53 protein-coding genes (2 of these 53 cut by a window edge) are annotated in these 56,052 nt (G+C 62.6%); 31 read left to right on the top strand and 22 right to left on the bottom strand.

All coding sequences use genetic code 11. The annotated features are described in order from the left end of the window. From AC0L15_RS17755 to AC0L15_RS17745, 3 genes are all read left to right on the top strand, one after another. On the top strand, window positions 1–1,158 hold the 3' portion of the coding sequence (locus tag AC0L15_RS17755) for an NAD(P)/FAD-dependent oxidoreductase (protein WP_287249439.1). 6 nt of this gene lie to the left of the window's left edge; the window shows 1,158 of its 1,164 coding nt (coding positions 7–1,164); the start codon falls outside the window, past its left edge; its stop codon occupies window positions 1,156–1,158. A 72-nt stretch (window positions 1,159–1,230) separates the two neighbouring features. After that, window positions 1,231–1,455: a hypothetical protein gene (locus AC0L15_RS17750; RefSeq protein WP_287249437.1), complete on the top strand. Its 225-nt coding sequence runs from the start codon at window positions 1,231–1,233 to the stop codon at window positions 1,453–1,455. A gap of 112 nt (window positions 1,456–1,567) precedes the next feature. Further along, window positions 1,568–1,927, top strand: a complete 360-nt coding sequence (locus tag AC0L15_RS17745; RefSeq protein WP_128173110.1) for a YybH family protein — start codon at window positions 1,568–1,570, stop codon at window positions 1,925–1,927. Window positions 1,928–2,109: 182 nt separating this feature from the next. On the opposite strand, the gene AC0L15_RS17740 is transcribed toward AC0L15_RS17745, so the two are convergent. After that, the gene (locus AC0L15_RS17740) at window positions 2,110–2,547 is read right to left on the bottom strand and encodes a CBS domain-containing protein (RefSeq protein WP_023797834.1); all 438 of its coding nucleotides are present in this window, start codon (window positions 2,545–2,547) and stop codon (window positions 2,110–2,112) included. Window positions 2,548–2,768: 221 nt separating this feature from the next. Here AC0L15_RS17740 and AC0L15_RS17735 point away from each other — a divergent pair, with 221 nt between their 5' ends. After that, window positions 2,769–3,206, top strand: coding sequence for a hypothetical protein (locus tag AC0L15_RS17735; RefSeq protein ID WP_473496666.1), 438 nt, complete (start codon window positions 2,769–2,771; stop codon window positions 3,204–3,206). Between the two features lie 116 nt (window positions 3,207–3,322). Then, window positions 3,323–4,513, top strand: coding sequence for an NADH-quinone oxidoreductase subunit D (locus AC0L15_RS17730; RefSeq protein ID WP_128166599.1), 1,191 nt, complete (start codon window positions 3,323–3,325; stop codon window positions 4,511–4,513). A 16-nt stretch (window positions 4,514–4,529) separates the two neighbouring features. On the opposite strand, the gene AC0L15_RS17725 is transcribed toward AC0L15_RS17730, so the two are convergent. Both AC0L15_RS17725 and AC0L15_RS17720 read right to left on the bottom strand, forming a co-directional pair. Beyond that, window positions 4,530–5,282 carry a metallophosphoesterase family protein gene (locus tag AC0L15_RS17725; RefSeq protein ID WP_287249435.1) on the bottom strand — a complete coding sequence of 251 codons (753 nt, stop codon included), beginning with the start codon at window positions 5,280–5,282 and terminating at the stop codon, window positions 4,530–4,532. Then, window positions 5,275–6,087: a nucleotidyltransferase family protein gene (locus tag AC0L15_RS17720; RefSeq protein WP_023797830.1), complete on the bottom strand. Its 813-nt coding sequence runs from the start codon at window positions 6,085–6,087 to the stop codon at window positions 5,275–5,277. Before AC0L15_RS17720 ends, AC0L15_RS17725 begins: the two co-directional genes overlap by 8 nt. A gap of 164 nt (window positions 6,088–6,251) precedes the next feature. On the opposite strand from AC0L15_RS17720, the gene AC0L15_RS17715 reads away from it, so the two are divergent. Together AC0L15_RS17715 and AC0L15_RS17710 are read left to right on the top strand one after the other, a co-directional pair. Next, the gene (locus AC0L15_RS17715) at window positions 6,252–6,536 is read left to right on the top strand and encodes an acylphosphatase (RefSeq protein ID WP_023797829.1); all 285 of its coding nucleotides are present in this window, start codon (window positions 6,252–6,254) and stop codon (window positions 6,534–6,536) included. Window positions 6,537–6,578: 42 nt separating this feature from the next. After that, entirely contained in the window at window positions 6,579–6,743 is a 165-nt protein-coding gene (locus AC0L15_RS17710) for a hypothetical protein (RefSeq protein WP_287249433.1), read from the top strand. 197 nt (window positions 6,744–6,940) lie between these two features. Here the strand turns inward: AC0L15_RS17710 and AC0L15_RS17705 are convergent, their stop codons facing one another. Further along, window positions 6,941–7,375, bottom strand: a complete 435-nt coding sequence (locus AC0L15_RS17705; RefSeq protein ID WP_084646611.1) for a hypothetical protein — start codon at window positions 7,373–7,375, stop codon at window positions 6,941–6,943. Between the two features lie 295 nt (window positions 7,376–7,670). On the opposite strand from AC0L15_RS17705, the gene AC0L15_RS17700 reads away from it, so the two are divergent. Next, complete coding sequence (locus tag AC0L15_RS17700) at window positions 7,671–7,850, top strand: hypothetical protein (RefSeq protein WP_287249457.1); 180 nt, start codon at window positions 7,671–7,673, stop codon at window positions 7,848–7,850. Between the two features lie 179 nt (window positions 7,851–8,029). Here the strand turns inward: AC0L15_RS17700 and AC0L15_RS17695 are convergent, their stop codons facing one another. After that, complete coding sequence (locus tag AC0L15_RS17695) at window positions 8,030–8,962, bottom strand: GntR family transcriptional regulator (RefSeq protein ID WP_236377224.1); 933 nt, start codon at window positions 8,960–8,962, stop codon at window positions 8,030–8,032. A 140-nt stretch (window positions 8,963–9,102) separates the two neighbouring features. On the opposite strand from AC0L15_RS17695, the gene AC0L15_RS17690 reads away from it, so the two are divergent. The 6 genes from AC0L15_RS17690 to AC0L15_RS17665 all read left to right on the top strand — a co-directional run bounded on the left by AC0L15_RS17690 (window position 9,103) and on the right by AC0L15_RS17665 (window position 16,819). Next, complete coding sequence (locus tag AC0L15_RS17690) at window positions 9,103–10,302, top strand: C45 family autoproteolytic acyltransferase/hydolase (RefSeq protein ID WP_473496665.1); 1,200 nt, start codon at window positions 9,103–9,105, stop codon at window positions 10,300–10,302. Continuing rightward, window positions 10,284–11,225, top strand: a complete 942-nt coding sequence (locus tag AC0L15_RS17685; protein ID WP_287174005.1) for an ABC transporter permease — start codon at window positions 10,284–10,286, stop codon at window positions 11,223–11,225. Before AC0L15_RS17690 ends, AC0L15_RS17685 begins: the two co-directional genes overlap by 19 nt. Beyond that, window positions 11,222–12,049: an ABC transporter permease gene (locus AC0L15_RS17680; protein ID WP_473496664.1), complete on the top strand. Its 828-nt coding sequence runs from the start codon at window positions 11,222–11,224 to the stop codon at window positions 12,047–12,049. Before AC0L15_RS17685 ends, AC0L15_RS17680 begins: the two co-directional genes overlap by 4 nt. Before the next feature lie 41 nt (window positions 12,050–12,090). Further along, window positions 12,091–13,722 carry an ABC transporter ATP-binding protein gene (locus tag AC0L15_RS17675; protein WP_473496670.1) on the top strand — a complete coding sequence of 544 codons (1,632 nt, stop codon included), beginning with the start codon at window positions 12,091–12,093 and terminating at the stop codon, window positions 13,720–13,722. A 7-nt stretch (window positions 13,723–13,729) separates the two neighbouring features. Continuing rightward, window positions 13,730–14,482 carry an MOSC domain-containing protein gene (locus tag AC0L15_RS17670; RefSeq protein WP_287249430.1) on the top strand — a complete coding sequence of 251 codons (753 nt, stop codon included), beginning with the start codon at window positions 13,730–13,732 and terminating at the stop codon, window positions 14,480–14,482. A 450-nt stretch (window positions 14,483–14,932) separates the two neighbouring features. Continuing rightward, on the top strand, window positions 14,933–16,819 hold the full coding sequence (locus tag AC0L15_RS17665; protein ID WP_473496663.1) for an adenylate/guanylate cyclase domain-containing protein: 1,887 nt from the start codon (window positions 14,933–14,935) through the stop codon (window positions 16,817–16,819). Between the two features lie 225 nt (window positions 16,820–17,044). Here the strand turns inward: AC0L15_RS17665 and AC0L15_RS17660 are convergent, their stop codons facing one another. Together AC0L15_RS17660 and AC0L15_RS17655 are read right to left on the bottom strand one after the other, a co-directional pair. After that, on the bottom strand, window positions 17,045–18,631 hold the full coding sequence (locus AC0L15_RS17660) for an ABC transporter substrate-binding protein (RefSeq protein ID WP_473496662.1): 1,587 nt from the start codon (window positions 18,629–18,631) through the stop codon (window positions 17,045–17,047). Between the two features lie 28 nt (window positions 18,632–18,659). Next, window positions 18,660–19,505, bottom strand: coding sequence for a hydrolase (locus AC0L15_RS17655; protein ID WP_027151407.1), 846 nt, complete (start codon window positions 19,503–19,505; stop codon window positions 18,660–18,662). A gap of 238 nt (window positions 19,506–19,743) precedes the next feature. Here AC0L15_RS17655 and AC0L15_RS17650 point away from each other — a divergent pair, with 238 nt between their 5' ends. The 5 genes from AC0L15_RS17650 (at window position 19,744) to AC0L15_RS17630 (ending at window position 23,065) form a co-directional block, all read left to right on the top strand. Then, entirely contained in the window at window positions 19,744–20,244 is a 501-nt protein-coding gene (locus tag AC0L15_RS17650; RefSeq protein WP_473496661.1) for a hypothetical protein, read from the top strand. A 300-nt stretch (window positions 20,245–20,544) separates the two neighbouring features. Further along, window positions 20,545–21,360 carry an aldo/keto reductase gene (locus AC0L15_RS17645; protein WP_473496669.1) on the top strand — a complete coding sequence of 272 codons (816 nt, stop codon included), beginning with the start codon at window positions 20,545–20,547 and terminating at the stop codon, window positions 21,358–21,360. A gap of 87 nt (window positions 21,361–21,447) precedes the next feature. After that, window positions 21,448–22,128 carry a DUF6064 family protein gene (locus AC0L15_RS17640; protein WP_287249426.1) on the top strand — a complete coding sequence of 227 codons (681 nt, stop codon included), beginning with the start codon at window positions 21,448–21,450 and terminating at the stop codon, window positions 22,126–22,128. Between the two features lie 216 nt (window positions 22,129–22,344). Continuing rightward, window positions 22,345–22,881, top strand: a complete 537-nt coding sequence (locus AC0L15_RS17635) for a methyltransferase family protein (protein WP_473496660.1) — start codon at window positions 22,345–22,347, stop codon at window positions 22,879–22,881. Next, the gene (locus AC0L15_RS17630; RefSeq protein ID WP_473496668.1) at window positions 22,859–23,065 is read left to right on the top strand and encodes a methyltransferase; all 207 of its coding nucleotides are present in this window, start codon (window positions 22,859–22,861) and stop codon (window positions 23,063–23,065) included. Before AC0L15_RS17635 ends, AC0L15_RS17630 begins: the two co-directional genes overlap by 23 nt. 364 nt (window positions 23,066–23,429) lie before the next feature. On the opposite strand, the gene AC0L15_RS17625 is transcribed toward AC0L15_RS17630, so the two are convergent. Genes AC0L15_RS17625 through AC0L15_RS17615 form a run of 3 tightly spaced genes read right to left on the bottom strand, consistent with a single transcriptional unit; the run spans window position 23,430 to window position 25,660 of the window. After that, entirely contained in the window at window positions 23,430–24,071 is a 642-nt protein-coding gene (locus AC0L15_RS17625; protein WP_091596576.1) for a LysE family translocator, read from the bottom strand. Window positions 24,072–24,094: 23 nt separating this feature from the next. Continuing rightward, window positions 24,095–25,015: a dihydrodipicolinate synthase family protein gene (locus tag AC0L15_RS17620; protein ID WP_473496659.1), complete on the bottom strand. Its 921-nt coding sequence runs from the start codon at window positions 25,013–25,015 to the stop codon at window positions 24,095–24,097. 12 nt (window positions 25,016–25,027) lie between these two features. Further along, window positions 25,028–25,660 carry a LysE family translocator gene (locus AC0L15_RS17615; protein ID WP_473496658.1) on the bottom strand — a complete coding sequence of 211 codons (633 nt, stop codon included), beginning with the start codon at window positions 25,658–25,660 and terminating at the stop codon, window positions 25,028–25,030. Window positions 25,661–25,830: 170 nt separating this feature from the next. On the opposite strand from AC0L15_RS17615, the gene pdxR reads away from it, so the two are divergent. Next, window positions 25,831–27,339, top strand: coding sequence for a MocR-like pyridoxine biosynthesis transcription factor PdxR (gene pdxR, locus AC0L15_RS17610; RefSeq protein WP_287171151.1), 1,509 nt, complete (start codon window positions 25,831–25,833; stop codon window positions 27,337–27,339). A 179-nt stretch (window positions 27,340–27,518) separates the two neighbouring features. Here pdxR and AC0L15_RS17605 read toward each other — a convergent pair whose 3' ends face one another. The 3 genes from AC0L15_RS17605 to AC0L15_RS17595 form a co-directional block, all read right to left on the bottom strand. Beyond that, the gene (locus AC0L15_RS17605; RefSeq protein WP_287070205.1) at window positions 27,519–27,854 is read right to left on the bottom strand and encodes a hypothetical protein; all 336 of its coding nucleotides are present in this window, start codon (window positions 27,852–27,854) and stop codon (window positions 27,519–27,521) included. 107 nt (window positions 27,855–27,961) lie between these two features. Next, window positions 27,962–29,134 carry an acetate/propionate family kinase gene (locus tag AC0L15_RS17600; RefSeq protein WP_473496657.1) on the bottom strand — a complete coding sequence of 391 codons (1,173 nt, stop codon included), beginning with the start codon at window positions 29,132–29,134 and terminating at the stop codon, window positions 27,962–27,964. Beyond that, window positions 29,134–31,545: a phosphoketolase family protein gene (locus tag AC0L15_RS17595; RefSeq protein ID WP_473496656.1), complete on the bottom strand. Its 2,412-nt coding sequence runs from the start codon at window positions 31,543–31,545 to the stop codon at window positions 29,134–29,136. Before AC0L15_RS17595 ends, AC0L15_RS17600 begins: the two co-directional genes overlap by 1 nt. 260 nt (window positions 31,546–31,805) lie before the next feature. Between AC0L15_RS17595 and AC0L15_RS17590 the strand changes: the two genes are divergently transcribed. After that, on the top strand, window positions 31,806–33,800 hold the full coding sequence (locus tag AC0L15_RS17590; protein WP_473496655.1) for a protein-L-isoaspartate(D-aspartate) O-methyltransferase: 1,995 nt from the start codon (window positions 31,806–31,808) through the stop codon (window positions 33,798–33,800). Window positions 33,801–34,022: 222 nt separating this feature from the next. Continuing rightward, a complete protein-coding gene (locus AC0L15_RS17585; protein WP_023797798.1) occupies window positions 34,023–34,229 on the top strand; it encodes a hypothetical protein in 207 nt (68 codons plus the stop codon). Between the two features lie 21 nt (window positions 34,230–34,250). Here AC0L15_RS17585 and AC0L15_RS17580 read toward each other — a convergent pair whose 3' ends face one another. The 4 genes from AC0L15_RS17580 to AC0L15_RS17565 form a co-directional block, all read right to left on the bottom strand. Continuing rightward, window positions 34,251–34,841: a DUF1772 domain-containing protein gene (locus AC0L15_RS17580; protein WP_473496654.1), complete on the bottom strand. Its 591-nt coding sequence runs from the start codon at window positions 34,839–34,841 to the stop codon at window positions 34,251–34,253. 459 nt (window positions 34,842–35,300) lie between these two features. Beyond that, window positions 35,301–36,923, bottom strand: a complete 1,623-nt coding sequence (locus AC0L15_RS17575) for a SpoVR family protein (protein WP_473496653.1) — start codon at window positions 36,921–36,923, stop codon at window positions 35,301–35,303. A gap of 8 nt (window positions 36,924–36,931) precedes the next feature. Beyond that, window positions 36,932–38,242, bottom strand: a complete 1,311-nt coding sequence (locus tag AC0L15_RS17570; protein ID WP_473496652.1) for a YeaH/YhbH family protein — start codon at window positions 38,240–38,242, stop codon at window positions 36,932–36,934. Between the two features lie 19 nt (window positions 38,243–38,261). After that, window positions 38,262–40,211 (bottom strand): PrkA family serine protein kinase, encoded by a 1,950-nt coding sequence (locus AC0L15_RS17565; protein WP_023797794.1) that lies wholly within the window; start codon window positions 40,209–40,211, stop codon window positions 38,262–38,264. 451 nt (window positions 40,212–40,662) lie between these two features. On the opposite strand from AC0L15_RS17565, the gene AC0L15_RS17560 reads away from it, so the two are divergent. Beyond that, window positions 40,663–40,842, top strand: a complete 180-nt coding sequence (locus AC0L15_RS17560; protein ID WP_473496651.1) for a hypothetical protein — start codon at window positions 40,663–40,665, stop codon at window positions 40,840–40,842. Window positions 40,843–40,877: 35 nt separating this feature from the next. Here AC0L15_RS17560 and AC0L15_RS17555 read toward each other — a convergent pair whose 3' ends face one another. Continuing rightward, a complete protein-coding gene (locus AC0L15_RS17555; protein WP_473496650.1) occupies window positions 40,878–41,315 on the bottom strand; it encodes a DUF2267 domain-containing protein in 438 nt (145 codons plus the stop codon). Between the two features lie 164 nt (window positions 41,316–41,479). Between AC0L15_RS17555 and AC0L15_RS17550 the strand changes: the two genes are divergently transcribed. From AC0L15_RS17550 to AC0L15_RS17520, 7 genes are all read left to right on the top strand, one after another. Further along, window positions 41,480–41,950, top strand: a complete 471-nt coding sequence (locus AC0L15_RS17550) for a nucleoside deaminase (RefSeq protein WP_473496649.1) — start codon at window positions 41,480–41,482, stop codon at window positions 41,948–41,950. A gap of 296 nt (window positions 41,951–42,246) precedes the next feature. Then, window positions 42,247–43,236 (top strand): cytochrome c oxidase subunit II, encoded by a 990-nt coding sequence (gene coxB / locus AC0L15_RS17545; RefSeq protein ID WP_473496648.1) that lies wholly within the window; start codon window positions 42,247–42,249, stop codon window positions 43,234–43,236. Beyond that, window positions 43,233–45,749 carry a cytochrome c oxidase subunit I gene (gene ctaD / locus AC0L15_RS17540; protein ID WP_473496647.1) on the top strand — a complete coding sequence of 839 codons (2,517 nt, stop codon included), beginning with the start codon at window positions 43,233–43,235 and terminating at the stop codon, window positions 45,747–45,749. The genes coxB and ctaD overlap by 4 nt, the downstream gene beginning before the upstream one ends. A 7-nt stretch (window positions 45,750–45,756) precedes the next feature. Next, window positions 45,757–46,137, top strand: a complete 381-nt coding sequence (locus tag AC0L15_RS17535) for a hypothetical protein (protein WP_128166553.1) — start codon at window positions 45,757–45,759, stop codon at window positions 46,135–46,137. Beyond that, window positions 46,134–46,757 carry a cytochrome c oxidase assembly protein gene (locus tag AC0L15_RS17530; RefSeq protein ID WP_023797787.1) on the top strand — a complete coding sequence of 208 codons (624 nt, stop codon included), beginning with the start codon at window positions 46,134–46,136 and terminating at the stop codon, window positions 46,755–46,757. The genes AC0L15_RS17535 and AC0L15_RS17530 overlap by 4 nt, the downstream gene beginning before the upstream one ends. Further along, window positions 46,757–47,842 (top strand): c-type cytochrome, encoded by a 1,086-nt coding sequence (locus tag AC0L15_RS17525; protein ID WP_473496646.1) that lies wholly within the window; start codon window positions 46,757–46,759, stop codon window positions 47,840–47,842. The genes AC0L15_RS17530 and AC0L15_RS17525 overlap by 1 nt, the downstream gene beginning before the upstream one ends. Before the next feature lie 64 nt (window positions 47,843–47,906). Further along, the gene (locus AC0L15_RS17520; protein ID WP_473496667.1) at window positions 47,907–49,226 is read left to right on the top strand and encodes a PQQ-dependent sugar dehydrogenase; all 1,320 of its coding nucleotides are present in this window, start codon (window positions 47,907–47,909) and stop codon (window positions 49,224–49,226) included. Between the two features lie 92 nt (window positions 49,227–49,318). Here AC0L15_RS17520 and AC0L15_RS17515 read toward each other — a convergent pair whose 3' ends face one another. The 3 genes from AC0L15_RS17515 to AC0L15_RS17505 all read right to left on the bottom strand — a co-directional run bounded on the left by AC0L15_RS17515 (window position 49,319) and on the right by AC0L15_RS17505 (window position 53,581). Further along, window positions 49,319–50,449, bottom strand: a complete 1,131-nt coding sequence (locus AC0L15_RS17515; protein ID WP_473496645.1) for a GNAT family N-acetyltransferase — start codon at window positions 50,447–50,449, stop codon at window positions 49,319–49,321. Continuing rightward, window positions 50,446–51,435: a sterol desaturase family protein gene (locus AC0L15_RS17510; protein WP_473496644.1), complete on the bottom strand. Its 990-nt coding sequence runs from the start codon at window positions 51,433–51,435 to the stop codon at window positions 50,446–50,448. The genes AC0L15_RS17515 and AC0L15_RS17510 overlap by 4 nt, the downstream gene beginning before the upstream one ends. 241 nt (window positions 51,436–51,676) lie before the next feature. Continuing rightward, the gene (locus AC0L15_RS17505; protein WP_473496643.1) at window positions 51,677–53,581 is read right to left on the bottom strand and encodes a heparinase II/III family protein; all 1,905 of its coding nucleotides are present in this window, start codon (window positions 53,579–53,581) and stop codon (window positions 51,677–51,679) included. A 117-nt stretch (window positions 53,582–53,698) separates the two neighbouring features. Between AC0L15_RS17505 and AC0L15_RS17500 the strand changes: the two genes are divergently transcribed. Beyond that, window positions 53,699–54,943, top strand: coding sequence for a glycoside hydrolase family 5 protein (locus tag AC0L15_RS17500; RefSeq protein WP_287249400.1), 1,245 nt, complete (start codon window positions 53,699–53,701; stop codon window positions 54,941–54,943). Here the strand turns inward: AC0L15_RS17500 and AC0L15_RS17495 are convergent. Next, window positions 54,937–56,052 carry the 3' portion of a phenylacetate--CoA ligase family protein gene (locus tag AC0L15_RS17495; RefSeq protein WP_473496642.1) on the bottom strand. Its footprint extends 303 nt past the window's final position, so only the last 1,116 of its 1,419 coding nucleotides appear in the window; its start codon lies beyond the right edge, outside the window; the stop codon is at window positions 54,937–54,939. The two genes, AC0L15_RS17500 and AC0L15_RS17495, sit on opposite strands and share 7 nt — an antisense overlap.

Raw genomic sequence — 56,052 nt, 5'->3', positions numbered from 1 at the left:
CATGTCGACTGCATCGTCGCCGGCGCCGGCGTTATCGGCCTCGCGATCGCGCGAGAGACGGCGCGGCGCGGCATGGACACCCTGATCCTCGAGGCCGAGAACGCCATCGGCACCGGGACGAGTTCGCGTAATTCCGAGGTCATCCATGCCGGCATCTACTATCCGGCCGGATCGCTGAAGGCCCGGCTCTGCGTGGCAGGCCGCGAAAGGCTCTACCGTTATTGCCAGGAGCGGGCGGTGCCGCATGCGCGCTGCGGCAAGCTCATCGTCGCCACGGATGCCGAACAGGAGCCGATGCTCACTTCGATCCTGACCAACGCCGCTGCTTGCGGCGCGGGCGATTTGACGCCCTTGACCGCAGCAGAGGCGCGCAGGCTGGAGCCCAAGCTGCGCGGCACGGCCGCGCTGCTGTCACCCGCCACCGGCATCATCGACAGCCATGCGCTGATGCTTGCACTGCTGGGCGACGCCGAGGAGCACGGGGCAGCGCTCAGCCTCAACACCCGCATCGTCTCGGGCCGCGTTGAAGGTGGGCGCATCGTGCTCGACACGGTCGACAGCACCAGCGGCGAGCGCTTTGAAATCGCCACCGCGCGCTTCATCAACGCCGCCGGGCTCGGCGCCACGGCACTTGCCGGCTCGCTTGACGGGTTCGACCGGCAATTCGTGCCAGAACTTCGCTACGCCAAGGGCAATTACTTTTCGGTCGCCGGCCGGGCGCCGTTCTCGCGGCTGGTCTATCCCGTGCCCGAACCCGGCGGGCTCGGCGTCCATCTGACGCTCGACCTCGACGGCGTCGCCCGCTTCGGGCCTGACGTCGAATGGACCGATCAACTCGACTATCGCGTCGATCCACTACGTGGCGAGCGCTTCTACGACCAGATCCGCAAATACTGGCCGGACCTGGCCGATGGCAGCCTGCAGCCGGCCTATAGCGGCATCCGGCCGAAGCTCTCCGGTCCCGGCGAAGCCAATGCCGACTTCGTCATCCAGGACGCGGCGGTGCATGGCGTGGAGGGCCTGGTCAATTTGTTCGGCATCGAGAGCCCCGGCCTGACCTCAAGCCTGGCGATCGCCGACCATGTCGCCCAGCGCCTCGCGCCGAAGGCGGCTAGCCGAGGGCGACCCGCGCGAGCGCGCCCGCTGCCAAAAGCATAATCCAAACGCCCGTAAGCCATCCGTAAGCCGGGATCGCAGAACCTCGGTCCGTCGATCACCGGGGCCATCGATATGAAGATCCGTTTCGAAGCCATACCGAACCCAAGCTGCCGGTTCGAGATCTGGGACAATGAGACCGACGAGCCCGTAGTCCATCGCGATCGGCTGCTGACTTTCGCCTCGGCGAAGTCGGCGGCAAGGATCGCCGACTTCCTCAACGGCAGCCGCAGCCACCGGCGCCGCGCCCGCACCGCCGAATGGCGCGTTGCGGATCGCGATCTCGGCTGGGGAGGATGATCGCCAGGCTGCTCCACCTTGCGATCAGCATGGCGGAGCTTGCGGCTCGTCTTCCAACGAAACTTGGCGCAGGATCGAACGCTTTGCTACCGAGCGTCGGAGGAGTTTCGCCATGACCGATGAAGCAAGCCGCGAGCCGGCGCGTGATCCCCAGGATCTGGAGCGTCTGCTGATCTCCCGGCAGTGGGTGGGAGACATCGACGGCATGGCCGCGCTTTTTGAGCCGCATGCCGTCGTCGACAGCGGTGACGGGCGACTGACGCGTGGCCGCGAAGCGATCCGGGCACTCTTCGCCGACATCACCGCAACGGGCCGAAAATATGCCGCCGGAAATCAGGCTCCGGCTGTTGTCAGCGGAGATTTGGCACTGACGTCAACCCATCTTCCCGATGGCACCGTAACCGCCGAGGTCGCCCGCCGCCAGGGCGACGGGACATGGCTGTGGGTCATCGATCGATTCTCCGTAGCGTAGCGTCGGCCCGGATGATCCCGGAAATCGATTTTCGCTGGGAATCATGCGCAAACCAAGTGCTCGCGCGTCCGGGCGTGCGGCCCTGTAGCGCAAAGGAGTGACTCCAGTACGGTTGTGGATTCGAAGTTCCTGAACGCCGATGCCGTCGATCGAGCAGGAACTTCAAATCTGTTTATGATGCATCAGTGCGCCGTCTGAGAATGGTCGCCGCCCGGCTGCGAAATGCCGCCCAGCGCTTCGCCGGCCCAGGCGGGCTCGCCGTTCGTGGCGAGGTCGCCGAGCGAGACAATGCCAACCAACCGCCGGTCGCGGCTGATCACCGGCATTCGCCGCAGTTTGAGATCGCGCATATTCTGAAGGACATCGCCGACTTCCTGGTCGTCAAAGCAGCACTGTACCTCCGCGCTCATCACATCCCTGATCTTGGTGTCGGGACCTCTGCCCTCCGCGATGCCACGGACGGCAATGTCGCGGTCCGTGATCATGCCGACCAGCCGCTCATTCTCACCCACGGGCAGAACACCGGCGTCAAGATCGGCCATGGCTCGTGCGGCATCCCGCAAGGACTGGTCCGGACTGGCGACCTGAACTTTCCGTGTCATGCACTCGCTGATTCTCATGGCTTTCTCCTTGAGCTGCAGCGCCCCGCCGATCCTGTGATGAAGGTGTGATCAGGGGAGAATGAACGCCTGTCGGAATCGTTCTATCTTTCGACCGCTCGCGCCAGGATAGGCTCCACCATGGCCATATCCGTGACGGACGGGAACCATAATCCGGGACAATGGTTGTGTGGTCACCAGGTGATCCTCCTCGAGCAAAACGGAAAACGGAAGGAACGATCATGCGCATATTGACGACAATTGCCGCCCTTTCGGGATTGGCCCTGGCGCAGCCGATCCACGCGCAATCCACCGACCCGCAGCTTCCCCAAATCGCACCCCCGGCTCCGGAAGCCCTGCCCGATCCAAGCTTGCCCAACCAAACGCCTGACCAGGCCCTGCCTGACCAAGCCCTGTCGGATCAAGGTTTCACCGACCAGAATTTTACTGGCATTGCCATTGTCGCCCTGGAGGATTTGCCGCCGGAACTCAAGACGCAAGCCGAGGCCGTGATCACCCAGACCAGCGTTGAAGATCTGCTTACTCTGCAGAGCTCGATCGATGCCTCGCCACAGGCAGCATCGGTGCTGGCGGCGAACGGGCTGGATTCGTCGCAGGTTGTTGCCGCCAACATCGACGGCGACGGCATGCTGACTCTGATCATCCAGACAACCACGTGATTGGCGGGCACGTGATTGGCGGGCACGTGATTGGCGGGCACCTGATCGGTGGTCCGGGCGTGGCGGGCCGGAGCACTCGGCTTCGGCCCTGAAACCCGGTACAGCGGAGCAGCGTCATGGTCGAAGCCGCAGTTCGCAACTTCACCATCAACTTCGGACCGCAGCATCCCTCTGCTCACGGCGTGCTGCGCCTGGTGCTCGAACTGGACGGCGAGGTCGTCGATCGCGCCGATCCCCATATCGGCCTGCTCCACCGCGGCACCGAAAAACTGATCGAGTACAAGAACTATCTGCAGGCTCTGCCCTATTTCGACCGGCTCGACTATGTCGCGCCGATGAACCAGGAGCATGCGTTCTGCCTCGCCGCCGAGAAGTTGTTGGAAATCTCGGTCCCGAAGCGAGGACAGCTCATCCGTGTTCTGTTTTGCGAAATCGGCCGGCTCTTGTCGCATCTCCTCAACGTCACGACACAGGCCATGGATATCGGCGCGCTGACGCCGCCGCTCTGGGGTTTTGCCGAGCGCGAGAAGCTGATGGTGTTTTACGAGCGCGCCTCCGGCGCCCGCATGCATGCGAATTATTTCAGGGTCGGTGGCGTGCACCAGGACCTGCCTCCGAAGCTCCTGGACGATATCTGGGCTTTCTGCGATCCGTTCCTCAAGGTTTGCGGCAACCTCGACGAGTTGCTCACCGAAAACCGTATCTTCAAGCAGCGCAACGTCGATGTCGGCGTGATCGGCCTCGACGACGCCTGGGCCTGGGGCTTCTCCGGCCCCATGGTGCGCGGGTCGGGCGCGGCGTGGGACTTGCGCAAGGCACAGCCATATGAATGCTACCCCGAGATGGATTTCGACATTCCCATCGGCAAGAACGGCGACTGTTACGACCGCTATCTCGTCCGCATGGAGGAAATGCGCCAGTCGGTGCGGATCATGAGGCAATGCCTGGAGAAATTGCGATCGCCCGAAGGCCAAGGGCCGGTGGCAATTCCGAACCAAAAGATCACGCCGCCGCCGCGGGCGACGATGAAACGCTCGATGGAAGCGACCATCCACCATTTCAAACTCTACACGGAGGGTATTCGCGTGCCCGCCGGAGAAGTCTACGCCGCGGTGGAGGCGCCGAAGGGCGAGTTCGGCGTCTATCTGGTTTCGAACGGCGGCAATACTCCCTATCGGTGCAAGATCCGCGCGCCGTCCTTTGCCCATCTGCAGGCGATGGATTTTCTGTCGCGCGGGCACATGCTCGCCGATGTCGCCGCGATCATCGGCTCGCTCGATATCGTGTTCGGCGAGATCGATCGCTGACGAGGCGCGGGGTGTTTCAGATTTCGAGCAGGGCGTAGGGACGGCCGGTCGGCTTCGCCACGTGCATGGCGACGTTGTAGACCGGGGCACCGCCGGGCGTGCGACCTTCATAGATGCCGCGATGCGCGTGGCCATGCACCACGGCGCTGACCTTGAACCGATCGATCGTCTCCGCCAGCCGCGACGAGCCCAGGAACGGAAAAATCTCCAATGGCTCGCCAGCGACCGTCTCGACCACCGGAGCGTAGTGCAGGACGACAAGCGTACGATTGGTGCGAACCTGCCGCATTGCGTTTTCGAGCCGCATCGATTCGCTGACGCTTTCGGCGACCATCGCCTTGATCGCCGGCTCGCCGAAGGAGCCGAGCATGCGTGATCCAAAACCGCCAATGAACCCCTTCACGCCGACAAAGCCGACGTCCTTGATTTCCGTGGTCTGGCCGTCAAGAAGATGGACGCCCGCCTGCCGAAGGATGTGGGCGACGTCCTCGACCGCGCCGGATTCATAGTCATGGTTGCCGAGCACGGCGACGACCGGGATTGCGCAGGCGCGCAAATCCTCCGCAAGGATTTCGGCCTCACGCGGCTTGCCGAGATTGGTGAGGTCGCCAGTGAGCACGAGGACGTCCGCTTCGCGCGAAACTTCGCCGAAGAGATCACGGCAGGAGGCCTGGGCGTCTTCCCGCACATGCAGGTCGCCGATAGCCGCAATCCTCACGGTGCCGCCGTTCCCAACCCTTGCCGTAGCAGCGTCGTTCCTCTCAGCCATCACGAAATTCTCCTGTTCCGCCGACGCCGGCAAAACCCCACTCCTTGACGTCGATCTCGTAGTCGGTCGGCGAAAGCAGGCGCCCGCGGCAGATTTTCATTCGGGGCGTAGGCAACTCCCGCTGCTTGGCGAGCCGGTCAAGCAATTCGTCGAGCAGCCAGGCGGGAACGTGATCGCGCTCGCTCGGATAGATCCAGCGGAAATTGAGAAGCTGCATCAGCAGCACCTCCCAGTGGACTTCGAGGTAGGAAAGCAGCCGGCGCCAATCGATCTGATCCTGCGCCTTGAGGATGGTATGAGCGATGTCGGCGCCGTCGTGGCGGCTTCTGTCCTGGATGAAGCATTTGGACCAGATAAGCTCGGTCGGACCGACGATCCGCACCTGACTGCCCAGCAGCTCGATTTGCCGCGCATGCTCCAGCCACTGGTCGCCGACCGGCATGGTGCCGTTCGCCGATGCGAATATGACGTCAAAAAAATGCGTGCTCTTGAAGACCTTTCCAAGCCACCGGTCGTCCACGATCTCGACCGCATAGCCGGCTTGCTTGAAATGCGCCAGGATGCGCGCGTAGTCGCCGGCTTTGCAGAAAATGTCGAGGTCTTTGGTCTGGCGCGTGACGCCCGTATAGGCGCTCACCGCGTAGGTGCCGGCGACAAGAAAGGGGATGTCCGTTGCGGCGAGTTCGCGGATCGCCTCTGTATAAAAGACCTCGGCCTCGGCGTGTTGAAGCGTCGGCGCCGCTTTCGGATCGATCGTCGGAACGGATGCCGGGATGGCGCCTCCCGTTGGAGAATCGTTGGTCATGAAATCGTGGCTCCGAGGCCCAGCAACCTGCAGCTGTCCGTCTTTTAAACAAAGCCGCCGCCGCATGGTTCCGTTGCCGTCATAAAGCGTAAAATGTGATGGCGGAGCCTTTCTCGCCGCTGGTGAGTTGAAGGTGTGAACAAAACAACTGCACGGAGGCGACCATGGAGGACGGGCGCAAGGCGGTACGCGTCAGACTGAGGGGAAGGGTGCAAGGCGTCTCGTTTCGCGTGTGGACACGGACCGAGGCCGAGAGGCTCGGTCTGTCCGGGTGGGTTCGCAATGAGGAGGATGGATCCGTAACGGCACTGATCGTCGGAGCCGAAGGCGCGGTTTCGACCATGTTGGACCGGTTGTGGAAAGGGCCGACCGGAGCGTCGGTCTCCAGCGTGACATCCCAGGACGTCGATGCCGGCCAGGAGCCGAACGGATTCAGGATCATCGGCTAGGAGTGTGTACCGGCTTGAAGGCCAAGCCTCCGCGACGTTGCCTTGCGCGGGAGCAATCGACAGCCAGCGGTTCCGCAACAGGTCAAGGAAAAGGCGCTTGCGGAGGCAGCGGCTGTCATCGAGGATGGCGATAGCTCGATCCTCATGGAAAGCCGCGCCGCCATTGCGGAAGCAGTCCATCGTCGCTACACGGCGCCCGCCGACTGAAATCCGCGCATCCCTGTGGTATCGAGCCTATGGTTCGAGCTTCGCCGATGGCGGATCGCCGTCGAAACGGCCTATCCGCTCATCAACGACCGCTGATGCGAGGCGTGGAAATCACTTCGCCGCCCCATCACCCGAACATGCCGGCCCCCAACATAAATGCCGGCAGCGTCAATGCCGTAGCGTCAGTGCCCGAAGCGTCAGTGCATGAATATTCCCCGCAGCCAGGCGAAGAAACCAAACCTTTCGGACATTGCCGAACGGACGCGAGAGGCAGCCCATCGCGCTCGTATCGAGGCGCCGACATGGCAATGGCAGACGATTTCGTGCAGCTGCCAGTCGGTCAGCTCGAAGAAGCGCTTGGCTTCACCGTAGGTGTCATCTCTCAAGCCTTGCGCGCGAAAGATCGGGTCCTCGAAGGCAACCGTGAGAGGCGAGTCGTTGTAACGCATTTTCTCGCGTATCTCAGGGGACTTGTATTCGGTGCCGGTCAACGCTTCGAGACGTCGATCGGGATTTTTCTCCAGCAGTTTCGCCCAACGTTCGAGACGCTGGCTTCGAGTCGCTACGAGGTCTGTTGCTTCAGCGTGAACGTCGGCAACGGTATGCAGTTGGTCAAGTGTTTGGTGCTTCACGGCCGCCTCCTATTCAGCAGGTGAGTTCGTCCCACCCTGAAATGGAAATTATGGCGCTCCACGACGCCGGCAAGGCCCTCATGCGCGGACCATTCGATCACTTTTCTGACGGCCCCGTCCGGCCACGAATGCCGATGCCTGCGTGGATCATCGGAGTTCGCGTCGGAACCATAGGCATGCGTGGTCGTTCTGCGTGCGTCAGCCCGAGCGAAAACCGATCGGAACGGGTGGCTTCAAAATCCCAGCCGACGTCGGCGACCCGCCAGGCAGAGTGCGAGCGGAAGGAAATCACACCATGGCCATTCTTCCCACTCCCGAACCAATGCCCACTCCCGCGCCCACACCGCCGCCGTTTCCTGAACCGAAGCCGGTGCGTGAGCCGGACCCGGACAGACTTCCCGACGAAGCTCCTGTTCCCAATCCGGATGAAAATGATGCGCCGCTGAAAATCGGTCCCAAAAATCCCGGCATTTGACGGAGCGGAGACGCTCGTTCCAGATCGGCCAGTCCCCCATGGATCCGAGATGGCGTCGGCGCGTTGGCTCACTGAGCGGCCCGCATGCGGGCTGCGTCGCCGTCGTCTCGGTGCTGTCAGTGGTGATCAGGCCCGGAAAATCACGACGGAAATGCTCATCGTCGCGGACATAGCAGGCATCAGATCGAGCGCTGCGGCGAAGCGAACTCGGATGCCTGCCTTAGATGCTGGCGCAGCAGCGCCTCGGCCCATTCGATCTCGCCCGCCTCGACGGCGTCGAGGATGGCCAGATGTTCCCGGCAGGACTGCTCGATGCGTTCCGCCGGCAGTTCCTCGAAACCCGCCGACTCCTGCAACCGGCGCAGATTGTTCTGCTGGCGCACCGCATCCGCCAGGAACCGGTTGCCGGAACAGGCCGCAAGCCCTTCGTGAAAGGATGCGTTGATCCGGAACCATTCGTCGCCGCCGATCAGCGTCTTGCCCGTCGACACGATCGCCAGGATGCGCTGGTGAGCGCGGCGGACCGGCGCCAGTTGCTGAGGATCCGCATTGAACATGGGTGACCGCAGCGCCGCGCATTCGACGGCCGTCCGGAATTCATAGCTTTCCCGGTAGGCGTCCTCGCCGACCAGTGTGTCGGCGAAACGCCAGCCATGCCCCGGCAGGCGCTGCACCAGCCCTTCGGCGGCAAAGCGGAGCAAAAGCTTGCGCACGACGCCGCGCGACACCTGATAGCGCGGCATCAGTTCCGCCTCGGACACCTCCTGCGGCAGCTGGCCGAGCGCGCGCTCACGCATCATCCTGCGGTAAAGCTCCTCGAGCGGTGAACTGGGCAGGATATCCTCAGGGTCGAGGTCGGCGACCTCGCGCGCCAATTGCAGCCCCCTCGTCTCGAACGGGCTCAAGATGCCCTGGGCGACCAACAGCTCCAACGCCGCGCTGATCGGAGAACGCGAGACGCCGAAGGTGCGGGCAAGGTCGGGCACCGAGACGCGGGTTCCAACCGTCCAGCCCGAATCCCTGATCCGCTCCAGGATCCGCCGCGCCAGATCGATCTGCAGCGGACTGGCCGCCTCGCCGCGTGCCGGCCGGTCGATGATCGTTTCATTCATAGGCGCTTCCTCAGGCGTTCGCATCTTCGCATTATAGATATGCGCCACGCAGTTCGAACTGGCAATCTATCGAATTTTCCTGCTTTTCATTCAATCAAAATGCATTAGTATCCGAACTCAACGAGTTGAGGCTTCCCTTGATGACAACAGTCGCACCTTTTCCGCTTGTCGAGATCGATGGAGCGCCGAGAGCGCGCGGCATGGCCTATGGCGAACAGGCGCGCGGGCGCATCGGCGCTTCGGTGGCGCTCTACGCCGGCCAGCTCGACCGGTTCGGCTTCGGGCGGGACGATGTCGCGCGGTTCTCCCAAATCTTCCTGCCTCGCTTGCGGCAATGGGCGCCCGATCTCGTCGAGGAAATGCAAGGGATCGCGTCAGGCGCCAATCTCGACCTGTCCTCGATCGTCCTGGTCAATGCGCGTACCGAAATCCTGCAGCTCGCCCGGCGGGAGAAAGGCATTTCCGACGACGAGCCCGACGGCTGCACGGGCGCTGTGATTTTGCCGGAGGCTACCCGCAACGGCAGGCTCATCCATGGCCAGAACTGGGACTGGAAGGCCGAATGCGCCGAGACCTCGGTGGTGCTGCGCATCCGGCGAACGGACGGGCCGGACCTCCTCACCTTCACCGAAGCCGGCGGACTGGCGCGCAGCGGCTTCAACGCCGCCGGCATCGGCATCACCGCGAACTATCTCGAATCGGACCGCGACTATCGCGAGATCGGAATTCCGCTGCCCTTCATCCGGCGCCGGGCGCTTGAAGCGCAGCATTTCGCCGACGCCATCAAGGTGGTGGCGACGACACCGAAATCCGGCTCCAACAACATGATCCTGAGCACCGCCGAGGGGTTTACGGTCGATTTCGAATGCGCGCCGGACGAGGCCTTCGCCATCTATCCGGACGACGACATGATCGTCCACGCCAATCACTGGCAGAGCCCAGTGGCGTTGTCGAAGCTGCGCGAAACCGGGCTTCGCGACGTGCCGGACAGTCTCTATCGCGACCACCGCGTGCGCCGTCGCCTGTCGGCGCGGCATGGGGACGTCACGATCGACGAGTTGAAGGAAGCCCTGTTCGACGATTTCGCTTCGCCGTTCAGCGTCTGTCGTCCGCGGATCAGGAAGAAAGGCGGCAATCTCTCGGCGACGGTGGCGATGATCGTCTTCGAACCAGCCGCCGGCGTCATGGAGATCGCACCGTTGCCGGCCGAGAACCGCGAATTCACCCGCTACGAACTCACCCTCGACGACGAGGTCCGCGAGCGCGCCGAGAAGGCGATACTGGCACGGGGGCGACCTTCGATATCAGCACAGGAGAAACGATGGTCCGCTTTGTCCTGACCCGCATCGCCAGCGCCATACCGACCCTGATCCTGGTGTCGGTTGCGGTCTTCGTGATGATGCGCTTCATCCCGGGTGATCCTGCGACGTTGATGCTGGGAGACCTCGCACAGCCTGGACAGGTCGAAGCCATGCGGCATCAGATGGGCCTCGACCAGCCTGTGGTGGTGCAATATCTGATCTGGGCCGGCAACGTCCTTACAGGCGATTTCGGGCGCTCGATCGGCAGCGGACAGGAGGTGCTGCCGCTGATCCTCGACCGCTTCGCCGTCTCATCGATCATCGTCCTCCTGGCCGTGCTTGTCGCCTCCGCCATCGCCGTGCCGGCCGGCATGCTGGCCGCCTGGAAGCAGGACAGTTTTGGCGACATCACCGTCGTCGCCACATCGACCATCCTGCTCTCGATCCCCAGTTTCTGGCTGGGTCTGATGCTGATGCTGATCTTCGGCCTCTATCTCGGCTGGCTGCCGATCGTCGGCTACGTGCCCTTCAGCCGCGACTTCGCGCAAGCCGCTCTCTATGTGATCCTGCCCGTGGTCACCCTGGTGCTCGTCGAGTCCGGCCCGATCGCGCGCATGGCCAGGGCCAGCACGATCGAGGTGGCGCGGCTGGAATACATCACCCATGCACGGGCAAAGGGACTTTCCGAAAGCGCTGTGATGTGGCGCCATGCTTTCAAGAACGCCTTCGCGCCCACCTTGACCCTGATCGGCTTGGTGCTCGGCAGCCTGCTTTCCAGCATCGTCGTCATCGAGACCGTCTTCACCATTCCCGGCCTCGGCCGGCTGCTGGTCGATGCCATCTATGCCCGCGACTATCCGGTGATTCAGGGTACGATGCTGTTCGTTGCCTTCATCTATGTTGTGATCAACCTTCTCGTGGACCTCGTCTATCCGCTGCTCGATCCGAGGGTCGCCGCATGATCGCCCGTGTGCTCGGCCGGCCCGGCCTGAAATTCAATGCGACCTTCGGGATCGCCGTCACCGGGGCATTGATCCTTCTGGCCGTGTTCGGCCCGTGGATCGCGCCCTACGATCCGCTCAAGCTCGATCTGCCGTCGCGCCTCAGCGGGCCCTCGCCCCAGCACCTGCTCGGCGCCGACGAGTTCGGGCGCGACGTGCTCAGCCGCCTCGCCAGCAGCGCGCGGACCAGCGCCTGGATCGCTTTTGCGACAGTCGCCTTCGCCTTGATGCTCGGCATCGTGTTCGGCGTTCTCGCCGGTTTCCTGCGCGGCTGGGTCGATCGCGTCGTCATGATGGTCAACGACGCCTTCCTCGCCTTCCCCGGCCTGCTTCTGGCGCTCGGCCTGATGGCGGTGATCGGCGCCAGCCGCGAGGGTATCATCGTTGCGCTCGGCCTTGCCTATATGCCGATCGTGGTGCGCGTGGTGCGGGCCTCGGTGATGTCCATTCGCGAGCGGGAATATGTCGAGGCCTCGCGGGTGATGGGCAACAGCGAGATCATCACCATGGCGCGGCACGTGCTGCCCAACTGCGTTGCCCCGATCATCGTGCTCGCCACCACAATGTTCGGCTGGATCATCCTGTCGGAAAGCGCGCTGAGCTTTCTTGGACTGGGCGTCCCACCTCCAGCGCCGAGCTGGGGCAACATGCTGTCGACGGCTCGGCCCTATATCGGCCAGGCGCCGCATCTGATCATCCTGCCGGGTCTCTGCATCTCGATCACGCTGCTCGGCATCAACATGCTGGGCGACGCGGTGCGCGACTGGCTCGATCCGAAAATGTAGGTCCTGGGAACATGCTCGTGCCGACCGCGGACAACAACACGATGCTTTCAGTGCGCAATCTGTCGATCTCGGTCGGGCCATCGGGAAAGCGGGTCGTCGACGGGCTGAATTTCGACCTCGCCCCCAGTGACATGCTGGCGCTGGTCGGCGAATCCGGTTCGGGCAAGACGATGGCGGCCCGCTCGATCGTGAGCTTGCTCCCTGCCCCGCTGGTCACGACGCCGGACAGCAGCATCCACTTCGAAGGACAAGAGCTCACCGGCCTCGCCGCAAAGGCGCTGCGCCAGATACGCGGTGCGCGGATCGGCATGGTTTTCCAGGAGCCGATGGTCTCGCTCAATCCCGCCGTCACCATCGGCGAGCAGATGGCGGAGGGCCTGCGCCTGCATAGCGCCATGTCGCGCGCCGAGATAAAGGACCGCTCGCTGGCAATGCTGGAGAGGATCCAGATCAAGGACCCCGGCAAATGCCTTGCGGCCTATCCGCACGAATTCTCCGGCGGCATGCGCCAACGCATCATGCTCGCATCGGTCATGCTGCTCAAGCCGCGCCTGCTGATCGCCGACGAGCCGACCACCGCGCTCGACACTCTGGTGCAGCGCGACGTGCTTGACCTGATGGTCGAGCTGACGCGGGAGAACGGAACCGCCGTCCTGCTGATCAGCCACGACCTCGGCATGGTGTCGCACTATGTGAACAACGTGACGGTAATGTGCGAAGGCAAGGCGGTCGAACAGGGAAGCAGCACCCAGGTGCTTCACGCACCGCAGCACGATTACACGAAGCGGTTGGTGGATGCGTTTCCCAAGCGCAGCGCCGGCGGATCGAGAAAAACCGTCGACGGCCCGCCCCTGGTCGAGATCAGCAATGTCGTCATCGACTATCCGGGCCGTCCCAGGCTGTTCGGGCGCGCGCCGCCGAAGCGCGCCGTCGACGGCGTCGACCTGACCATCCGGCGCGGCGAAACCCTGGCGCTGGTCGGCGCGTCGGGCTCCGGCAAGACGACCCTCGGGCGCGCCATTGTCGGTCTCGTCAAGCCGGCCAGTGGAACGATCTCGTTTCTTGGCACGGCGATTGCAAACGATCGATCCGCTGACGCGCGTGCGCAGCGTCGTGACATGCAGATCGTCTTCCAGGACCCCTATTCGTCGCTCGACCCTCGTCAGTCGATTGCCGAGATCATCACCGAGCCGCTGAAGCTCGACACCGAATTGGACCGCAAGCGGCGGACCGCGCGCATGGATGAGGTCATCGAGGAAGTGGGGCTGACGCGCGACCTTCTGGAGCGTTTCCCGCATCAGCTTTCGGGCGGCCAGCGCCAGCGCGTCGCGATCGCCCGGGCGATCGTCAGGCGACCGGCCTTCGTCGTCGCCGACGAGCCGGTCTCGGCGCTCGACATGACGGTGCAGAAACAGATCCTGCTTCTGATCCGGTCGTTGCAGGAACGCCACGGGTTCGCCTGCCTGTTCGTCTCGCATGATCTGGGTGCGGTGGAGCAGGTTGCCGATCGGGTCGCCGTCATGCAGGACGGAAGGATTGTCGAGATCGGCGACCGCGACGACGTCTTCGATCGACCGCGCCACGCCTACACACGCGCCCTTCTCGATGCCGCGATGCTGATCGATCGCCATTTCGCCGATTGCGCGGGCGCACGCAAGGCAGTGGCTCGATGAGGACGGCATGGCTCGTCGCCGCATCATGACAGCGTTTGGCCGTATCACGGAGATCTGGCGATACCCCATCAGTTCGATGGGCGGCGAACGGCTGGGCGGGATTGAGCTTGCGCAGGGCGGAATCCCGGGTGATCGGATCTGGGGCATCATCGACCGGCGCGACGGCGCTGTTGCCGCGCCGGAGAAGCGAAAACACTGGCGACCGCTGCCCAACCTTCTTGCAAGGCTGAAGGGTGACCGGCCGGAAATCGGCTTGGACGGCTCCTGGATCGATGCCGGCTCCAGCCTCGCAGGCGAGCTGGTTTCGGCCTTCCTCGATTTCCCGGCGGCGCTGCACCCACATGTCCCCTTCGGCTCGGAAGCCCGGGATCACATCGCGCCACGCTATCAGCGCGCCGACATCCACATCGTCACGTCAGCCTCGATGAACAGGCTTGCCGGCCTGCTTGAGGATCCTTCGCAAGTGGATTCCAGGCGGTTCCGGCCCAACATCGTGATCGAAACCGACGCTTCGCGGGAGGGTTTCGTCGAGCAGCAGATCATCGGGAAAGTGCTGTCGATCGGGAAGGCGCGGATCGTGATCTCGGAACCGTGCGCGCGCTGCACCTTCACGGCGCTGGCGCAAGGCGATCTCGCCTTCGAGCCGGCAGTGCTGCAAACCATAGCGCGCCATGGCGAAGGCGGCTTCGGCGCGCTCTGCCAAATCATCGAACCGGGCAAGATCAGGCTGGGCGACCAGGTCACCTTGAACGAAGCCTGAACCTTTCAAGCTTTCGATGCCGGACGGCGGCACGTCGTGACAATAGTGGTGAACATTCAACCCTTGGTGCCGGGGGCGAATACAGCTCACGACCACTTTTCTCCCCTCCGCGGGAGAGTCCGAAGGGGAAGTGGTGACCCGAAGCAGACGGTCGTGATGCCATAAAAGATGTCGGCCTCGCGCCGATCTCGGACGCTGCGATCGGTTTGGCCGCTTCCTGAAGCCGACGTCCCAGCGACCACAGTGACAGCCGCGGTTGTGCCCAATTGTGGACCCTGGCAAAATCGCCGCCTTGAAGATCAGCCTAACCATCATCGGAGCATCGCCATGATGAGCTCGGACCAGAGACCAGCGTCAGCCTAGCGAACTGCCCCCTCCCTGCGCAATTTCGAGCGCCTTTACGCTTAGTCGGAAGCCGTCTACTATTCAGCTGAAGGCAGGGTCTTAGACATGGACCGCAAGCTTGCTGCCATTCTGGCCGCTGATGTGGTCGGCTATTCCGCTCAAATGGAGCGTGATGAAGCGGGGACTTTTGCACGGCTGAAAGCTGGACGCGCAGAGCTTTTCGAACCAGAGATTGCGCGGCACCACGGTCGCATTTTCAAGCTCATGGGCGACGGCTTGCTGGCCGAGTTTGCCAGCGTGGTCGATTCGGTGGAATGTGCAGTCTCGCTGCAGCGTGGCCTAACCGAGCGCAATGCGTCGCTTCCCGAGGCCGAGCAGATCTTGGTCAGGATCGGAATAAATCTTGGCGAGGTGATAATCGACGGTGACGACCGTTACGGCGACGGGGTCAATATTGCCGCCCGCCTCCAACAATTGGCGGAGTCCGGCGGCATCTGTGTCTCCGGGAAGGTGGCCAAGGAGGTCGAGAAGAAGCTTGCCTTCGGTTTCGAACCTTTGGGCGAGAAGAAGGTCAAGAATGTCACCGAACCTGTGCAGGTTTTCCGCATAACACTGGAAAAACAGGGCATCCGCCATCGCTCAATACGGTCTTCTCCGCGCTGGGCGCTAGCGGGGATGGCGGTGGCCGTGGCCCTTCTGCTTGCCGCCGCAGCGGCTTGGCAATTCTGGCCGGCGGCACCAGTGAGTGCTAGGCCATCGGTGGCTGTGCTGCCATTTGATAATTATGGGGGCGACGACGCTACTGGAAGGCTGGCCGACGGCCTTACAGAGGACATCATCACCGATCTTGCGCGCTTCCCGGAATTGGAGGTGGTGGCGCGCAATTCGACGGAAGCCTACAAGGGCAAGCCAGTGGATGCCCGCGAGGTCGCCAAAGCGCTCCATGTCGGCTATGTGCTCGAAGGTTCGATCCAGCGCCAGGGCAGTCGCGTGCGGATCACCGCGCAGCTGATCGACGCGCAATCCGGCAACCATCTGTGGTCGGAGCGCTGGGACCGGCCCACCGAAGATGTGTTCGCCGTCCAGACCGAGATCTCCGAACAGGTCACCAACCGGCTCGGCGGCGGCGCGGGGCTGATCCAGGAAGCGGGGCGGGCCGCGGCCAAACGCAAGTCGCCAGAAAACCTGAACGCCTATGAGCTATATCTGCTTGGCACCGAGAAGCTTGAGCGGATCACCAAAGCGGACATTGAAGAGGCCATCAAGCTCCTCAATCGCGCCGTCGAGTTGGATCCCGGGCTCGCCCGCGCCTGGGTCGAACTTTACCACTCTCACTCTCTGTTGGCGAACTTCGGCGTCAATCCCGAGAAGGGAGCAGCGGCGGCGGCCGATGCAGCCGAACGCGCCGTGCGGCTCGATCCGAGGGACGCGGAAGCTCACGCCGCGCTCGGCATGAGCTTGGGCGAGCGGGGCGACCTCTCGCGTGCCAAAGCTGAGCTGGACACGGCCGTGCGCCTTGCCCCCGGTTCGGCAGAAATCTTGACCTTCTACGCCAGCTGGGCGGCGTCCTTCGGCCAACCAGAACGCGGCGCGGAATTGGTTGATCGGGTGATCCGGCTCGATCCGAACTATCCGATGTGGACCTCAGGCCCGTTCTCCTATGCTTACTATATGGTCGGCCGATATGACGATGCGTTGAAGATGCTGGAAGGCCTGACACCTGACAACTACAACCAGTGGAGGTGGATGGTGCGCAGCGGTTCGCTCGCAGGCGCAGGCCGGATAGAAGAGGCGCAAGCCTCGGTTAAGGAGGCGCTCAAGCGGCACCCGGATATGACCGTCGAGGGTATCGTCAACACGCCGGGGATCAGTGCCGTAGAGCGAGAGCGCTTGCTGGAAACCTTGCTGCCGGCTGGTTTTCCGCCATGCGCCTCCGACGACCAACTGGCTAAGATGACCGATCCAAAACGTCTTTCTGAGTGCCTGAAGTAGTCCTTCAGCGAGCTTCCCTGACGACCGAAATAGCTCGTGTCGCAGTGGCGTAAATTTCAGATGTATCTGCTCAACACCGCTACCGGCCCATTGTCGTCATGTCCGAAGTGTGTCTGATTGGCCGCTTCTGGCGCTGGTTGCTCGTTCTAATTGCGAAGGTACCGTCAATCGAAAGATCGGAGAGCAACACGCCTCCGATCTTTCGGCGACAGATGAACCGCCGGCCTATTCGCTTTTCCAGACACCCCATACATGGGGGTTTGCCGCGGGCCATACCGAATAGCCCTTTACTTTCGGCGACACGGCATCGAGGGACGGCTCGTAATAGAGGCCAAGGATCGGCACATCCTTTGCCATGAGTACATGGAGCTGCTTGAACAGTGCCTTGCGTTGCCCGGCGTCGGTCGTGGCCATCGACTTCGTGTAGAGATCGAGGGCCTCCTTGCTGTCCCACTGCGCCGTCGGGTCGGTCGCCTTGTCGCCAAGGATGACGCCATACATCAGCGACGGATCGAGACGAGCCGAATAGCCAAAGGACTGGATCTGGAATTTGCCGACAAGGTAGTTGTCGAGCTGTGCCGCCCAATCCAGTACTTCGAGCTGGGCGTTGAAGCCCGCGGCCGTCAGCATCGCCTGCAGCAGCACGGCGTTCTGGTACATGCCCTGGTAGCGGGTGTTGGTCTGGATCTTGATCGGCTCGCCCTTGTAGCCGGCTTCGTCCAGCAGAGCCTTGGCCTTGACCGGGTCGTATTCCGGCCATTTGAGGAAATCGTCGTCGAAGAACGAGCTCGCCTGGGCGACGGCCGAGGGACCTCCCGTGGCGGCACGGCTGGTGCTGGCGGCGGCGATCTGGTTGATGTCGGCGGCGTGCGCCAGCGCCTCGCGTATTTTGACGTTCGACAGCAGCGGGTCCTTGGTCTGCAGCAGGATCACCGTCCACGACAGGCCTTGCGTCGACAGCACCGTCATGCCGCGCGACTTGGCTTCCTCGGCACGCGATGATTCAAGATCGGGCAGGACATCGAGTTCGCCGGCAAACAGCGCGGTTTCCGCCGCCGCCGTGTCGGGGACGACCATGAAGCGCACCTCGTCGACATAGGCCTCACGGCTGCCGGCAAAGCCGCTCGGCGCCTCCTTCACCGGCTTGTAGTCGGCAAAGCGCTCGAGCGCCAAATACTGGCCCTTGACCCATTCCTTCAGCGTGAACGGGCCGCTGCCGATGGCGGAATCGGCGGTCCACTTGCCGTCGGCGCCGACATTCTTCGGGCTGGCGACCCAGCCGTTGCATTGGACACTGGCGAGTTGCGCCAGAAAGAGCACATTCGGTGCCTTGAGCGTGAAGACCACGGTGCGAGGATCAGGTGTCGCCACTTGCTCGACCTTGAGGCCCTGGCTGCCGTCGAAGAACGGGATGCAGAACCACTGATTGGCCGGGTCCATGCGGCGGTCCCAGTTCCATTTCACGTCGGATGAGGTCACGGCGTCGCCATTGTGGAAAACCGCGCCGTCGCGCAGCGTGAAGGCATAGGTCTTGCCGTCGTCCGATACTGTCCAGGATTCGGCCAATGCCGGGCCCACCGTGAGATCGGCGCGATAAGCCATCAGCGTCTCAAAGACATGGTGCAGCACAGTGTCGGTGTTTGCGTCGCGATTAAGACCGTCGGTGGCGCGGATGTCTGCGTTGATGCGGACCTTGAGCGTGCCGCCGGTTTTCGGCTGCTCCTGCGCCATCGCCGGCAGTGCACAAATCATCACCGCGATTGTCGCCAGCACCTGGAACAATCGTCTTCCCATCATCAATCCTGTTCCCATTTTTTATCTCCAGTTTGACCGCAGTTTTTCAGGCGGGCGCCGCATTCAATGTCCGCGCAAAGAACTCCTTGACCTTGGCGATGAGCGCGCCGTCGTTGTGAGCGATGCCAGGCACGACATCCAACTGCACCTCGACGCCATGTCTCTCCAGGCTGCCCTTCAACGATCTGATCCGGTCGTTGCGGGTCGCGCCGGCGAGATCGGCGCCGGGCATCCACCAGTCATCCTCCGGCTTGATGGTGATCTCCCAGGTTTGGAGATCGTCACCACCGATCACCATCTGCACGGCGACCTTGCGCATGGCGTCGAGGTCGATGGCCTTGCCGAACACTTTCTCGAAGTCGCGCACCCCGACCCAGAAATCGTGATCGAAGTCGAGCAGGGTCACGACGCCCGGCGCACCGATCGATGCCGCCAGCAGACGTTCGGGATGGAGGAACAGGAAACGATGGGTGAAATGGCCGCCGCCGGAGAAGCCGTACATCAGCACGCGGTCGCCACTGATGCGATAGCGCTCGCGCATCTCCTCGACCATGTCGAGCAGCACGGCATCGTAATGGAGGTCGCCCTGGCGCAGCATCTTGTAAGAGGAAAGATCGCCCGGAAAACAGACATTCGCCGGGAACAGCGGGGCGAGGACGATCACGCCGTTCTGTTCGGCGAAGTCGGCGAAGGCGTCCCGGTAGGCGAGCATGCCGCGCTCGGTGCCATGCACGATCACCGCCAGCGGATAGGTCTTGTCGCTGTCCTCGTCATAGTCGTCGGGGACATAGGCGCAATAGGGGAAGCGCTGGTCGAAGCGGGAGGCGTACACCGTCGTGTGCCCGAAATCGTAATAGGACAGGCGCTTGCCATGTCCGCTGACGTTGCGCATCGAATTTTCCCTGATCTCAATTTCATTGTTTCATCATTTTGTGTGACTGAAGAGCATTTGTTTATCCACATCGTCAGGAAAGTACGTATTTTACATCGCGTAACGCCTGACATCATCGGGCAAGCATGAGCAGCCATCCGGGCCGTCGCGCATCAAGTCCAGCCGAGCGGCACGACCAACGACATCGTGAAGTTGTGCAGGTTGACTCGGTTGTCTGCTCGCCTAACTTCGCGGTCACATGATATTTTCCCGCATCCGCAAGCTTGTCCCTCTTGTTCTCCTGGCCGGCAGTTCGATCGTGTCCTCCTGCGTCGCCCCTGACGACACGTCGAAGCACCCGAAGGAAGACGCCACAACGGCGGCAGCCCGCAAAGAGATGGTCGGTCTCAGCGAGGCGGACGTTCGAATGTGCGCTGGCTTTCCGACTGCCACCGCTGATGCGGAGAGAGGCCAAATCTGGACCTATCAGCGTACCGTTCAACGCGGCAATCTCAATGTGGTGATCCCAACCTTGGCCGTGGGCGCGATCCCGACGGTTGGAGGATCGCTCAATGTCGATCCCGGCGGCTATTGCAACACGCAAATCCGAATGGTCGACGGCCGTGTTGCCGAGGTTGCCTACGCCGGCGACAACAACACGCCGAACCACCGCGATGCGCTCTGTGTCAGCACGGTAGACGGCTGCGTGGCATATGCCCGCCAGCGCCATCAAGTCAGGACAGGTGCCATTTCCAGGTAATCGGGTTCCAGGTAATCGGGCGGGCTGGCGCAACCCAGGCCCTGCAGCATTCGTTCCTGTTTCAGGCAGACGTTCCATATCCGAACCGTCGCCAGAGACGACCGCCGGCTCCCCGCCGATCGGCCTTGCGAAAAGCCGGTCGGCCGGAACCATTCTCGGGGCCGGGAGTACAAGAGGTCGAAAGGACAGGGATGGCAGACGATGATCATCACCCGCAGGACATTCGTTAAGGCTGCCGCCGCTTCCGGCGCGGCTCTGGCGTTGCCGGCAGCCGCGCCCGGCGCGCCGCCCGCGCCGGCGATGCGCGCCGTGCCCTCCTCGGGAGAAATGCTTCCCGCTGTCGGCCTGGGCACCTGGATCACCTTCAATGTCGGCGACGATCCGGTGCTGCGCGACGAGTGCGCCGAGGTGATGGCTGCCTTCTTCGCGGCAGGCGGCCGCATGATCGATTCCTCGCCGATGTACGGCTCCTCGCAGCCGGCGATCGGCTACGGCCTCGAAAAACTCGGCCGGCCCGAAGCGCTGTTTTCCGCCGAGAAGGTCTGGACCTCCTCCGCCGACGGACCCGCGCAGATCGAGCAGTCGCGCCGCTTCTGGGGTGTGCCGCGCTTCGACCTCGTTCAGGTCCATAACCTCGTCGCCTGGGAGACGCATCTCGAAACTCTGTTCGCCATGAAGGCGGACTGGCGGATCCGCTATGTCGGCATCACGACGTCCGAAGGACGGCGGCACGATTTGTTCGAACAGATCATGCGCGCGCATCCGCTCGACTTCGTGCAGCTCACCTATAACGTCGTCGACCGTGAAGCGGAGCAACGGCTGCTGCCGCTGGCGGCCGAGCGCGGCATGGGTGTCATCGTCAACCGGCCGTTTCGGCAAGGCGCGCTGATACGTCAACTCCAAGGCGAAGCGCTGCCGGACTGGGCGGCCGGGATCGGTGCCGCGACCTGGGCGCAGTTCATACTGAAATTCATCGTTTCGCATCCCGCCGTCACCGTCGCCATCCCCGCCACCACCCGCGTCGACCACGTGCGCGAGAACCTGTTGGCGGCGACCGGTCCCCTCCCCGACGCGGCCATGCGCGAGCGGATGGCGGCCTACGTCCGGGACCTCTAAGCAGGCATTCGTCGGCTGGCCCACGAATGCCTGCCTGGATTCTGTTGTTTGTCGCAGGTTCTTGTCGCAAAACCGTGGGAGGCTTTTGTGGAACCTGCTTGGATGTCGGAATGGTGGACCTATCGGCTGGAGGATTTCCTGCTCTTCTCGCCGCGCGTCTACTGGCGCATGTTCGAGTTGGCCAATGCCGCGTTCTGGCCGCTGCATCTCCTGACGCTCGCCGCCGGCCTCGCCATTGTCCTGCTCGTGCTTAGGCGGCCGCGTCGCCATGGTCTGTGGATTGCGCTCGTCCTCGCCGCTCTCTTTGCCTTCGTCGGCTGGTCCTTGCTGTGGAGCCGTTATGCCGCGATCAACTGGGCGATCGCCTATGTCGCGCCGGCCTTCGGCCTGCAGGCGCTGCTGCTGGCGATCGGCGGTGCCGCGCGCGGCAGCCTCGCCTTTGACCGGCGGGACATCGCAGGGCGGCTCGGGCTGCTGATCGCGCTCGCTGGCCTCGTCGTCTATCCCCTGCTGCCGCCGCTCTTCGGGCGGCCATGGGCGAGCGCCGAGGTCTTCGGCATCGCGCCGGACCCGACGGCGATCGCGGCGCTCGGCGTCCTGCTTGCCGCGAGCGGCGGGCTTGTGCCGCTGCTGTTGGTGATCCCGCTGCTGTGGCTGCTGCTCAGCGGCCTGACGCTGCATGCCATGGGCGATCCGCAAGCCTGGCTGCCGCTTCTGGCAGCGGCCACCACTGTCGCTGCCTTGACCCTGCGCCGTATCGCCCGGTGATGCCGGCACGATCGAGAAAGCCAGCCGGCTCCGGCCAAATAATACAAGTTTCAGATGTAACCGAATTTTCTCCTTCTGAAATCGTAGCGTAACGCCGCACCGCCAGATTCGCACTTCAGCAGACCGCAGCCACACGCTCGCCGCGTGGAATGTCACAAGCCAGCCGGTTGCGCCAGCCGGTTGCGGTCGTGACTTGCTCTGAAAGAAGAGGTGATCATGGCCAATCAACTTTCGCGGACAGCGCCTCCGGCCAAGCATGCAACCGTCCACCCGATTGCCGCCACGCCGGAGCTTCCGTCCGCCGTCCCGCTGATGGCGCTTTCGACTGGTTTCTGGGCCTTCAAGACCTTGGCTGCTGCTCATGAGTTGGACCTCTTCAGTCGCCTTGCCGGCGGCGCCGGCACCACGGTTGCGGAGCTGGCCGAAGCCCTCGGCCTGCACCAACGGCCGGCCGAGATGCTGTTGACCGGCTGCGCTGCACTCGGGCTCCTGGAGAAAACCGGCGGCCGCTATCGCAACACGCCGTTAAGCGAAACCTATCTCGTGCGCGGAAAACCGTATTATTTCGGCGGCTTTGTGCAGATGCTCGACAAGCGGCTCTACCCCGGCTGGGGCAGGCTTACCGAGGCGCTGCGCACGAACCGGCCGACCACGTGGGACCCGGCGGTGCGATCCTCGGTGTTCGACGGCGAAGATCCGATGATGCTGGCGCTGTTCTGGGAGGCGATGCATTCGCGAGCTTCTCGTCAATGACGAAAAGACCGGACCGGCGCCGGCGGCGCTGATGAGCCTCAACATGCTGATCGAGACGGAAGGGCGAAACTACACGCCGGCCGAATATTCGGCGTGGCTCGAGGAAGCCGGATTCCGGCACATCGAGACGGTCTGGTTCGAGGCACCCGGCGCGAACGGCGCCGTGATCGGCCGCAAGCTGTAAGGCGCAAAGCGCAGTGTAACAGGCGCCCCGCAGTTCAACCCTGCCGACAATGATGATGGAGGCCGAAATGGCTCACACGCAAACTCGCGTCGATCTTCACCGTCTGCTTGGGCTTGTGCTGAAAACCACAGCAACCGCAATCGCGGCTCTCAAGACTTGGCAACGGACCGTGTCAAGACGTCGGGCAATCGCTGGTTTGACGCCGATCGGTTGCGGGACATCGGTCATGCCGAGGCGCCCGCGCCGGTGCTTGAGGTCAAGGCAGGTCTGGTCACGAACTTGATGTCGATGAGGTAAGCGAATTCGGCCGTCATAGCAGGTACAAGGCCAGCGGCCGTCATGCATTTTGCTCCTTCTCACAAGCTCAGGCAACTGGGCGCTTTGCCAGCAGCAGCCCACATCCAAGCATGATCATGGCACCGCCCGAGCCTTCACGAAGACGGCGAACGAGATTCCCACGCGACGCCGCGCCATCGCGAAGCCTTCCGGCTGCAAACGCCACGACAATATCGGCGAGCGTGTTGAGGGCAACCGAGATGGCGCCGAGGATCAGGAACTGCAGAACGACGTGATCCGACGATGTATCGACAAACTGGGGAATGAAGGCGAGGAAGAATGCGGCCGTCTTCGGGTTCATCACTTCGACAAGGACGCCATCCCTGAAGGCCCGCATCGTGCCGACGGGCGGCTCCGAATGACCCAGCGACTTGTAGTCGAGCCTGGCATGGCGAATGGTTCGGTATCCCATCCAGACCAGATAGAGCGCGCCGACCACCTTGAGCGCCGTGAACAATTCGGCGCTTGCCAGCACGATCGCCGAGACGCCAAGGCTGCCGGCCACGACATGAAACAGCCCGCCGAGACCATTGCCAAGGCTAGAAGCGATTCCTTCCGAGCGACCGCCGGAAAGGGTTCGGGCGGCGACATAAAAAATCCCCGGACCCGGAGTAATCGCCAGCAGGAATGCCGTGAACAGGTAGACGGTGAAGGCGTTGGATTCCAGCATGGAAATGTCCTGATTAAGACTGTCTATCGAGCTTGCATACAACCAACGGAGAAAACCGCATCGAGATGGTCGAGAGCGGCGGCGACGCGCTGCCGTGCCTGGTCCTTCAGCGGGAGGACAGGGCGTGGCGGATCGACGTCGCACAGGTTCAGAAGCCTGGCGACGACATACATCACCCTGAAACTGCCGAATTCCTTGAACAGCGCCCAAAGCGGTCCGAATGCGGCGTCGAGTCGCTCGACGGTCGCAGCGTCCCCGGCTTGCGCCGCTCGCGTCAGGGCCAGGGCCTGTGACGGCAGAAGTCCTGCGACGACGGAATACCAGGCGTCGCTCCCGGCGAGCAGCGCAGGCGCGCCGCCCCAGTCGCCGCTGTAGCCGATCCTGAATGCCGACCCGGTCGCAGACCGGAGGGAGGCAAGTTCGGACGTGAAGTCACCACCGGACGGCAAAGGCATCTTCACGGCTTCGATGTTCGCCACCTTCGACAAGCGGGAAATGAGGTCCAGGCTGAAGGTGAACCTGGTCGTGCCGGGATTGTTGTAGATGCAAAGCGGGAGTTGCCCCGCGTCGGCGACTGTGGCGAAGTGTTCGAAGACCTCGTCGTCGACGAGCGGCGTATAGGAAACCGGAGCGAGGAGCAGGCCATCGGCGCCCGCAGCCTTCGCGTCACGGGCAAGGTCCACCGCATCGCTGGTCCGGATCGCTCCGACGCCGACAATAACCGGGATTTTGCCGCCGACCGTGTCCATTGCCGTTTCGACCGCCCGTCGACGCTCTTGTCGCGTGAGGAAAGCATAGGCGCCGGTACTGCCGAGCAGTCCGATGGAGTCCGCTCTCGCCTCCTCGATGTTCCTCAGAAGGCGCGCGAGGGCGACGGGGTCGAGCCTGCCGGACGCGTCCGCCGGGGTGATCGGGAATGCTGAAAGGGCTTGGAAGAGTGACATGAAGGAACCTTTTCAGATGCGGGTCAGGAGAAGCTTTAGCCCGGCAAATCCGAAGAATACCGCCAGCGTGCCTTCGATCCAGCGCCGCGCCCGCCGATACAGGGCGACCATGGGACCGGTCGAAAAGACGATCGCGTAGCCGCAGAAGATGGTGACGCTCAGCACCGCGCAGCCCGCGAGGATCACCAGAACCGTATGCGACGACGACCCGGGCCCGAGTCCCAGCGTCATCAGCGCGATCCATGCCAGGATCGATTTCGGATTGGTGAGATGCATCAGCAGTCCGCGCTGGTAGAGAGTGGCCGCCGTCGCCTTCCGTTCGTTGGTCGGGCGAAGCTGATCCTTGTGTGAAGAAAGCGCAGCCTTGCCCGCTTTGAAGGCGAGATAGAGAAGATACAGGCCTCCAACCAGTTGCAGGACCACGAGTGCCTGCGCGTATCGGCTGAGGATCGCCGAGACACCTGTCGCTGCCATCAGGCCCCAAAAGATCGAGCCACTGACGACGCCGGACGCGATTGCCAGTGCGGCCCCGCGGCCGTCGTTCATGGCGACGGCCATGATGCGCATATTGCTCGGCCCGGGACTGCCGGCAGCGATGACGTAGGCGGTAAAGACGATGATGAATTGGTGGAACTCGGCCAGCATTTTACTTCCCAGGAGGTGCAATCTGGCGTCATCAATACAAGCACAACTGGCCCTGACCTAGAACCAGTTTTGAATAAAAAGCGCTGGTCCAGTTGGCCTCAGGCCTTTGCCTGGCTGATTTTCCCGGTAATGTCTGGATCAACGAAACGTCTTCATTTGGGTAATCGCGAATGGTCCAGTCCAGCAAGCAGAATTCGTCGTCGGGAAGTTCGTCGTCGGGATTGGGCGCGCGCGGGATCTATGAGAACCTGCGGGAACAGATCGTGGCGGAGGTCTACGGCCGCGGAGACGTGCTTCCGTCGGCTCGTGCACTGGCGGTCGAGCTTGGCGTCTCGCGAACGACTGTGACGTCCGCTTACGAACAGCTCGCCGCCGAGGGGTTCGTGGTCATTCGACATGGCGCTCGGCCACGGGTGGCCATCAAGGTCGCGCACAGCGAGCCGGGAGACCTCGTTGATACAGCCGCAGAGCCACACAGCCTCTCCGCTTTCGCAGAAAGGCTTCGATCCCGAGCCATCCCGATGCGGGTTGCGTCGGAGAAGCTCGTCGCCGACTTCCGCTACGGCGACATGTCGGCCTCTGACTTCCCGACCCTTGCCTGGCGAAAGGCCATGAACGATGCTGCGCTGGGACGGCCGCTCAAGCTGTCCTATGGCGACCCCTGTGGCTTGATCCGCCTGCGTGCCGCCCTGCAGGGCTATCTATGGCGAGCGCGCAGCATCCGGTGCGAGGTGAGCGAGATCGTCGTCGTCAACGGCTCTCAGCAGGGACTGGATCTCTGCGCCCGCCTGCTTCTCGATGAGGGCGACGGCTTCGCCATCGAAGAGCCCTGCTACCCGATGGCACGGAGCGTCTTCGAGATGACAGGAGCCATCGCCGCCCCGGTGGAGGTCGACGCCGAAGGCATCAGGGCGGACTTGCTGGCGGATGTTGACGCGCGGCTGGCTTACGTCACGCCTTCACATCAGTTTCCCCTCGGAAGCGTAATGTCGATGGGTCGACGCCAGCAACTGCTAGGATGGGCGAAAGAGAAGAGGGCCTACATCGTCGAGGACGACTACGACAGCGAATATCGTTTCGACATGAACCCGATACCGCCGCTTCGCGCGCTGGGAGGCGCGTCGAACGTCATCTATATCGGTACGGTCTCGAAGACATTGTCGCCGTTGCTGCGGATCGGCTACGTCGTCGTTCCGCGTGAGTTGCAGGAGGTTTTTGCCCATGCCAAGCGGCTGACGGACAGGCATGCCCCCAGCCTCGAACAGGAGGCGCTTGCGACCCTGATGGAAACCGGCGCCTACGAAAGCCACGTGCGCAAGGCCCGGCGTCAAAATGCCCGCCGACGTGCAGCGCTCCTGGACGCTCTGCAGGCGGAATTCCGCGATCTCGTTCGGGTCGAAGGCGCAGAGGCCGGTCTGCACGTCGTCGTCTGGTTTCACGACACGCCGCCCTCCATGGCGGCATCGTTCATCGATAAAGCCGCCGCGCTCGGAGTTGGCATCTATTCGATATCGCCGCATTACTTCGACCAGACATTGGATTTCGAACAGACATTGGATCGCAGCTGCCTCGGCCTGGTGATGGGATACGCAAGTCTGACCGAGGGCCAGATCCACAGAGGACTAAAGCTCCTTCGACGTGCTTACGAGGAGGCAACAGGCTGCGGCGATGTATCGTAGGTGCTTTACGGCCTGCTGAGGGAACAGGCGCGCGCGACGCCGAAGGCAGCCTCGGCACCGCGCGGGTGGTGATCTGCCGCTAGAGCGCTTTGCGTTTTGGTGGACCAAAACCGCGCTCTAACTCCTTGTTTTACGCATTTTGTTGGACGCCAAACCAAGATTTTTGGCTGCAAAATGCTCTAGAACCACCGCCGTTCAGGCTCGGAGCTCTTTGCGATCACAATTCCCAAGAGAACGCCGAGCACGCCGCCAAGCATCATCGCCGTAGAGATCGTGCCTGGGTTCTGCTGGACGGTTTCGGTCACGGTGTGTGCCTGGCTACGCAATTGCCCGGCTGCGCGCGACGCCCGTTCGGCAGCGCTCTCGTACCAGCCCTGTGCCTCCTCGGCGCGGTCGGAAAGGGTCCGATTTATTTTGGTGATTTCGCGACGAAGCTCGGCGATCTGTTTCTTCATCGCTTCCTGCGCATCGTTTGCCGCCTTTGAGGCGCCTGCCATATTGGTGGTCTCCGCCATTGGATTTCTCCCTTTGGTAATCATATCCCCCAAGGTCATCAGGTAGGGGAAACGGTCGCGGACGCGCAGGGTTCCTTGCCCTGGAAAACGCGCCGCTGATTGCGGTATCAAGCATCCCCTTGCACCCGCGCGTGGTGGGCAATGATGCTCTCCTCGTCGGTCGCGACGACGCGTATTTCGACCTTGCTGTCAGGTCGGCTTATGATCGCGGCATGGGCGGCATTGGATGGCTCGTCGATCGCCACGCCAAGCCAATCAAGCCTTTCGCATATTGCCTTGCGGACCGGTGCCGAGCGCTCGCCGATGCCGGCGGTGAACACCAGGCACTCGAGGCCGCCCAACGTGTTGGCGAGCGCGGCAGCTTCCCGTGCCGCCCTGAAGGCAAAAAGGTCTACTGCTTCGCGGGCGTGGGGGTTGTCGCTCGCTTCCAGCGTGCGCATGTCGCCCGAGATGCCGGATATTCCAAGCAGCCCGGATTCCTCATAGAGCATATGCTGCAGGGCTTCCCCCGCGATGCCTCGTTCCAGGACGAAGTACAAAAGCACGCCCGGATCGATGGCGCCGCAACGCGTGCCCATGACCAGGCCGTCGAGCCCGGAAAAGCCCATCGTCGTGTCGAAGCTTCTCCCGTCGCGCATGGCGCACAGGCTCGCCCCGTTGCCGAGATGGGCGACGATCGTCCGCTTCGCTGCAAGCGCCGGCGACATCGCCTTGAGCCGCCCGGCGATGTACTTGTAGGAAAGTCCGTGAAACCCGTAGCGGCGGATTCCGTCCGCATCGTATTTGCGCGGCAGCGCGAAGCGGCTGACGATCGGATCGATCGTCTGATGGAAGGCTGTGTCGAAGCAGCCTATCTGCGGCAGATCCGGCCGCAGCACCGCAAGTGTGCGGATCGGCGCGAGACTGCAGGGCTGGTGCAGCGGCGCAAGCGGCGTCAGCCTGTCCAGGGCCTCGATCACGACCGGCGTCAGGCGGACGGGTTCGACGAACTCTCGCCCGCCATGCACGATGCGGTGACCGGCGCAGACCAGTTTCCTGCCGCCAAGTTCGCTCTCGATCCAGCGCAGCAAATCGCCGATGCCCGTATCGCGTGCGTCTGCGGCAAGCGGCCGATCACACTGCACTGTTCCGTCGGCCGCTTTCGCGGTGAGCCTCGGCGCATCGCCCAGATCCAGCGCGCCACGCGAGACAAGCTGCAGCTCCACGGACGGTTGAAGATCGTATAGACCGAACTTGATGCTGGAGGAGCCGGCGTTCAGTGCCAGAATTGCCTGCCGCATCAATCGCCAGCCTTCGTCGCACTGTTCTCGGGCCAGTTCCACTCCTGGATCTCGGGCATGTCTTCGCCATGCTCGCGGACGTAAGCCTTGTGTTCGGCAAGCTTGCCGTGAAGTTCGGCGGCAAGGTTTTTCGCCCGTTCGGCGAGCCCAGGCACGCGTTCGACCGCAGCGAGCGCCAGGTGGTAGCGGTCGAGCTCATTGAGCACGACCATGTCGAACGGCGTCGTCGTGGTGCCTTCCTCGCGAAAGCCGTGCACGTGCATGTTGTCATGGTTGGCGCGTCGGTAGGTCAGGCGGTGGATGAGATAGGGATAGCCGTGATAGGCGAAGATGACCGGCCTGGCCTTCGTGAACAGCGCGTCGAAATCCTGGTCCGCCAAGCCATGCGGATGCTCTGAATTCGACTGCAGCGTCATCAGGTCGACCACGTTGACGACGCGAACTTTCAGGTCAGGAAGCGCCGAACGCAGAATGTCGGCGGCCGCGAGCGTCTCCAGTGTCGGCACGTCGCCGGCGCAGGCCATGACCACATCCGGATCCTCGCGCTCCGCAACCGTCCCGGCCCACTCCCAGATCCCCGCCCCCGCCCTGCAGTGAGCCTCCGCGGCGTCGACGGACAGAAATTGCGGCGCCGGCTGCTTGCCGGCGGTGATGACGTTGATGCGGTTATAGGTTCTCAGGCAATGGTCGGTGATCCACAGCAGCGTGTTGGCATCCGGCGGGAAATAGAGCCTGACCGTGTCGGCCTTCTTGTTGGCGACAAAATCGGCAAAGCCCGGATCCTGGTGGCTGAAGCCGTTGTGATCCTGCCGCCAGACATGCGAGGTCAGCAGGTAATTGAGGGAAGCGATCGGCTCGCGCCAGGCAAGCTCGCGGGATGTCTTCAGCCATTTCGCATGCTGGTTGACCATGGAATCGACGATGTGGATGAACGCCTCGTAACAGGAGAACAGGCCATGGCGGCCGGTCAGCAGATAGCCCTCCAGCCATCCCTGGCAGAGATGCTCGCTGAGCACTTCCATGACGCGGCCGTCCCGGGAGAGTTTTACGTCATAGGGCTCGATCCGCTGCATCCAGACCCGGTCGGTAACCTTGAAGACCTCGTCTAGGCGGTTGGAGGATGTCTCATCCGGCCCCATCAGTCGGAAATTCCCGGCCTGCGCATTCAGGCTTATGACCTCGCGGAGATAGCTTCCGAGAACCCGCGTCGCCTCGGCCTTGGCACCTCCCGGACGCGGCACGTCGAGCGCCAGGCTTTTCCAATCGGGAAGCACGAGGTCGCGCTTCAGCAGTCCGCCATTGGCATAGGGGGTTGCGCCCATGCGCTTGGATCCGGTTGGCGCAAGCGCCGCCAGTTCTGGAAGAAGACGCCCGCTGTCGTCGAACAGCATTTCCGGTTCGTAGCTCCGCATCCAGTCTTCGAGGATCTTGCGGTGTCCCGCATTGTTGCGGGCGTTCGACACCGGCACTTGATGCGAGCGCCAGAAATCCTCGACCTTCTTGCCATCGACCTCCTTCGGCCCGGTCCACCCCTTCGGGCTGCGCAGCACGATCATCGGCCACAGCGGACGCTCTCCTTGCCAGAACGGCGTACGGGCGCGCTCCTGGATCGAGCCGATTCTGTCGAGCACGGTGTCCAGCTTGATGGCCATCAACCGATGCATGGGAATCGGCTCGTGACCTTCGACGAAAAAAGGTTCGTAGCCATAGCCGGCGAACAGGGCTCGCAATTCCACGTCATCCATGCGGGCAAGGATCGTCGGGTTGGCGATCTTGTAGCCGTTGAGATGCAGGATCGGCAGCACAGCGCCGTCGGATGCCGGGTTGAGGAACTTGTTGGAGTGCCATGCCGCCGCGAGCGGACCGGTTTCCGCTTCGCCGTCGCCGACAACGCAGGCGACCACCAGATCGGGATTGTCGAAGGCCGCGCCGAAAGCATGGACCAGCGCATATCCCAGTTCCCCGCCTTCATGGATCGAGCCGGGCGTTTCCGGAGCAGCGTGGCTCGGCACTCCGCCGGGGAACGAGAATTGCCGAAAAAGTTTCCTCAACCCGTCTTCGCCCTGGCCGATTTCGGGATAGATCTCGCTGTAGCTGCCCTCGAGCCAGGTGTTCGCCACCATCGCCGGGCCGCCATGACCTGGGCCGCAGATAAACAGAACGTCGAGACCGCGTTGTCGGATGACGCGGTTCAGGTGGACGTAGATGAAGTTGAGGCCAGGCGTCGTGCCCCAATGGCCAAGCAGCCGCGGCTTGACGTGTTCGGCTTTCAGCGGCTCGCGCAGCAGCGGATTGTCCATCAGATAGATCTGGCCAACCGAAATGTAGTTCGCGGCCCGCCAATAACGGTCCATGAGATCGACCTGATAACGGCCGGCTGTGGTCGCAGCTTTCTGAGCCTCGTCGTTCATCGAAAATTCTCCAGAATGCGTTCGCCCGTCGATATCTGGAGTGACATCGCTCTGGAGAAAGGATTTTCACGGAAATAAGTTCGGCTGGAGCCGCCATTTGCGCCCGCCAATCGCTCTTTTGCAGGAACCTGAAAGCTCGCCAATGGTTAAGGAGACTAGCCGCCGGCCATGAGTTGCTGAGGCCGAGCGCATACCCGATGAGCCGTCGGGCACGATTAGGGGACAATCGGGGGCTGTCTGCTCGCAAGAGGAGCAAAAAGATGCTCGATCTTTCCCACGCACGCAACCGAATGGTCCAAGTCCATCTCAGCCGCCGTGGCATCCATGACCGCGAAGTGCTGGAAGCGATGCGCGAGGTTCCGCGCGAGGCTTTCGTCGCTCCCGGCTTTGAAGAATTCGCCTACGAGGACGGGCCGTTGCCGATCGCCGAGGGTCAGACGATATCGCAGCCCTACATCGTCGCCTTGATGATCGAGATGGCGGAAATCGGAACGGGCGACCATGTCCTCGAGGTTGGCACCGGTTCGGGCTACGCGGCTGCCGTGATGAGCCGGATCGTCGAACGCGTCTACACGATCGAGCGCCACGCCGGGTTGGCCGAAACGGCGAGACAGCGATTCCAAGAGCTTGGCTACGACAATATCGAAGTCCGCACCGGCGATGGCACCAAAGGCTGGCCCGACGCAGCGCCCTTCGACGCCATTCTGGTCGCCGCCGGCGGACCCGGTGCGCCGCTCGCGCTTCAGGAACAGCTCGACGTCGGTGGCAGGCTCGTCATCCCGGTCGGCGACGATCCGCATGATCAGCGCCTTCTCAAGGTCACCCGAACCGGCGCTGCGACTTACAGCGAGGAGGATTTCGGCGGCGTGCGGTTTGTCCCGCTCATTGGCGAGCAGGGCTGGCCCGAGAACGGCAACCGTACCGCGAATGATCGCCCGTCCGGACGCGCACGCACGCGCAGCCTGCCGGAGATGATCGCGGCGGCGGCCGAACCGCTGCCGGATTTCGACGATCCGGCGTTCGGCGAATTGTTCGATCGGTTTGGCGACCGGCGCGTCGTCCTGCTCGGTGAAGCGAGCCACGGCACGTCGGAGTTCTACCGGGCCCGCGCCGCGATCACCCGCAGGCTCATCGAGAAGCACGGCTTCACCATTGTCGCTGTCGAGGCCGACTGGCCTGATGCAGCGGCGATCGACCGCTACGTCCGCCATCGGCCGCCACGCGCCAACGCCGATCCGCCGTTCCAGCGGTTTCCCACCTGGATGTGGCGCAACACCGACGTTGCGGCGTTCGTCGACTGGATGCGACATCACAACGAGCGCATCAGGCTATCGTCCCGGCTAGCCGGGTTCTATGGCCTCGACATCTACAATATGAGCGGATCGATCGCCGCGGTTCTGCAATATCTCGACCGGGTCGATCCGCAGGCAGCAAAGATCGCGCGTGAACGCTATGGCTGCCTGACGCCTTGGCAGCATGAACCATCCACCTACGGCCGTGTCGCGCTCACTTCGGGTTACAAGAAATGCGAGCAGGCCGTGCTCGAACAATGCCGCGAACTGCTTGCCAGGCAACTCGACTATGCCCAGCAGGACGGCGTCGATTTCATGGATGCCACCCAGAATGCCCGGCTGATCGCTTCCGCGGAACGCTACTACCGGATCATGTACTATGGCGGCGCGCAGTCCTGGAATTTACGCGATACCCATATGTTCGAGACGCTCGAGCATCTGCTGGAAGCTCGCGGCCCCAACGCCAAGGCAGTCGTGTGGGCGCATAATTCCCATATCGGCGATGCCCGCTACACCGAAATGGGGATTGTCAGGGACGAAGTGAACATCGGCCAGTTCTGCCGCCAGCGCTTCGGCGACGAGGCAGCCTTGATCGGGCTCAGCACGCATTCCGGGACAGTCGCCGCGGCCTCCGACTGGGACAGCGAGATGGAGATCAAGCGGGTGCGGCCTTCCCATAGCGATAGCTACGAGGGCCTTTGCCATAATAGCGGCGTCTCGCGTTTCCTGCTCGACATCAAGCGCGACGATACGTTGCGCGAGCGGCTTCTGGAGCGCCGGCTGGAGCGCTTCATCGGCGTGATCTATCGACCGGAAACCGAACTGCGCAGCCATTACGCGAATGCCTCTCTTGCCCAGCAGTTTGACGCGTTCGTCTGGTTTGACGAAACCGTCGCGGTGACGCCGCTTGGGCCGGAGCATGTCGGAACCGGCGTTCCCGACACCTATCCGTTCGGGCTCTAATGTCGCGCAAAAGCATGCCCTCGGGCCTGACCCGAGGGTGCGCAGCGGTTTTGCGATAACGACATGCATATAACAACAATCTAAAGCGCGTCGCGTGAGGCCGGCCAAATGCGACGCGCTTTAGCCGCCTCGCGGACAAGGCCCCATCAAGGTGAGTTTCGGCGGAACATTCATCGCGCCCTGCTGTTTCTAGAACAGGACCCTTTTCGAAGGAGTTGTTTCATGAGCGGAACCAAACATCCAAAGTGGAAAAAGCCGAGCGATGCCGATCTGAGGAACAATCCCGGCATCGGCAGCTCCAAGGGCACGATCAAGGAAGGCGACGAACTCTTGCTCGAAGGCGAAAACACCATCGAGGGCGATGTCGAGAACGACACCAACGCCCTTGGCGGGATCAATCCAAGGCAAAAGATGCGGACGAACAAGTAGCGTCGCTGCGCATCCCACGCGCTATTCACTCTCAGCATAAAATGTCGCGGCGACAGCAATCGAGATCAGGCTCAGCATCGCCAGGCCTGCCCTGGCGACGTGCGAGGCTTCCCAAACATCGCGCAAGTCTTTCCAGTCGCCGCTTTGCTTCCGGCGGAGCAGTGAAAAAAACGTCGCGGCTGGTTTCGACACTGCGACGTCCTGCACCCAGAAATTGTTGACGGGATGTGTTACCAGCCAATAGGTCGCATGTTCCGCCACCAGGAAGACAAGGGCCGCCAAAGTCCACCAGAATCGACCGCCTGGATAGGGCGTGAGGTAAAGCAGGATGGCGAGTGCAATGATGCCGCCGATCTCGGCAAACCCGCCGATCGTGAAGCCGGGATAGTAGATCTCCTGCACAGATTTGTAGGTGGCCTCCTTGAGGCGCAACTTGCCGGGCAATTCCAACGCGTGTGCGAGCGACAGCGCCATTGCGATTGCGACCAGAAGAAGGGTGACAATCATGAACGCGCGCATGCTGTTCCTCCCTGAACCGTCTTGGCAATACGCGGCGTACATAGCGTGCTCGCCGACACGGTAAAGGCGACGAAGGTGGAGCCGCCGCTCCATTATTCAACGCCGCCGGCATTGAGCCCCACCGCCAAGCCATGGAACCATCGTTCGGCGCGATGGTTGTCACCCTGGATGATCCGCCGGAGCTGTTGAGTGGAAACACATTGGCGCCGAGGAGATGTGAAGCAAGCTTCGGGGAGTCTCCGATGACCGATCCTGATCCAGACCCGAACAATCCCGTGCCGATACCGGATAATCCCAATCCTGAGCCGGCCCGGCCGCCTGCTCCGCCGGAGACTCCGCCTGGCGAGCCTCCGGGCGTTCCTCCGCCTTCGCCTGATCCCGTTCCCAGCCCCGAAAGGCAGCCCGTCGAAATTCCTCCCGATATACCACCGGAGATCCCCACGGACCCGACCTTCCCGGGTCCGACGGCCAGGGCATTGGACCCGGAGCATTGGACCCAGGAGTAAAAACCCGGCGGTAGAACGACGCCGTCGCCGGCCATTCCGGTTTTGGTCATTCCCCGATTTGGCTGGTCGAACGTTCGTTGAGCGTCGCGCCGGTTTGCGCATCGATCGCCGCCAGGCTGACCTCATAGCCCCACAGGGTCCGGATATGGCGCAGCGTCGCGTCGCGACCGGCCTCCTCCAGCATGACGCCGTTCTTCACCTTGTGCTCCAGTCGCAACTGCCGGTCGCCGAGCAGATCGACATCCACAACCTGGATATCCGGCCGGCTCGCGCCGATGTCGTAGCTCTGGGCGAGCCCGGCGCGTATCTTTTCGTAGCCACGCTCATTGTGTATCGACGCGACTTCGTAATGCGGCTCGCTGGCGGCGTCGGCGAGGACAAAGAACCGCCATTTCCGCATCAGGGCGGGGCTCAGATACTGGCGGATGAAAGATTCGTCGCGATGGTTCGCCCACGCGTCGAGCAGGGTTTCGCGCCAATTGCCGTTGCCGGCGATATCGGGGAACCAGTCACGATCCTCGGCGGTCGGCTCGGTCGCTATGCGCTGGATGTCCTGCATCATGTCGAGGCCCAACGCATAAGGATTGATACCGGAAAACCGCGGGTCGTCGAAGCCTGGCTGAAAGATCACGTTCGAATGGTTGCGCAGGATTTCCAGCATCGCGCCTTCGCTGATCAGGCCACGATCGAACAGCATGTTCATCAGCGTGTAGTGCACGAAGGTGGCGCAGCCTTCGTTCATCACCTGTGTTTGCCGCTGCGGATAAAAGTATTGCGCGACGACGCGGACGATCCTGACGATTTCACGCTGCCAGGGCTCCAGGACCAAGCTGTTTTTTTCCAGGAAGTAAAGCAGGTTCTCCTCGGGCAGCTTGAGCGTTTTCCTTCGCTCCGCGATGTTGGAATCCTTTGCCCCAACATTGTCTCCGCCCTTCGAAGGCGGTAGCGTGCGCCACAGATCGTTGTAAGAGCGCTCTTCGTACTCCAGGCGCTCACGAACGCCTACACGCTGCCGCTCCGACGACAGCTTCGGCGGCCGGCGATATCTGAAGACCCCCTGTTCCATCAGCGCGTGGGCCGCATCGAGGATCGCCTCCACCGCGGCAACGCCGTGCCGCTCCTCGCAACGGGCAATGTAACCCTTGGCAAAGTCCAGATAGCTCAGGATCGCGCTGGCGTCCGTCCATTGCCGGAACAGATGATTGTTCTTGAAAAAATGATTATGGCCAAGCGCTGCATGAGCTGTCACCAGGGCCTGCAGGGCCATTGTGTTTTCCTCCATCAGGTAGACGATGCAAGGATTGGAATTGATCACCAGCTCATAGGCGAGCCCCCGCCCGCCTTTGCGATAGAGCAATTCCTGGTAGAGGAAATGCTTGCCGAAGGACCAGTGGCGATACATCAGCGGCATGCCGACCGAGGAATAGGCGTCGAGCATCTGCTGGGACGAGATGATCTCCATCTGCACCGGATAGATGTCGAGGTGAAGCTCTTCGATCGCGATCGCCTCGATCGCGTCGTAGGCGCGCGACAGTGTCTTGAAATCCCAGTCGGACCCCGAAAAGAGCAAACCTGATCTGCTGGTTTGGCCTGGTTTGCTGGTTGGGCCTGATTTGCTGGTTTGGCCCGACTTGCTGGTCTGGCCCGACGTGCTGGTCTGGTTCGCCATCGGCTCCCTCAAGCGCTTTTCTGCAGGACCGGCTGCCTGGCAAAGAGCTGGCGAAAGACCGGATAGATGTCGGCTGCGTTGGCGATACGGCTCATCTGGAAATTCGGCCATCGCTGGTTGACAACGCTGTAGGCGCGCCAGAGCGAGGTCCCATTGTCGGTGGTGCCGAAAATATGGCTCTCACGTTCGTCGATGATCTCGACATAGGCGAAATACTGGCACAGGCGCATGACCTGGCCGTCCATCAGGCCGATGCAACGCTCGGAATCGGTGACGAAATTGTCGCCGTCCGACGCCTGGGCGGCATAGATGTTCCACTCGTTGCTGGGATAGCGTTGCGCGATGATGCGGTGCATTTCCTCGAGTGCCGTGGAAACGACCGTGCCGCCGCTTTGCGTATTGTAGAAGAAGGTTTCCTCGTCCACCTCCTGCGCCTCGTGCGTATGGCGGATGAAGACGATTTCGGTGCGGTCGTAGCGCCGTTTCAGGAACAGGTGCAGCAGCACGAAGAAGCGCTTGGCCAAATCCTTCTCGCGTTCGCCCATCGAGCCGGATACGTCCATGAGACAGAACATGACCGCATTGGCATTCGGCACGGGCTGGGCGTCGAAACGGTTGAAGCGGATGTCGACGGGATCGACATAGGCGATCCGCTTGCGGCGGCGCTCAAGTCGCTCAAGCTCCTCCCGCAACGCTGCAATGCGCTGGCGTGCCGGCGCCGCGCTCTGCGGCTCGGCCTCCAGGATTGCGAGTTGCTCCGCAATCAAATCGAGTTCCTCCTGCTTGGGGCGCCTTAGCGCAATCCGGCGACCATGGCTGTTTCGCATCGTGCGCCCGACATTGATGTTGGTCGGCGAACCGGTCGCAGCGAACCCGGCGCGGCGCGGTTTGAAGGATAGTATCTCCTTGAGGTTGAGCTTGACCATGTCGGGAAGTTCGAGATCCTCGAAAAAGAGGTCGAGCACCTCCTCGCGCGAGAGCACGAAACGAAAATCGTCCTCCGAGACCGTTTTGCCGGGAGACGAGCCGCCGCCGCCCTGGCCGGGCTTGGGAACCCGGTCGCCAGGGGCGAAATGCTTGTTGCCCGGCAGGATGTGCTGTCGCCTGCCGCTGTCCTTGGCATCGCTGAAGCTCGGCTCTGCTGTGCCCCTCGCCGGCATCGAGACGGTGTGCTCGCTGTCGACATCGGCGATCTTGCCGGTACGGATCCGATCCCGGATGCTTCGCTTCAGCTCTTCGCGCGCACGCTTCAGGAAGCGCTGGCGGTTGCCGAGGCTCTTGTCCTTTGGGTTCAGTCGGCGATCGACAAAGATCGGCATGGAACCATCCCGGCCGGACTCAGCCCGCCTTGTTCACCCGCATGTACCAGTCCACCAGCCGGCGGACCTGGCGTTCGGTGTAACCGCGTCCGACCATCCGATGCACGAACTCGGTATGCCGCTTCTCCGTTACGCTGTCCTGCTTGGAGCCGAAGCTGATCACCGGGAGCAGATCCTCGACCTGGCCGAACATCCGCTTCTCGATGACTTCGCGCAGCTTTTCATAGCTCGTCCACGACGGGTTGCGGCCATGGTTCCTCGCCCTTGCGCGCAACGTGAACTTCACGACCTCGTTGCGGAAGTCCTTGGGGTTGGCAATGCCGGCCGGCTTTTCGACTTGCGACAGTTCGTTGTCCAGCACCTCGCGATTGAGGATCTGGCCGGTATCGGGGTCTTTGTAGTCCTGGTCCTCTATCCAGGCATCGGCATAGGCGATGTAGCGGTCGAACAGGTTTTGGCCGTATTCGCTGTAGGACTCCAGATAGGCCTTCTGAATTTCATGGCCGATGAACTCGGCATAGCGCGTGGCCAGTTCCGACTTTATGAAGTCGAGATAGGCGGCTTCCGTTTCCTTGGGGAACTGCTCGCGCTTGATCGCCTCCTCCAGAATGTACATCAGGTGCACGGGATCGGCGGCCACTTCCTTGGTGTCGTAGTTGAAGGTCTGCGACAGGATCTTGAAGGCAAAGCGCGTGCTGACGCCGGTCATGCCTTCATCGACTCCGGCGGCATCGCGGTATTCCTGAACCGACTTCGCCTTGGGATCTATGTCCTTGAGGTTCTCGCCGTCATAAACGCGCATCTTGGTGTAGAGCGGCGAATTGTCATGCTCGGCCAGACGGGTCGAGACGGTGAACCGGCTGAGAATGTCGAGAACCTCCGGTGCACAGGAACTGGAGGCCAATTCGCTTTCGCGCAGCAGCTTTTCGTAGATCTGCCTTTCTTCGGTGACCCGCAGGCAATACGGCACCTTGACCACCAGGATACGGTCGAGGAATGCCTCGTTGTTCTTGTTGTTCTTGAACTGCAGCCATTCCGATTCGTTGGAGTGGGCTACGACGATGCCCTGATACGGGAAAGATCCGAAGTTTTCCGTACCGTTGTAGCTGCCTTCCTGGGTAGCGGTCAGCAACGGATGCAGGACCTTGATCGGCGCTTTGAACATCTCGACGAACTCGAGCAGCCCCTGCGTGGTCCGGTTCAGGCCGCCGCTGTAGGAATAGGCGTCCGGATCGGATTGGCTGAAATGCTCGAGCTGTCTTATGTCGACCTTGCCGACCAGGGCCGAAACGTCCTGGTTGTTCTCATCGCCTGGCTCGGTCTTGGAGATGCCGATCTGGCGTAGCCGCGAAGGCATCAGCTTGACGACGCTGAACTTGGAGATGTCGCCGGACAGTTCGTCGAGGCGCTTGGCCGCCCATGGCGAAATAAGACCGTTCAGCCGGCGCCGCGCGATGCCGTATTTGTCCTCCAAAAGGTCGCCCATGCGGTCAGGATTGAAAAGCCCGAGCGGCGATTCGAAAACCGGACTGATCTGGCCGCCGACCTTCAGCGTATAGATCGGACGCTCCTCCATCAGCTTCTTCAGCCGTTCGGCGAGCGAGGACTTGCCGCCGCCGACAGGGCCAAGCAGATAGAGAATCTGCTTGCGCTCCTCGAGCCCCTGAGAGGCATAGCGGAAATAGCCGGCTATGCGCTCGATCGTGTCCTCCATGCCATAGAACTCGGCGAAGGTGGGATAGACCTTGATTGTCCTGTTCGAGAAAATGCGGCCGAGCCGCTCATCCATGCTGGTGTCGATCAGGGTGGGCTCGCCGATCGCCTCGACCATCCGCTCGGGCGCCGAAGCATACATCGATTTATCCTCGCGGCAGGCAAGGAGATATTGCTGGATGCTTATCTCCTCCTGCGCCGCATTGGTGTAAATCTCCGAAAACAGATCGAAGACGTCGGAGTGGTTCTCGCGCATGGTATTCCTCGCCCCGGCCGGTCTGGTTGCTGTCGCCTCTTCACTCAACTGTCGGAAAGCCTTTGTGGTTCCCTATTACACGTAGTGCGTCCGCGACCGGATGTTAGGGGTCCAGACAGATATCGTGAACGCCTGGAAGTCAGCCAGCGAATGGCTCGCACAATGGAACGTTTCCGAGGGAAGTCCATTCTTCCACCAGCGCTTGCCGAGCGCAACAGCCCGCTGGGTACAAGTTGCCTTTCTGAGGGAATAAACCGCCCGGCAGTTGCCCGCGTTCAGCAGTTGCCCGCGTTCAGCAGTTGCCCGCGTTCAGCAGTTGCCCGCGTTCAGCAGTTGAATGGCGAATCACTGGCCATTCGGCGAAGAGAGTTGCACTGCGGTGTCCAACCCTGCACCGGGAGCAACGGTTTCGCTCCTGCTCGGTAACGAAACGAGGGAAAGGAGATGTTCCATGTTCGAGAACAGCATGTGGTTGATCGTCGTTGCTGGCGGCCCGCTACTGCTGGCAATCGTGCTGGCCTACGGACTCCTTACGTGGCGACGCCGTGGGCCTGCAGAGCGCAGAGAAAGCGATCGGGCCACCGAGCGACTGTATCGCGAGGAAAACGATCGCCCGGGCGGAGGCAGTTGAGAACCGCATCGGCAGGCCCGACTTTGGTCTTGCTGCTAGACTCCAACACTTTCGGGCCAAAGCGCCCGGATCTGCTTCGGCAACGCGTCCCGCACCTTGGCCGACTGGCCGAGGTCGACATGCCTGGCGAGTACCTTGAACACGGATCTCGTCGCATCCTCCGGATTCACCGGTCGAGTGGATTTCATCTCCTCGGCCACCCGCTGCAAAAAATCCTCCAACGAACGGCTGCTCGTCGGCAGATCACGCGGCCGATACCGATCATAGTAGGCTCCGCGCACAAGAAGCGGCAGTTCAGCCCCCAAATTGGCAGCCAGTTCGATCTGCAGCCAATCCCGCAAGGTGCGTAGAACGGCTCCCAGCATATGCCAGGCCACGCGCCTGTCGGGCCCGTGATCGGCCATGATCTCGTCCAGCCAGATGTTTGTCGTCTGCAGGGTTTTGTCAAAAACTTCCAAGCCGGTTGCCCTCATCGTCGCCTCCTCTGGGCAATCCAACACCCGCCCAAATCACCCGCCCAAAATAACCGCCCTGACGCGCAAACGGCGATCGAGCGCAATTGTTTCGTCACTCGTTGAAAATTGTCCAAGAGCTCTTTACGCGTACAGTTACGAACGGGCACCCCTAGGAGGCGGCCATGAAGAGCGATACCGAATATCTACGTCTCGCCGTGGAGATCGCCACCGAGAGCCGGGCGAGTGGCAATCATCCTTTTGGGGCGCTCCTGGTCGGGCCGGAAGGCGACGTGCTGCTTTCGTCGGGCAACACCTACGCCCGGGATCGCGGCGTTGGCCACGCAGAGGCAAACGTGGCCCGCGCGGCCGCGCAGCAATACGACCCGACCTTTCTCGAGCGATGCACTCTGGTGACCTCGGTCGAGCCGTGCTGCATGTGCGCCGGGGCCTGTTACTGGGCTGGCATCGGCACCGTGGTCTACGGACTCAGCGAAAGGCGGCTGGCCGAGCTGACCGGAGACAATTCGGAGAATCTGACCCTCGATCTGAGTTGTTACCAAGTGTTCGCCGCCGGACGGCGCCATGTAGCAATCCGTGGCCCATTCCCTGAACTCGAAGAAGAGATCGTAACCGACCACAAGGATTTCTGGTGACAGAACCAAAAAGGACTGCTGTGAAGAATCCGTAGCCTCTGCGGCGCCACGAGCTCCGGCCACTTCCGGCCCAAAGGTTTGACACGCGAGGCCCGCGTGTTGTCGCAGAAAGCCATCGACGCGTTCATCGCAAATCCCGGTGCATCTCAAGACTCGCGCGCAAAACCGCCGACACGCAAAACCGCCGACTGGAACCTACATTCGGACTCGAGCGACACGTTCATTCCGCCAGTTGGAAAGCTCAGTTGCCCGGAACCTTCCGCCCCTCTCGCCGGTTTACCGCGGAGGGGTTGCAAATGGGTCGATATTTCAGCCTGTCAGCTGCGTCATTGTTGCTCGCGAGCGGCTCTGCCGGCGCCCAGTCGAGCACTCAGTCGGCACTTGAGCCCGCGGGAGCGGAAGCGCAGCAGATAGAAATGCTGTTTTGGGTCATGCTAAGCGGCGGCGCCGTCATCTGGCTGGGCGTGGTCGGCCTGCTTCTTCATGCAGCCCTGGTCAATCGCCGCAGGCTGGCCGAAAAATCTGCCAGCAGCATCATCCTTTGGGGCGGCGTAGTCTTCCCCTCGGTCACGCTTTGTGCGCTGCTCGCCTATGCGCTGTGGCTGATGCCTGGCCTTCGGCCCTTCGCCCAGGCGAGACCCGCCGCCCTGCGGATCGAAGTCACCGGCAGGCAGTTCTGGTGGGAAGTTGTCTATCACCCTCCTCAGGGACCGCCGGTCACTTCCGCCAACGAGATCAGGCTGCCGGTCGGCGAGCGGGTCGAATTGACCGTGAAAAGCGCCGATGTGATCCATTCCTTCTGGATCCCACCGCTCGGCGGCAAGATGGACATGATCCCCGGCCGCACCAACAGGCTTTCGATCATGGCCACCAAAGCTGGTATATTCCGCGGCCCGTGCGCGGAATATTGCGGCACGTCTCACGCGCTGATGGCGTTCTCGGCCGTCGCGATGGCGCCCGAAGCCTTCCGGTCCTGGCTTGCCGCCCAGGCAATTCCCGCGGAAGGGGCCGGCGCAAGCGGCGGCGCGCTGTTCCTGCGCCATGGCTGCGGGTCCTGCCATTTCGTCGCGGGCACCGATGCGCGCGGCCTGATCGGCCCGGACCTTTCGCATATCGGTTCTCGCGCCACCGTCGCAGCCGGAATCCTGCCCAACACCGAAGACGCCGTCGTCAGCTTCATCGCCCGGCCCGACCTGATCAAGCCTGGTTCCGGGATGCCGGCCTTCGACATGTTGCCGTCGGGCGACATTCGCGCCATAGCCGCCTGGCTGAGGGGCCTGCGATGAGCGCTGCTGTCAAGGAGCGTTCGCCGGAAGAATACAAGGCGCAGGAACAGCGGCTGCGCGCCGTCTGGGCCAATCCAACCGGCTGGCGCTACTGGACCTCGGTGAACAATTACCAGATCGGCCTCTGGTACGGCTCGGCGGCCTTCGCCTTCATGCTGTTTGCCGGCGTGCTCGCGCTCCTGGTGCGGCTGCAGCTCGCCGTGCCCGACAACGACCTCCTCTCGGCCGACTTATTCAACCAGGCTTTCACCCTGCACGGTACGGTGATGATGTTCCTGTTCGCGGTGCCGATCTTCGAGGCGGTCGCGATCTTCCTGCTGCCGCCGATGCTGGGCGCCCGCGAAATGCCGTTTCCGCGCCTCGGAGCCTTCAGTTTTTGGAGCTTTTTGCTCGGCGGTATCTTCGTCTGCGGCTCGATCTTCTTCAATGCGGCGCCGTCGGCAGGCTGGTTCATGTATCCGCCGCTCGCCACCGACAAGGAGTTCTCCGGCATTGGCGCCGACATCTGGCTGCTCGGCCTTTCCTTCATCGAAGTCGCCTCGATCGCGGCCGCCGTCGAGCTCATCGTCGGCATCATGAAATGCCGCGCGCCGGGCATGCGCATCAACCTGATGCCGCTCTTCGCCTGGTACCTGCTGATCGTTGCCGGAATGATCCTGTTCGCCTTCCCGCCGCTGATCGCCGGCGACCTCCTGTTCGAGATGGAACGGATGTTCGATTGGCCGTTCTTCGACGCAGCGCGCGGCGGCGACCCGCTGCTGTGGCAGCATCTGTTCTGGATATTCGGTCATCCGGAAGTCTACATCATCTTCCTGCCGGCGATCGCGCTGATGGCCATGATCGTGCCGACTTTTTCCCAGCGTCCGATCGTCGGTTACTCCTGGATCGTGCTCGCGGCAGTGGGGACAGGGTTCCTTTCCTTCGGCCTGTGGGTGCACCATATGTTTGCCACAGGCCTGCCGCAGATCTCGCTGGCCTTCTTCTCGGCCGCCTCCGAGGCGGTGGCGATCCCGACGGGCGTGCAGATCTTCGTCTTCATCGCCACCATGCTGGCCGGCCGGGTGATCTTCTCGACCCCGATGCTGTTCGGCACCGGAGGGCTGGCCATCTTCGTCATTGGTGGCCTGACGGGCGTCATGGTGGCGCTCGCACCCTTCGACTGGCAGGCCCACGACACGTATTTTGTCGTTGCGCATCTCCATTATGTGCTGATCGGCGGCATGCTTTTCCCGGTCGTGGCCGGGCTCTATTACTATTACCCGCTGATCGACGCGAAGAAGCTCTCAGACCGGTTGGGGCGGCTCGCCTTCTGGCTGATGTTCTGCGGCTTCAACATCGCCTTTTTCCCCATGCATCTGATCGGCTTGCGCGGCATGCCCCGCCGCGTCTTCACCTATCCAGCCGAAATCGGCTGGAACTGGCTGAACCTGATCTCGACGGCCGGAGCCTTCATTTTCGCCGCGGGCGTGCTGGTGGTCGTCTTCGACGTGCTCAGGCCAAAGCACCGGCAGCCGCGCGGCGAATTCAACCCGTGGAATGCCGGCACGCTGGAATGGATTTCCGAGCCGGAGGAGAACTGGGGCGTCCGCTCGATACCCATCGTGCGCAGCCGCTACCCCTTGTGGGATCAGAAGGACCTTGCCCGCAAAGTCAATGAAGGCCGCTATTATCTGCCCGACGCGGAAGAGGGATGGCGCGAGGGACTGGTCACCACCGTGCTCGACGCCGAACCCGTCCAGGTGCTGCGCGTCGGCGGCACCTCCCATGTCACCATCGTCTCGGCTCTTTCGCTCGGAGGCGCCTTCATCGCGCTTACCTTCCACTGGTGGATCGCGACGGCGCTGGCCGCAATCATCTGCTTTTGCGCAGTCATCTACTGGCTCTGGACGGGCACTGGCGAAATCCCCGAGAAGCCGGAAAAGGATGTCGGCCTGGGCCTCAGCCTGCCGCTTTATGCCTCCGGCTCCGATTCGGTCGGCTGGTGGGCGATGTTCATCACCATGGTGGGCGATGGCACCGCGTTCGCCAGCCTCGTCTTCGGCTATTTCTTCTACTGGACGATCCATGCCAACTTCACCGCGGGGATTGCCGGGCCCGATGCGGTCTGGTCGCTGGTGGCTGCCAGCCTGTTCGCTACGGCGTGGGGCCTGATGGTGGCGGCACGCACGGTCAACAGGCGCGGCGCTACGGCCACTATGCGCGGCTTGCTGGTGCTGTCCCTGCTGACGACCGTTGCCGCGTCCGCCACAGGCCTGGCCGCGCCATTGTCTCCAGGCATGGACCCGACGCGCCACGTCTATCCCGCAATCGTCTGGATCCTGGTGATCTGGGTGCTCGCCCATGCAGCGCTCGGCACAGTCATGCAGGCCTATTGCCTGGCCCGCTCGCTGGCCGGCCGACTGACGCCGAAGCATGACCTGGATCTAGGCAATGTGGTGCTCTACTGGCATTTCCTGCTGATTGCCGCCGTCCCCACCTTCGCCATCATCGGCCTCTTTCCGGCAGCGATGTGAGGCGCCGATGTGGCTTGTCCCAAAACAGATCGAGACACTGTGGACGCTGTTCACTGCGCCGGTGGTGTGGGCTGCGCATTTCCTTGTTTGCTACATCGGCGCGGCGATCTATTGCGCCAAGCCCGAGCTTGTCGGGCTGAGTTTCAGCGCTGTGCGCGCCGGCATCGCCGCCGCCACCGTGATCGCCCTCTCGCTGATCGCGCTGTCAGCATGGCTCGCCTGGCGGCAATGGGGCTTCGGCACAGACGATCCGCCGCACGACGATCCGACGAGACGCGACCGGACCCTGTTCCAGGGCTTTGCGACGCTGCTGCTCTCGGGTCTCAGCTTCATCGCCGTGATCTTCACCGCGATGCCTGCATTGTTCCTGACGGAGTGTATCCGGTGAGACGCGCCTGCCTCATCCTCGGCATCCTCGTCCTTGCCCTGGTCTGGCTCGGGCCGCTGCTCGATGGCTTGCGGGATTCGTTTTCGGCGCACATGCTGGCGCATATGGGAGTGGTGGCGATCGCCGCGCCGCTGATGGCGATTGGGGTCCCGCTCGGCCCGACACCAGGTGCGAGCCGGGCGTTCACCCTCGCCCTCCCCGCCTCCCTCGTCGAACTCATCGTCGTCTGGTCCTGGCACGCACCGGCCTTGCGGGCTCTGGCGCAAAGCTCGCTGTTTGTCACCGCTGTCGAGCAGGTCACGTTCCTTGCCGCCGGGCTGTTCCTGTGGCTGGCCTGCCTGCCGCGCCGCGGCTCGGACACCACAGGCTATGCCGCCGGCGCCTTCGCCCTGCTTCTGACGTCCATCCACATGACCTTGCTCGGCGCGCTGCTGGCGCTGACCCCGCGGCCGCTTTATGGGACCGGCGAGACAAGCTGCTTCGGCATCGCGCTTTCCGCCCAGCAGGATCAGGAACTTGGCGGCGTCATCATGCTTCTGGTCGGCGCCGCGGTCTACCTGGCCGGCGGCGTGACGCTTTTCGCGCGCATCCTCGCCACACCACCGCGGAAGACGGTCTGATGCATATCAGCTGGAAGAAGCTCGCCATAGCGCTTGCCATTCTGCCCTTCGTCGTGGTGCTGGCGGCCTGGATCGGCTTTTTCAATGTCGGTGCCTCGAGCGGCCACTGGAGGATCACGGAATGGTTCCTCCATTTCGCCATGCGATCGGCTGTGCGCACCTATGCCCTGGCGGTCGACGCTCCAGAGGCTCTGCCGCGCCATGCGATTCAGCCGGCCGCCGGGCATTTCGCACGCGGCTGCGCCATCTGTCACGGCGCGCCGGGCGAGCCGCGATCTCCTGTCGTCATGAGAATGCTGCCGCAGCCGCCTGACCTTGCCGGGGCCGTCGGCGAATGGTCGGACGCGGAGCTTTTTCGTATCGTCAAGCACGGCGTGCGTTTCACCGGCATGCCGGCCTGGCCGACGCAGGAACGCGACGACGAGGTCTGGGCGATGGTCGCCTTCCTACGCGAACTGCCGTCGCTGGACGAGGCCGCCTATCGCGATCTCGCCTATGGCGAAAGGCTTGCGCCTCCTGCAGGCGCTGCCGAAACCCTGCCGCAAGCGCTGGCGGATTGCGCCCGCTGCCACGGCGAGGACGGTTTTGGACGCGGTCCCGCGATACCCGTTCTGGCCGGGCAGAGCGAGGCGTATCTGCTTGAAAGCCTGCGTGCCTATGCCGAGGAAGGCCGGGCAAGCGGGTTGATGAGCCTGCCCGCCATTGCGGCAGGGCCTCAACTCTGGCCGGACCTGGCCAAGCATTTCGCTGCCCTGCCGGCGATGCACCCCGGCGGCGGCGGCGATCCAGCACTTGTCCGGCGCGGCAAGGAAATCGCCGAGAGCGGCGTCAGGCAGGCCAATGTGCCCGCCTGTCTCGGCTGTCACGGAAGACAGGACCGCAGCCCGCTCTATCCCTCGATCGCCGGCCAGCCGGCGCCCTACATCGAGACGCAGCTTGGGTTGTTCAGGGCGGGAAAGCGTGGCGGAACGCGCTTCGGCCATCTCATGGCAAATGCCGCGAAGGGTCTGACGGACGACGACGTCCGCGCGCTTGCGGCCTACTTCTCCCGATCGGCCGCTGCGTCGGCAACCGCAACGCGATAAGCGCGTTTGCGTTCTTTCGACGTTTTTCGAGGTTCTGGTGAAAAACTTGGCTACCGCCCTTCTCATGCTGATCATTGTTCTCGTAATCGCCGCAGGAGCGATCTTCTTCCTGTCGCGCGAAGAGGCGACCGTTCCGATCGCGGAGACCTATGGCCCCAACCCGACCCTGCCGGAGCCCAATCCGACCTGGCTGCCGACCGTCCATGTCGCCAAGGCCATGCCATGGCCGCAGGGCACCAAGCCGACAGCGGCCCAGGGATTTGCAGTCAACGAATATGCCCGCGGGCTCGACCATCCGCGCTGGCTGTATGTGTTGCCAAACGGCGACGTGCTGGTGGCCGAGAGCAATGCGCCGCCCAGGCCGGAGGAGGGCTTCAGCATACGGCGCTTCTTCGTCAATTTCTTCCAGAGCCAGGCCGGCGCGGGGACGCATAGCGCCAATCGCATCACGCTGCTGCGCGATCAGGACGGCGACGGGGTGGCAGAAACCAGAACCGCCTTTCTCACCGGGCTGTTCTCGCCATTCGGCATGACCCTGCTCAACGGCAAGCTCTACGTCGCCAACGCCAATGCAATTGTGGCCTTTCCCTACCAGGAGGGTGCGACCGAGATCACCGCACCAGCGGAGAAGATCGTCGACCTGCCCGCGGGGAGGAACCACCACTGGACCAAGGACGTGACCGCCTCGCAGGACGGGACGAAGCTCTATGCGACGGTCGGATCCAATTCCAATGTCGGCGAGAACGGCCTGGAGGAAGAAGAGAACCGAGCCGCCGTGCTGGAGATCGATCTCACCTCGAGACAGACGCGTCTCTTCGCCTCCGGCCTGCGCAATCCGAACGGCCTGTCATGGAACCCGGAAAGCGGTGAGCTCTGGGTCGTCGTCAACGAGCGCGACGAGATCGGCAGCGATCTGGTGCCGGATTACATGACTTCGGTGAAGGATGGCGGCTTCTATGGCTGGCCTTACAGCTATTTTGGCCAGCACGTCGATAATCGCGTCAAGCCGCAGCGGCCCGACCTCGTCGCCCAGGCGATCAAGCCGGACTATGCGCTCGGGGCGCACACGGCTTCATTGGGACTGACCTTCAACACAGGCGACCTGTTCGGTCCTCAATACAGGAATGGCGCTTTCGTCGGGCAGCATGGCTCGTGGAACCGCAGGCCGCACAGCGGCTACAAGGTGATTTTCGTGCCGTTTTCAGGCGGCAGGCCCTCCGGCCCGCCCCAGGACATCCTCACCGGTTTCCTGAGCGAGGACGACAAGGCTTTTGGCCGTCCCGTGGGCGTGGCGATAGACCGGCGCGGCGCCCTGCTGGTGGCGGATGATGTCGGCAACAAGATCTGGCGGGTCGTTCCAGCTCAGACGCAATCGGCACTTTGAGCAGTTCGTGCTGCCGGCGGCCCGGAAGCGATATGGCACCGCTTGCCATTGCCGGTCGGACACGGCGTTCCGGCGCCGATCAAAGCCGAAAATCAAGCTGTCGTTGCCAATCCGCGCCCCCGTGCGTGCCGGACCCTTTGACGCATACGATCGGCAAGGGAAGCGAGCGAGCCTTGCGCCGTGCGCGTCCCAAGGACGGATTGCAGGACAACGCCCTGCGTTGCGAATTTATGCTTGAACCCCTCTGCGCCGCACAGGAAATCGACTGTGCTCAAGCCGTGATCGAACGACCACTGTATGTAGTCCATCATCAGGATCATGCCCGGCGACGCCTGGCTGAAATCCGGATCGAAAGTGGTCACGAACGCCATCATGGTGTGGTGCTGGACGAAGTTGATGGAAACCGCGACCATTGCGCCATCGCATTCAAGTACGAAAATGTGCAGCACGCCGGCGCGCGCCAGCGCGTCAACGAGTGCGGCCAGTACCGGCGCTCCCTCTTCGAAAAGTTGCGATTCACGCTTGCGCTCGACCAGCCATCTGCGCTTGAGGGCAGAGAGCCGGTCCAGTACCGGCTGCAGTGGCTCGTCTGGCGCAAGCAGGCGAAATTTCATTTCGCCGGCTTCTTCCAACGTCTTGACGCCGCGCCGATAGTTCTGCCGTGTCTTTTTCGACTGCTCCGCGAACCACGCTTCTCCGCTCGCCCACTGTCCGGCGACGCGATAACTGACTTCCTCCCTGTGATTGGGGCGAAGCCTGATCCCGCTGGAGGTATCCGGAGTGAGAATTTTGCGGGCCGCCGCACCCGGCAAGAGACGATTGAGAAAGGCAATATCGAAGCCACCGGCGTCACAGATCCGGGCCCATACTCCCTGCAGGGCCGATAACGAGCATTCCGGAGCAACGAGAATATCGCCGTAATCGGTATAGCTGTTGGCCGCCCATTCGAGAAACCGCAGGCCCTTGCGCTTGCGGATCGCCATGGGAACGACAGCAACGAGCCTGTCACCATTCCAGACCAGGCCGATCCGCAGCGCGCGCTGGTCACGGTCCGCTACGGTATTCCACCAGGCCGAAATCCAGGCATGACTCTGAAAGACCAGCCCATCGGTGCGATGCCAGAGATGCGCCCAATCGGCTTCGATCGCAGCCAGGCGATCCGCCGAACGGACAACTTCCAGGCGCTCTGCGCTCGAGGCGTCAATCGAAACAATGGTGTTCATGAAGGGGAACGATCCTCTGCGATGGCATCCGGACGCCTCTGGAACAGTCTGCGGACATGCCCTCCCATCTTCCTGAGCGGCAGGATGTAAAGCCCAAAGAGCGATTGATAGTCGCGCACATCGCGATCAATCAGGCCAAATTTGAGGTCTTCATCCGGATCCGGGACAAACTGCGTCCCGAAGAGGCGATCCCAGCACGAAAACAACAGGCCAAAATTCTTGTCGTAGTGGCGAGGGTCGATGCTGTGGTGCACCTGGTGCCAGTGCGGACACAAGATGACGTTGTTCAACGGGCCGAAGGAAATCTTGAAATGGGTATGACGAACAAAGTCCATCATCAGGATGTTGCGGATGACATAGACGTTGATGCCGAAGATGGCGATCTCGACTGGATCGAGCGCGATCAGGCTCCAGATGCCGAAGCAGATCCCCGGGATGACGCCATCCCAGATACGGTTCATCAGATCGTCCAGCGGATGAACCCGATCCTTGGTGATTCCCACCATCACCTCGGCCGAATGATGCACCTTGTGCAATTCCCACAGGAACGGGAAGTGGTGCTGGGCGACATGGTAGAGATAGTATGAAATGTCGTATGCGATAAGCATGGTTGCGGTGAAGACAACGATCGTCACCGGTCCGGCCGCGCCATCGATGAGCGGCGCCTGGATACCGAGCAGCCAGCCGATTGCGTGGTGCGTCCCATACCCGACGGCGGCAACGAAGGTGACGCCGGCAGGGATGAGCAGGAATGGCATTATCGCCCGTTTGGTGACCCAAAATAGGACATCCGCTCGCGCCGACGGGTGCAGGATGACTTCCGCCGGGAAAGCGAAATCGAAAAAGTCCCTGAGGGATTTATGCTCGACAGTCCGCCAGTAAGCGACCACCGCGCTCCCCAGTGCCGTGAAAAGCAGGAGGCCGAGCGTCACCAGATCGACGTTCGAAAGCTTTTCCACAATCAATCCGGCGAATTCAGAAAACATCGGTGCGGTGGCTCCTGGGCCGTAAAATGGCCGTCCGGCGAATTGCGAAGCAAGAAACTTGCCAAACCCACTGCACGTGCCGGCAACCAAATGGCTATTGCGGCTGCAACAAGCAAAAGCATGCCGGATTTGCGCCAGACTAGCAGTTCAACCGTAACAAAACGCTAAAAGTTCGAAAGCAATTAATCTCGAACATGGCCGAAACACCGGAGAGGCCGCTCTGCTGCAGCGCCGGTCGCTATCATAGCGGCCGGCGGATTGCCGCGAGGTGTATCTCAATTCCGCCTTCGCCCACTTCGCCACGCCAGGCGACGCGTTCGGCCGGCTGCCTGACGCCAAAACGCGGTGAAACCCAGCCGCCCTGCCCCGGTGCGTCGCCGCCGGCACGGATGTCGACCGCAGCGTCCGGAAAGCGCATGGCTATCAGCGGCTCATCGCCGCGCTGCACCGTGACCGTATTTTCGTCCCGGTCAGTGCCGAGGCCGGCTGCGAGTTGAAAGACGATCTCGGCCACACGCCTGCCGCCGAGCAGTTGGTCGCTCACGACGATGCCGTCGGCCCGGTGCGTCACGGTGCGCTGATGCACGACGCCGAAGCGGCTTTTATACCCGTCATGGCGGGCGCGCAGCTTCCAGTGCGTTCCCGGCTCGCTCTCCACCAACTCCGCAATCGCCTTGTGCGACCAGTTGAACATCCCGGCGATGATGCTTTGGCTTTTGCCCTCGATATTCAGCGTGTTATGCGCCGGTGTCGAGCGAAACCAGTTGCGCCAGACGCCTCCCGAACCGTAGAGCCAGGTGCCGGGATCGACCAGCACCGGCTCGCCATCGATGCACAAGGTGAGCGACAGCGCGTCGGCATGGCCGTGAGCCGCTATCGAGAGATAGCCGAGCGGGCCGTGGTCGAATGTCAGATCGATGCTGCGGCCGTTCATCTCGCCGCGCCAGACCGAGAGCCCGCCCTGCGTGAACGTTTGCAGCCCACGCGACACCGGTGCCGGCTCCAACGGCGTGCCAAAGACAAGCGCCCGAAAATCGTCGGGTCCCGCTGCTTTGCCCGGCATCTGTAGAAAGCCATGGATGGCGGCGGCGACGGATCGGACATAGTCCGGCTCGTCCCCGAGCGTCAGCACGCGACCTTCGTCATTGTCGCCAAAGCCGGCGGCTGGTGGCAGCCAGGCGACGAAATTGGCAAAAGCGGCCAGGCGCGCTTCGACGGGCGAGGCAAACGGCGTTCCGGCCTGGCGTGCCGCAGCGGCGCACAGCAAGATGAGTTCGGCGGTGAAGGCCGCGTATGTCGGGGTCTGCTCGGCACCGGCGCCATCGGCGAGAATCTGCGTGCCCGCCTCAGCCTGGAGGGCGCCGCGTGCAGCGTCGGCTGCAGCCCCCAACGCCAGGCCGATCAGATACTCGCCAGCCAGTTCTGCGACGAGATGATTATTGGCGGAGGAAAACCGGGAGGGGAACCGCGGCAGCCAATAGGCGCTTGCCGCCAGTATTTCGCCCACTTGCTGCCGTGTCGCCGCGCCCAGTCGGTCGCCGACGAGGTCCATGGTGACAATCAGGCTGATGGCCCGCAGCGCGACTTCGATGCCGGAGGCCCAGCCAACCCCCCGAAACGGCGGGTTGGCTGAATGCCAGCTGTCGATCGCCGCCTCTATGGCCCTCCGGGACTGGTCGACGCCGGCGAGAAGCAGGTGGGCGGCCAGTGGCGGCAACCGCTGCAGCCGGTTGATCTCCCACACGTATTTTACATCGCCGCGGCCGCGGCCATGGCGAAAATCGATATCGAAAGTATGGGCCTCCGCACCCGGCCAAAGCCTGCCGGTCACCGGATCAAGGCGCCAAAGCTCGGGAGGAAACAGCCGATCGGGATCGCGCCGCGGCCATGTCCGCCCAAGTGCGGAAAACTCGCCGCCAAGCGTGTTTTGCGCCGCCGCCGCTATGGCTTGCCGTTGTGCCGGTGTCGCAGCCAGCACAGCATCGCGCAATCCACGCAGCACCGGATGCAACCGGGGCGAAGCATAACGCTGCCAGCCGCCGTCGCGGCGGCGCGAAGCGATCCTTCGACGCTGCTCGCCCAGCCGGTGCAACACCTCAGCCGGCTCCATGCTGCGCAACCGGTTGATGTACCAGCCGATTCTCATACCGCCCCGCCAGGGTTTCGATTCTTGTATACCATGCTGTCGAAAAGCCGAGCGACCGCAATCCTCTTTTCCGATCCTGCGGTTAATATCTCCAACCATGAAACGGAAAGAGTGGCGATGAGAAGGACGGCGTTTGTTGCAGCGTGGATGCTCGGCATGGCGATAGCCGCCAGCGCTGCGCCGATCCCGCTGCAGCGCGGCGTTGGTGTGCATGAATGGCTCAACTGGTCGCCGGTGGAGGAGGATGGATCCTACCGTTGGCCGCCCTATCGCAGCGAGCAGGAGTGGCGCGCTGGACATAGGCCGCTCACCGATTGGCCCGGCGACGCGTTTGCGCGCATTCGGTCGATGGGCTTCGACTTCGTCCGGCTGAGCGTCGACCCCGGCCCTCTGCTTGCCAGCCGGGGCGCCAAACGCCAGCAGGCGCTCGACATACTTGCCGCCGCGGTCGAGCGGGTCACGTCGGCCGGCCTCAAGGTGGTTTTCGACCTGCACGGCGTCACCCAGGTTCCGGCCTACAGCATGGAGATGATCTATGACGGTGCCGACAGCGAAGGCGTCGCCAGCTATCGCGAAATGGTTGTGGCGGTCGCCGCCATGCTGGCCAGGGTTGGCACCGACAAGGTAGCCCTCGAGCCTTACAACGAGCCGGCATACTACCCCTGTGATTCGAGCGGCAGCGATGATTGGCAGCGGATCATGGCAGACACGGTCCGCGCTATTCGTGTAGTCAGCAGCGAACTCACCATCGTCGCAACAGGCGCCTGTGGCGGCAGCATTGCCGGACTGGTCAATCTCGCCCCTGGCTTTAACGATCCGAACCTCTACTACAGCTTCCATATGTACGAGCCGCACAGTTTCACCCACCAGCGGTCCGACGGGACAGGCGCTTTCGCCTCGGGGCTGCCCTGGCCGGCCGACAGCAGCACGCCCGAAAAGGTGACCGAAACCCTTAAGGCCCGGATGGACGCCGCCGGCTTGAGCCCGGTCGAGCAGGTGATGAACATGGTCGCGGCGCGTGAAGCAATCGCCCGGTATTTCGAGCAGAATTGGGGGCCGAGCCAACTCGAGGCGAGCTTCCGTCAAGCGGTCGACTGGGCCGAAGCGCATGGCATTCCAGGCCGGCGGCTGTTCATGGGCGAATTCGGCGTCATCCTCATGTCTGCGGACGGCCGCATGGGCGCGTTCGACGCTGACCGTCTGCGCTATCTCGAGGCGGTGCGCCAGCAGGCGGAACGCTTCGCGATACCCTGGTCTGTCTGGGAATTCGCCAATCCGCATGGGATGTCGCTGATCCTCCCCGACGGACCGCCCGTAGCCGATGCCGGACTGGTGCGAGCGCTGGGTCTTGCGTCTCAGTAACGCGACATGTCGAGCTGCTGGTTGATGAGCGCCCGCTTGCCGCCCCGCCCGGCGGCAATGCGGTCCACCGCTTTCAGGCAAAACCGGATACGACCGTTTGTGCGGTTGACCAACGTCTCGACGAGTCGCGCGGCGCAGGCAGGTGCCGCCCCGGCGGTCGGGATATAGCGAATCAATGCCTCGCCGGGCTGGTCCTGGTAGAATTGCAGCTCCTCTATGCCGTCGAAGAATGCGGGACCGTCGGGCACGAGGTGCGTCGTCACCACCCGGCCGCCGTCGGCGGTCACAAGATAGTCGACGTTTCGGCGCGGCATGACAGCCTCGACTCTAAGCCGCTGGCCGTTTGCCTCATTCGGCAATTCCACCAACCGGGCAGAGTCGCCAGTATCGTAGCGGATGAAAGGCATGCCGGTCGACAGGAAGCCAGTGCCGACGAGCCTTCCCTCCTTGCCTGTCTCCGTTACCGGCTCGCCCGCCGCATCGACCAATTCGGCGAGGCCGTAGAGAGGATTGAACTCGTAGCTGCCGGGGGCTCCGGGCGTTTCTTCGGCGAACAGCACCTTTTCGCTGAGTCCATAGAAGCAGGACAGCGGTACGCTGCCAAGGACGCTTCGGATGATCTCCCGTTGATGGGGATGGACTGTCTCCGAGATCATCATCATGCCCTTGACGGGCCGTTTTGGTACTCGGTCAAGCACGCGCATATGCCGGCAAAACAGCTCTATGGCCGAGGGATAGCCATAAAAATACGTGATGCCCCGTGCGTCGATCAGGTCGAGATAGGCATCGGCGTCGTCGACCGTCATTGGAAAGACAGAGAGCCTTAGCTCGCGAAGTGCCGGGTCCCATTCATGCAGTCGCTTGCCGGTGGCATCGAGGCTGAACCCGCGGAAGCAGACGCGCGCCGTGTCTTCATCATAACCGATCCGCGACCAGACGTGGTAGACGAACGCCATCTCGCGGGCGCTCCGATCCTTGTCGAGATAGAAGCGAAATGGCTTGTCGGTGCTGGAGCCGTTGCCGGCGGCCTCATCCAGTTGGGCAATCGGCACCGCCAACGCTGCAGTTCCAGCCGTCCGCAGGATGTCCTTGGACAGGACCGGGAGGCG

It is taken from the genome of Mesorhizobium sp. WSM4846 (assembly GCF_055811415.1).
This window is presented reverse-complemented; position numbering and strand designations above follow the sequence as displayed.

Bases quoted from the DNA above. Each gene is read 5' to 3' on its own strand.
- AC0L15_RS17510 (WP_473496644.1), bottom strand. From the start codon at position 51,435: ATGTTTTCTGAATTCGCCGGATTGATTGTGGAAAAGCTTTCGAACGTC.
- AC0L15_RS17565 (WP_023797794.1), bottom strand. From the start codon at position 40,211: ATGCGCGAGAACCACTCCGACGTCTTCGATCTGTTTTCGGAGATTTAC.
- AC0L15_RS17750 (WP_287249437.1), top strand. From the start codon at position 1,231: ATGAAGATCCGTTTCGAAGCCATACCGAACCCAAGCTGCCGGTTCGAG.
- AC0L15_RS17715 (WP_023797829.1), top strand. From the start codon at position 6,252: ATGGAGGACGGGCGCAAGGCGGTACGCGTCAGACTGAGGGGAAGGGTG.
- AC0L15_RS17605 (WP_287070205.1), bottom strand. From the start codon at position 27,854: ATGGCGGAGACCACCAATATGGCAGGCGCCTCAAAGGCGGCAAACGAT.
- AC0L15_RS17500 (WP_287249400.1), top strand. From the start codon at position 53,699: ATGAGAAGGACGGCGTTTGTTGCAGCGTGGATGCTCGGCATGGCGATA.
- AC0L15_RS17515 (WP_473496645.1), bottom strand. From the start codon at position 50,449: ATGAACACCATTGTTTCGATTGACGCCTCGAGCGCAGAGCGCCTGGAA.
- AC0L15_RS17700 (WP_287249457.1), top strand. From the start codon at position 7,671: ATGGCCATTCTTCCCACTCCCGAACCAATGCCCACTCCCGCGCCCACA.
- AC0L15_RS17685 (WP_287174005.1), top strand. From the start codon at position 10,284: ATGGTCCGCTTTGTCCTGACCCGCATCGCCAGCGCCATACCGACCCTG.
- AC0L15_RS17650 (WP_473496661.1), top strand. From the start codon at position 19,744: ATGATATTTTCCCGCATCCGCAAGCTTGTCCCTCTTGTTCTCCTGGCC.
- AC0L15_RS17725 (WP_287249435.1), bottom strand. From the start codon at position 5,282: ATGGCTGAGAGGAACGACGCTGCTACGGCAAGGGTTGGGAACGGCGGC.
- AC0L15_RS17555 (WP_473496650.1), bottom strand. From the start codon at position 41,315: ATGAGGGCAACCGGCTTGGAAGTTTTTGACAAAACCCTGCAGACGACA.
- AC0L15_RS17525 (WP_473496646.1), top strand. From the start codon at position 46,757: ATGCATATCAGCTGGAAGAAGCTCGCCATAGCGCTTGCCATTCTGCCC.
- AC0L15_RS17550 (WP_473496649.1), top strand. From the start codon at position 41,480: ATGAAGAGCGATACCGAATATCTACGTCTCGCCGTGGAGATCGCCACC.
- AC0L15_RS17690 (WP_473496665.1), top strand. From the start codon at position 9,103: ATGACAACAGTCGCACCTTTTCCGCTTGTCGAGATCGATGGAGCGCCG.
- AC0L15_RS17595 (WP_473496656.1), bottom strand. From the start codon at position 31,545: ATGAACGACGAGGCTCAGAAAGCTGCGACCACAGCCGGCCGTTATCAG.
- AC0L15_RS17535 (WP_128166553.1), top strand. From the start codon at position 45,757: ATGTGGCTTGTCCCAAAACAGATCGAGACACTGTGGACGCTGTTCACT.
- AC0L15_RS17660 (WP_473496662.1), bottom strand. From the start codon at position 18,631: ATGGGAACAGGATTGATGATGGGAAGACGATTGTTCCAGGTGCTGGCG.
- pdxR (WP_287171151.1), top strand. From the start codon at position 25,831: ATGGTCCAGTCCAGCAAGCAGAATTCGTCGTCGGGAAGTTCGTCGTCG.
- AC0L15_RS17615 (WP_473496658.1), bottom strand. From the start codon at position 25,660: ATGCTGGCCGAGTTCCACCAATTCATCATCGTCTTTACCGCCTACGTC.
- AC0L15_RS17590 (WP_473496655.1), top strand. From the start codon at position 31,806: ATGCTCGATCTTTCCCACGCACGCAACCGAATGGTCCAAGTCCATCTC.
- AC0L15_RS17665 (WP_473496663.1), top strand. From the start codon at position 14,933: ATGGACCGCAAGCTTGCTGCCATTCTGGCCGCTGATGTGGTCGGCTAT.
- AC0L15_RS17645 (WP_473496669.1), top strand. From the start codon at position 20,545: ATGCGCGCCGTGCCCTCCTCGGGAGAAATGCTTCCCGCTGTCGGCCTG.
- AC0L15_RS17520 (WP_473496667.1), top strand. From the start codon at position 47,907: ATGCTGATCATTGTTCTCGTAATCGCCGCAGGAGCGATCTTCTTCCTG.
- AC0L15_RS17635 (WP_473496660.1), top strand. From the start codon at position 22,345: ATGGCCAATCAACTTTCGCGGACAGCGCCTCCGGCCAAGCATGCAACC.
- AC0L15_RS17560 (WP_473496651.1), top strand. From the start codon at position 40,663: ATGTTCGAGAACAGCATGTGGTTGATCGTCGTTGCTGGCGGCCCGCTA.
- AC0L15_RS17670 (WP_287249430.1), top strand. From the start codon at position 13,730: ATGGCTCGTCGCCGCATCATGACAGCGTTTGGCCGTATCACGGAGATC.
- AC0L15_RS17600 (WP_473496657.1), bottom strand. From the start codon at position 29,134: ATGCGGCAGGCAATTCTGGCACTGAACGCCGGCTCCTCCAGCATCAAG.
- AC0L15_RS17745 (WP_128173110.1), top strand. From the start codon at position 1,568: ATGACCGATGAAGCAAGCCGCGAGCCGGCGCGTGATCCCCAGGATCTG.
- AC0L15_RS17695 (WP_236377224.1), bottom strand. From the start codon at position 8,962: ATGAATGAAACGATCATCGACCGGCCGGCACGCGGCGAGGCGGCCAGT.
- ctaD (WP_473496647.1), top strand. From the start codon at position 43,233: ATGAGCGCTGCTGTCAAGGAGCGTTCGCCGGAAGAATACAAGGCGCAG.
- AC0L15_RS17740 (WP_023797834.1), bottom strand. From the start codon at position 2,547: ATGAGAATCAGCGAGTGCATGACACGGAAAGTTCAGGTCGCCAGTCCG.
- AC0L15_RS17580 (WP_473496654.1), bottom strand. From the start codon at position 34,841: ATGGAGCGGCGGCTCCACCTTCGTCGCCTTTACCGTGTCGGCGAGCAC.
- AC0L15_RS17655 (WP_027151407.1), bottom strand. From the start codon at position 19,505: ATGCGCAACGTCAGCGGACATGGCAAGCGCCTGTCCTATTACGATTTC.
- AC0L15_RS17735 (WP_473496666.1), top strand. From the start codon at position 2,769: ATGCGCATATTGACGACAATTGCCGCCCTTTCGGGATTGGCCCTGGCG.
- AC0L15_RS17620 (WP_473496659.1), bottom strand. From the start codon at position 25,015: ATGTCACTCTTCCAAGCCCTTTCAGCATTCCCGATCACCCCGGCGGAC.
- AC0L15_RS17575 (WP_473496653.1), bottom strand. From the start codon at position 36,923: ATGGCGAACCAGACCAGCACGTCGGGCCAGACCAGCAAGTCGGGCCAA.
- AC0L15_RS17680 (WP_473496664.1), top strand. From the start codon at position 11,222: ATGATCGCCCGTGTGCTCGGCCGGCCCGGCCTGAAATTCAATGCGACC.
- AC0L15_RS17730 (WP_128166599.1), top strand. From the start codon at position 3,323: ATGGTCGAAGCCGCAGTTCGCAACTTCACCATCAACTTCGGACCGCAG.
- AC0L15_RS17625 (WP_091596576.1), bottom strand. From the start codon at position 24,071: ATGCTGGAATCCAACGCCTTCACCGTCTACCTGTTCACGGCATTCCTG.
- AC0L15_RS17570 (WP_473496652.1), bottom strand. From the start codon at position 38,242: ATGCCGATCTTTGTCGATCGCCGACTGAACCCAAAGGACAAGAGCCTC.
- AC0L15_RS17585 (WP_023797798.1), top strand. From the start codon at position 34,023: ATGAGCGGAACCAAACATCCAAAGTGGAAAAAGCCGAGCGATGCCGAT.
- AC0L15_RS17675 (WP_473496670.1), top strand. From the start codon at position 12,091: ATGCTTTCAGTGCGCAATCTGTCGATCTCGGTCGGGCCATCGGGAAAG.
- AC0L15_RS17720 (WP_023797830.1), bottom strand. From the start codon at position 6,087: ATGACCAACGATTCTCCAACGGGAGGCGCCATCCCGGCATCCGTTCCG.
- coxB (WP_473496648.1), top strand. From the start codon at position 42,247: ATGGGTCGATATTTCAGCCTGTCAGCTGCGTCATTGTTGCTCGCGAGC.
- AC0L15_RS17505 (WP_473496643.1), bottom strand. From the start codon at position 53,581: ATGAGAATCGGCTGGTACATCAACCGGTTGCGCAGCATGGAGCCGGCT.